General features: G+C 58.6%; 49 protein-coding genes, 1 tRNA gene and 2 pseudogenes (2 of these 52 running past the window's edge). 30 read left to right on the plus strand and 22 right to left on the minus strand.

Annotated elements, in window-relative coordinates:
* Positions 1–863 carry the 3' portion of a ribokinase gene (locus AC070A_RS27060; protein ID WP_113737328.1) on the plus strand. It extends 37 nt beyond the left edge of the window, so 863 of the gene's 900 nt are visible here — the last part of the coding sequence; its start codon lies beyond the left edge, outside the window; its stop codon occupies positions 861–863.
* A gap of 28 nt (positions 864–891) precedes the next feature.
* On the opposite strand, the gene AC070A_RS27065 is transcribed toward AC070A_RS27060, so the two are convergent.
* Genes AC070A_RS27065 through AC070A_RS27090 form a run of 6 tightly spaced genes read right to left on the minus strand, consistent with a single transcriptional unit; the run spans position 892 to position 6,587 of the window.
* Positions 892–1,659: a glutamine amidotransferase gene (locus AC070A_RS27065; RefSeq protein ID WP_057248346.1), complete on the minus strand. Its 768-nt coding sequence runs from the start codon at positions 1,657–1,659 to the stop codon at positions 892–894.
* A gap of 40 nt (positions 1,660–1,699) precedes the next feature.
* Positions 1,700–2,767 (minus strand): phosphotriesterase family protein, encoded by a 1,068-nt coding sequence (locus AC070A_RS27070; RefSeq protein WP_112996370.1) that lies wholly within the window; start codon positions 2,765–2,767, stop codon positions 1,700–1,702.
* 5 nt (positions 2,768–2,772) lie between these two features.
* The gene (locus tag AC070A_RS27075) at positions 2,773–3,774 is read right to left on the minus strand and encodes an ABC transporter permease (protein ID WP_113737315.1); all 1,002 of its coding nucleotides are present in this window, start codon (positions 3,772–3,774) and stop codon (positions 2,773–2,775) included.
* A complete protein-coding gene (locus AC070A_RS27080) occupies positions 3,771–4,574 on the minus strand; it encodes an ATP-binding cassette domain-containing protein (protein ID WP_057248464.1) in 804 nt (267 codons plus the stop codon). Before AC070A_RS27080 ends, AC070A_RS27075 begins: the two co-directional genes overlap by 4 nt.
* Entirely contained in the window at positions 4,574–5,530 is a 957-nt protein-coding gene (locus tag AC070A_RS27085; protein ID WP_057248343.1) for a substrate-binding domain-containing protein, read from the minus strand. Before AC070A_RS27085 ends, AC070A_RS27080 begins: the two co-directional genes overlap by 1 nt.
* 34 nt (positions 5,531–5,564) lie before the next feature.
* The gene (locus AC070A_RS27090) at positions 5,565–6,587 is read right to left on the minus strand and encodes a LacI family DNA-binding transcriptional regulator (RefSeq protein WP_113737317.1); all 1,023 of its coding nucleotides are present in this window, start codon (positions 6,585–6,587) and stop codon (positions 5,565–5,567) included.
* Between the two features lie 344 nt (positions 6,588–6,931).
* On the opposite strand from AC070A_RS27090, the gene AC070A_RS27095 reads away from it, so the two are divergent.
* Positions 6,932–7,609: a dioxygenase family protein gene (locus AC070A_RS27095; protein ID WP_309140390.1), complete on the plus strand. Its 678-nt coding sequence runs from the start codon at positions 6,932–6,934 to the stop codon at positions 7,607–7,609.
* A gap of 110 nt (positions 7,610–7,719) precedes the next feature.
* Here AC070A_RS27095 and lhpI read toward each other — a convergent pair whose 3' ends face one another.
* From lhpI to AC070A_RS27115, 4 genes are all read right to left on the minus strand, one after another.
* A complete protein-coding gene (gene lhpI / locus AC070A_RS27100; RefSeq protein ID WP_057248340.1) occupies positions 7,720–8,673 on the minus strand; it encodes a bifunctional Delta(1)-pyrroline-2-carboxylate/Delta(1)-piperideine-2-carboxylate reductase in 954 nt (317 codons plus the stop codon).
* Between the two features lie 194 nt (positions 8,674–8,867).
* Positions 8,868–9,728, minus strand: a complete 861-nt coding sequence (locus AC070A_RS27105) for a D-amino-acid transaminase (RefSeq protein ID WP_057248339.1) — start codon at positions 9,726–9,728, stop codon at positions 8,868–8,870.
* A gap of 66 nt (positions 9,729–9,794) precedes the next feature.
* The gene (locus tag AC070A_RS27110) at positions 9,795–10,592 is read right to left on the minus strand and encodes a M55 family metallopeptidase (RefSeq protein WP_113133893.1); all 798 of its coding nucleotides are present in this window, start codon (positions 10,590–10,592) and stop codon (positions 9,795–9,797) included.
* Positions 10,593–10,768: 176 nt separating this feature from the next.
* The gene (locus tag AC070A_RS27115) at positions 10,769–11,710 is read right to left on the minus strand and encodes a MurR/RpiR family transcriptional regulator (protein ID WP_492383605.1); all 942 of its coding nucleotides are present in this window, start codon (positions 11,708–11,710) and stop codon (positions 10,769–10,771) included.
* Positions 11,711–11,858: 148 nt separating this feature from the next.
* Here AC070A_RS27115 and AC070A_RS27120 point away from each other — a divergent pair, with 148 nt between their 5' ends.
* The 15 genes and pseudogenes from AC070A_RS27120 to AC070A_RS27190 all read left to right on the plus strand — a co-directional run.
* Positions 11,859–13,454, plus strand: a complete 1,596-nt coding sequence (locus AC070A_RS27120) for a peptide ABC transporter substrate-binding protein (protein WP_113737318.1) — start codon at positions 11,859–11,861, stop codon at positions 13,452–13,454.
* A gap of 12 nt (positions 13,455–13,466) precedes the next feature.
* Entirely contained in the window at positions 13,467–14,405 is a 939-nt protein-coding gene (locus tag AC070A_RS27125; RefSeq protein WP_057248336.1) for an ABC transporter permease, read from the plus strand.
* On the plus strand, positions 14,402–15,340 hold the full coding sequence (locus AC070A_RS27130) for an ABC transporter permease (protein ID WP_112996330.1): 939 nt from the start codon (positions 14,402–14,404) through the stop codon (positions 15,338–15,340). Before AC070A_RS27125 ends, AC070A_RS27130 begins: the two co-directional genes overlap by 4 nt.
* On the plus strand, positions 15,337–16,374 hold the full coding sequence (locus AC070A_RS27135) for an oligopeptide/dipeptide ABC transporter ATP-binding protein (RefSeq protein WP_113737319.1): 1,038 nt from the start codon (positions 15,337–15,339) through the stop codon (positions 16,372–16,374). The genes AC070A_RS27130 and AC070A_RS27135 overlap by 4 nt, the downstream gene beginning before the upstream one ends.
* Positions 16,367–17,368: an ABC transporter ATP-binding protein gene (locus AC070A_RS27140; RefSeq protein ID WP_244495517.1), complete on the plus strand. Its 1,002-nt coding sequence runs from the start codon at positions 16,367–16,369 to the stop codon at positions 17,366–17,368. The genes AC070A_RS27135 and AC070A_RS27140 overlap by 8 nt, the downstream gene beginning before the upstream one ends.
* A 182-nt stretch (positions 17,369–17,550) precedes the next feature.
* Entirely contained in the window at positions 17,551–18,375 is an 825-nt protein-coding gene (locus AC070A_RS27145; RefSeq protein WP_113737320.1) for a creatininase family protein, read from the plus strand.
* A 261-nt stretch (positions 18,376–18,636) separates the two neighbouring features.
* Positions 18,637–20,223, plus strand: a complete 1,587-nt coding sequence (locus AC070A_RS27150; RefSeq protein WP_057248331.1) for an ABC transporter substrate-binding protein — start codon at positions 18,637–18,639, stop codon at positions 20,221–20,223.
* Positions 20,224–20,231: 8 nt separating this feature from the next.
* The gene (locus AC070A_RS27155; RefSeq protein WP_113737330.1) at positions 20,232–21,158 is read left to right on the plus strand and encodes an ABC transporter permease; all 927 of its coding nucleotides are present in this window, start codon (positions 20,232–20,234) and stop codon (positions 21,156–21,158) included.
* Positions 21,155–22,009, plus strand: a complete 855-nt coding sequence (locus tag AC070A_RS27160; protein ID WP_113737322.1) for an ABC transporter permease — start codon at positions 21,155–21,157, stop codon at positions 22,007–22,009. Before AC070A_RS27155 ends, AC070A_RS27160 begins: the two co-directional genes overlap by 4 nt.
* Entirely contained in the window at positions 22,010–22,966 is a 957-nt protein-coding gene (locus AC070A_RS27165) for an ABC transporter ATP-binding protein (protein ID WP_113737323.1), read from the plus strand.
* Positions 22,959–23,933, plus strand: coding sequence for an ABC transporter ATP-binding protein (locus AC070A_RS27170; RefSeq protein WP_057248328.1), 975 nt, complete (start codon positions 22,959–22,961; stop codon positions 23,931–23,933). The genes AC070A_RS27165 and AC070A_RS27170 overlap by 8 nt, the downstream gene beginning before the upstream one ends.
* 54 nt (positions 23,934–23,987) lie before the next feature.
* The gene (locus AC070A_RS27175; RefSeq protein ID WP_492383602.1) at positions 23,988–25,469 is read left to right on the plus strand and encodes a M81 family metallopeptidase; all 1,482 of its coding nucleotides are present in this window, start codon (positions 23,988–23,990) and stop codon (positions 25,467–25,469) included.
* 188 nt (positions 25,470–25,657) lie between these two features.
* Complete coding sequence (locus AC070A_RS27180; RefSeq protein WP_113737324.1) at positions 25,658–26,941, plus strand: NAD(P)/FAD-dependent oxidoreductase; 1,284 nt, start codon at positions 25,658–25,660, stop codon at positions 26,939–26,941.
* A gap of 59 nt (positions 26,942–27,000) precedes the next feature.
* Entirely contained in the window at positions 27,001–28,404 is a 1,404-nt protein-coding gene (locus AC070A_RS27185; protein ID WP_113737325.1) for a serine hydrolase domain-containing protein, read from the plus strand.
* Between the two features lie 348 nt (positions 28,405–28,752).
* Positions 28,753–28,996, plus strand: a pseudogene (locus tag AC070A_RS27190) (DUF1194 domain-containing protein); the annotation flags it as partial.
* 26 nt (positions 28,997–29,022) lie between these two features.
* Here the strand turns inward: AC070A_RS27190 and AC070A_RS27195 are convergent.
* A tRNA-Ile gene (locus tag AC070A_RS27195) sits at positions 29,023–29,098 on the minus strand.
* A gap of 133 nt (positions 29,099–29,231) precedes the next feature.
* On the opposite strand from AC070A_RS27195, the gene AC070A_RS27200 reads away from it, so the two are divergent.
* From AC070A_RS27200 to AC070A_RS27215, 4 genes are all read left to right on the plus strand, one after another.
* Entirely contained in the window at positions 29,232–29,480 is a 249-nt protein-coding gene (locus tag AC070A_RS27200) for a CopG family ribbon-helix-helix protein (RefSeq protein WP_057248324.1), read from the plus strand.
* Positions 29,477–29,767 carry a type II toxin-antitoxin system RelE/ParE family toxin gene (locus AC070A_RS27205; protein ID WP_057248323.1) on the plus strand — a complete coding sequence of 97 codons (291 nt, stop codon included), beginning with the start codon at positions 29,477–29,479 and terminating at the stop codon, positions 29,765–29,767. The genes AC070A_RS27200 and AC070A_RS27205 overlap by 4 nt, the downstream gene beginning before the upstream one ends.
* Positions 29,768–30,272: 505 nt before the next feature.
* Positions 30,273–30,794 (plus strand): PTS sugar transporter subunit IIA, encoded by a 522-nt coding sequence (locus AC070A_RS27210; RefSeq protein WP_492383601.1) that lies wholly within the window; start codon positions 30,273–30,275, stop codon positions 30,792–30,794.
* A gap of 335 nt (positions 30,795–31,129) precedes the next feature.
* Positions 31,130–32,926, plus strand: coding sequence for a cation:proton antiporter domain-containing protein (locus AC070A_RS27215; protein ID WP_113736890.1), 1,797 nt, complete (start codon positions 31,130–31,132; stop codon positions 32,924–32,926).
* Positions 32,927–33,348: 422 nt separating this feature from the next.
* On the opposite strand, the gene AC070A_RS27220 is transcribed toward AC070A_RS27215, so the two are convergent.
* A complete protein-coding gene (locus AC070A_RS27220; protein ID WP_492383600.1) occupies positions 33,349–33,684 on the minus strand; it encodes a hypothetical protein in 336 nt (111 codons plus the stop codon).
* A gap of 26 nt (positions 33,685–33,710) precedes the next feature.
* Positions 33,711–34,238, minus strand: coding sequence for a YciE/YciF ferroxidase family protein (locus AC070A_RS27225; RefSeq protein ID WP_492383599.1), 528 nt, complete (start codon positions 34,236–34,238; stop codon positions 33,711–33,713).
* A gap of 485 nt (positions 34,239–34,723) precedes the next feature.
* Here AC070A_RS27225 and AC070A_RS27230 point away from each other — a divergent pair, with 485 nt between their 5' ends.
* From AC070A_RS27230 to AC070A_RS27255, 6 genes and pseudogenes are all read left to right on the plus strand, one after another.
* A complete protein-coding gene (locus AC070A_RS27230) occupies positions 34,724–35,887 on the plus strand; it encodes a glycosyltransferase (protein WP_112995283.1) in 1,164 nt (387 codons plus the stop codon).
* 39 nt (positions 35,888–35,926) lie between these two features.
* Positions 35,927–38,272, plus strand: coding sequence for a UDP-galactopyranose mutase (gene glf / locus AC070A_RS27235; RefSeq protein WP_492383598.1), 2,346 nt, complete (start codon positions 35,927–35,929; stop codon positions 38,270–38,272).
* Positions 38,273–38,334: 62 nt separating this feature from the next.
* Positions 38,335–41,460, plus strand: a pseudogene (locus AC070A_RS27240) (glycosyltransferase).
* Entirely contained in the window at positions 41,457–43,772 is a 2,316-nt protein-coding gene (locus tag AC070A_RS27245) for a glycosyltransferase family 4 protein (RefSeq protein WP_113736893.1), read from the plus strand. Before AC070A_RS27240 ends, AC070A_RS27245 begins: the two are co-directional and overlap by 4 nt.
* Positions 43,773–43,879: 107 nt before the next feature.
* Positions 43,880–44,788 carry a DUF72 domain-containing protein gene (locus AC070A_RS27250; protein WP_057248314.1) on the plus strand — a complete coding sequence of 303 codons (909 nt, stop codon included), beginning with the start codon at positions 43,880–43,882 and terminating at the stop codon, positions 44,786–44,788.
* A 451-nt stretch (positions 44,789–45,239) separates the two neighbouring features.
* Positions 45,240–45,407 (plus strand): hypothetical protein, encoded by a 168-nt coding sequence (locus AC070A_RS27255; RefSeq protein WP_156414563.1) that lies wholly within the window; start codon positions 45,240–45,242, stop codon positions 45,405–45,407.
* 257 nt (positions 45,408–45,664) lie between these two features.
* Here the strand turns inward: AC070A_RS27255 and AC070A_RS27260 are convergent, their stop codons facing one another.
* From AC070A_RS27260 to AC070A_RS27270, 3 genes are all read right to left on the minus strand, one after another.
* Complete coding sequence (locus AC070A_RS27260; protein WP_492383597.1) at positions 45,665–46,642, minus strand: complex I NDUFA9 subunit family protein; 978 nt, start codon at positions 46,640–46,642, stop codon at positions 45,665–45,667.
* 35 nt (positions 46,643–46,677) lie between these two features.
* On the minus strand, positions 46,678–46,893 hold the full coding sequence (locus AC070A_RS27265; RefSeq protein WP_082615726.1) for a hypothetical protein: 216 nt from the start codon (positions 46,891–46,893) through the stop codon (positions 46,678–46,680).
* A gap of 203 nt (positions 46,894–47,096) precedes the next feature.
* On the minus strand, positions 47,097–47,300 hold the full coding sequence (locus tag AC070A_RS27270; RefSeq protein ID WP_057248312.1) for a CsbD family protein: 204 nt from the start codon (positions 47,298–47,300) through the stop codon (positions 47,097–47,099).
* A gap of 502 nt (positions 47,301–47,802) precedes the next feature.
* On the opposite strand from AC070A_RS27270, the gene AC070A_RS27275 reads away from it, so the two are divergent.
* Positions 47,803–48,303: a hypothetical protein gene (locus AC070A_RS27275; protein ID WP_113736894.1), complete on the plus strand. Its 501-nt coding sequence runs from the start codon at positions 47,803–47,805 to the stop codon at positions 48,301–48,303.
* Positions 48,304–48,622: 319 nt separating this feature from the next.
* On the opposite strand, the gene AC070A_RS27280 is transcribed toward AC070A_RS27275, so the two are convergent.
* The 5 genes from AC070A_RS27280 to AC070A_RS27300 form a co-directional block, all read right to left on the minus strand.
* On the minus strand, positions 48,623–49,567 hold the full coding sequence (locus AC070A_RS27280) for a carbohydrate kinase family protein (RefSeq protein WP_113736895.1): 945 nt from the start codon (positions 49,565–49,567) through the stop codon (positions 48,623–48,625).
* Between the two features lie 8 nt (positions 49,568–49,575).
* The gene (locus tag AC070A_RS27285) at positions 49,576–50,787 is read right to left on the minus strand and encodes a trans-sulfuration enzyme family protein (protein WP_057248308.1); all 1,212 of its coding nucleotides are present in this window, start codon (positions 50,785–50,787) and stop codon (positions 49,576–49,578) included.
* 20 nt (positions 50,788–50,807) lie between these two features.
* Positions 50,808–51,644 carry a carbohydrate ABC transporter permease gene (locus AC070A_RS27290; RefSeq protein ID WP_113736896.1) on the minus strand — a complete coding sequence of 279 codons (837 nt, stop codon included), beginning with the start codon at positions 51,642–51,644 and terminating at the stop codon, positions 50,808–50,810.
* Positions 51,641–52,534, minus strand: a complete 894-nt coding sequence (locus tag AC070A_RS27295) for a carbohydrate ABC transporter permease (protein WP_057248306.1) — start codon at positions 52,532–52,534, stop codon at positions 51,641–51,643. Before AC070A_RS27295 ends, AC070A_RS27290 begins: the two co-directional genes overlap by 4 nt.
* A gap of 64 nt (positions 52,535–52,598) precedes the next feature.
* A complete protein-coding gene (locus AC070A_RS27300) occupies positions 52,599–53,852 on the minus strand; it encodes an ABC transporter substrate-binding protein (RefSeq protein WP_492383596.1) in 1,254 nt (417 codons plus the stop codon).
* 146 nt (positions 53,853–53,998) lie between these two features.
* Here AC070A_RS27300 and AC070A_RS27305 point away from each other — a divergent pair, with 146 nt between their 5' ends.
* Together AC070A_RS27305 and AC070A_RS27310 are read left to right on the plus strand one after the other, a co-directional pair.
* On the plus strand, positions 53,999–54,853 hold the full coding sequence (locus AC070A_RS27305; RefSeq protein WP_082615716.1) for a MurR/RpiR family transcriptional regulator: 855 nt from the start codon (positions 53,999–54,001) through the stop codon (positions 54,851–54,853).
* A gap of 21 nt (positions 54,854–54,874) precedes the next feature.
* Positions 54,875–55,552 (plus strand): phosphoribosylanthranilate isomerase, encoded by a 678-nt coding sequence (locus AC070A_RS27310; RefSeq protein ID WP_162770925.1) that lies wholly within the window; start codon positions 54,875–54,877, stop codon positions 55,550–55,552.
* Positions 55,553–55,620: 68 nt separating this feature from the next.
* On the opposite strand, the gene AC070A_RS27315 is transcribed toward AC070A_RS27310, so the two are convergent.
* A protein-coding gene (locus AC070A_RS27315) for a thiamine pyrophosphate-binding protein (protein ID WP_057248304.1) crosses the window boundary here: on the minus strand, positions 55,621–57,671 show its 3' portion. 352 nt of this gene lie beyond the right edge of the window; 2,051 of the gene's 2,403 nt are visible here — the last part of the coding sequence; its start codon lies off the right edge, out of view — the gene reads right to left on this strand; it ends in the stop codon at positions 55,621–55,623.

Here is a 57,671-nt window from a genome sequence, read left to right on the forward strand (position 1 = left end):
AGACCATCGCCGTGTCGGAAATGCCGGCCGCGGGCGCATCGATCCATGGCAGCCAGCGATCCCGGGATCTTGGTGGCAAGGGCGCGAACCAGGCGGTCGTGATGGCCCGGACGGGCCTGTCGACGAGCCTTGTTGCCGCTTTCGGCGACGGCTTTCGCGCCGACATGATCCGCCAGCACCTGGCGAGCGAACCGGTCGTCAGTCGCCTTGTGCCCATCCCCGGGAAGTCCACCGACTTCTCGATCGTGCTGACCACACCGGATGGCGAAAACGTCAACATCACCACGACCGACTGCGCGCAAAACCTAACGCTTGCCGATGCCATCGCGCCCTTTGCCAATGCCGCTCCCGGAGACCTCGCGGTGCTCCAGGGCAATCTGTCCGACGAGACGACCCGAGGCGTGCTTGAGGCCGCTCGCACCCGCCGAATGACTACTGCCTTCAATCCGTCTCCCTTGCGTCCCTATTTCAGCAACCTGTGGCCTTTGACCGACATCGCCTTTCTCAATGAGGGCGAGGCGCAGGCAATGACCGGCACACGTGGCGAAGAGGCTGCCCGCAAGTTGCTTGCGGCTGGCGTTCGCGAAGTCGTCCTGACCTTCGGCGGCAACGGCGCCATGCTTGTCACAGCCGAGGGCAGCGTCCGTGTTGCTGCCGTCGAATGCGACGTCGTCGACACGACAGGTGCCGGCGACACGTTCATGGCGGTGGCGCTGGCATCCGCGGCACTGCGTGGCAGCGGCCTCGACAAGACGGCCATCGAACATGCGACGCGGGCTGCCGCCATCACCGTCAGCCGCCCGGGCACCCGCTCGGCGTTCCCCTCGGTCGAGCAACTGACGGCGATCCTCGCCGCGCGCTGAGTTTTCAACCCAGCGCGCTTTGCCGTGCCTAGCGCGCCGTCTCCGTCATCCATCCGAGGATGTTCTTCCAGAGGCGGCCGTAGCCCTCCCACTCGCAGAATGCCGGCGACAGCCAGTGCGGGCCGATATCGGACGTCCAGGCGGCGGTGCGGCCCTTGCCGAAGCTGCCAAGGACGAGCAGCGGGTGGCCGCCCTGGTCTGCCGGAAGACGGGCGATGACCTCCGCGCCCGGGCGCACCTCCACTTCGTTGACGCCGAGAAGCAGCGGCCAGTCGCCCGAAAGCCCCGCCATGGTCGGATGATCCGGCTTGACGACGTCGGCAACAGCACCTTCCGGGATTTCGACGCGGTCGTCATAGGGAAGGCAGGTGACGGGAAGCGTGTCTTCGACCGCCGTACGGCGCCAGCGCGCCTTGCCGTCGATGCCCTGGAAGGAGAAGTAGCCGCCGACCATCAGCAATGCGCCGCCTTTTTCCACCCAGGCCTTGATCAGCTTCAGCCGGTTCGGAACGGTGCGGGAGTGCAGCCACACGGCCGGCGGCAGCAACAGCGAGTTGGCGCCGATGTCCGACAGGATGATGGCGTCGTAGGCGTCGAGGCCGGCCATCTCATAGGGGAACTGTTCGACCGCGTCGTGCGCGGTCATGTAGGTCAGCTCGAATTCGCTGCCCTTCAGCACCTTGACGAGCGGTTCCGCCCCGAGATGAAAGGTGACGCTGCCGAACTGGTCGAAACCCTTGTAGTGGGTGGCGGAGCTAACCCAGCTCTCGCCGACGAGAAGTACTTTCTTGGTCATGGTCTATCCGTAGGTCTTGAATTGCGTTTGGAGCCGACTGTCAGGCTCCGGTTTGGAATACCGAGCGGGGGTTGCCCCGCATCATCCGGTCGAGCGCATCGTCGTTCAGTCCGTGTCGTTTGAGGCGCGGCAGGAAGTGGCGCAGGACGTAGGCATAGCCGTTGCCTCCGTAGTGGCTGAGCATCATCTTCAGGAACACGTCGTGCGAAAGCAGGATGCGGTCGATGTGGCCGGCCTCCACCAGCCTTGCGATCGCCCGTGCGGCCTCCTCGTCGCTGGGGCATTGCACCTGCTGGTCGGCATAGAAAAAGTCCATGCCGATCATGTCGTATTCGATGAACGCGCCGCGGGCGGCAAGTTCGCTCTGGTATGCGAAATCATCGTGCGACGGGTTCATGTGGCAAAGCACGGTGTGGCGGAGATCAGCACCTTCTTCAGTGATGACATCGAGCACGCGATGGCCGAGCCGGAACCAGCCCGGCAGATGCACCATCAGCGGCAGACCGGTTCGAACCTGCGCCCGGGCCGCGCCGCGCAACGACTTTTCCTCCGCCGGGGTGAAATCCGCGGAGACGCCGATCTCACCGATCAGCCCGATTTTCACATCCGTGCCATCGACGCCTTCGATCGCCTCGCGAACGATGCCGTCGGCGATCTGGTCGACGCTCATGCCGGCTACCTCGGCCGGATGGGAGGAGGCGAGGTAATATCCCGCACCCATCACGATGTTGAGGCCGGTCGCCCTGGAAATCCGCCTGAGCGCCAGCGGGTTTCTGCCGATGCCCTTGCAGGTGGGCTCGACGACCGTGCGGCCCCTTTCGGCGGCGAAGGCTTTCAGTTCGGCGATTGCCAGGGGTTCGTCGTCAAGCGTGATGTTGTGCTTGTTGACGAAGGGATCCTGGCGCAGTTCGCCGAGGATCTCCATGCAGACGAAACCTTCGGCGAGATACTGACGCTCCTTCGTCTGCGGCGCGTTCCACCAGCAGCGGCAATCGTTGAGGATATGCTCGTGCATCAGCGTGATGCCAAGCTCTTCCGCATCGATCGCCCCCGTCACGGTCATCACCTTGCCGGATCGCACATGTGCTTCAGACAGTTCTTGTGTCATGACGGCTATCTCTTCTTGCCGCCGAGGCGAAAGTTGGCGGTGAAGATCCGGGTGTTGAGCCAGATCGCGACGAGAATAATCGCGCCTGTGACGATTTGCGTGAAGAACGGCGAGATATGCATCAGAATCAGGCCGTTGCCGATGACCGCAATCGTCATGGTGCCAAGCACGGTGCCGAGGATCGTGCCGCGACCGCCCATCAGCGACGTTCCGCCCAGCACCACCGCGGCGACGACCTGGAGCTCGAAGCCGACGGCCGCATTCGACGAGCCGGAGCCGAGCCGTGCTGCGATCAACAGGCCGGCAAGGGCGCAGGCAACCCCGGCGATCATATAGACCGAAGCGATCACCCATTTCGCCGGCATGCCGACGCGACGGGCGGCCTCCATGTTGGAGCCGACTGCAACGACCTGGCGGCCGTATTTGGTCGAGGATATGACGACATAGCCTGCGACTGCGACCGCGACTGCGATCAGCGCCGGAACGGGGATGCCCAACAGTTCGCCGCGGCCAAGCATGAAGAAGCCCGGTGCGTCCTTGATCGGGATCGAGTAGCCCTGCGTCAGATAGAGCGCGAGCCCGCGCAGGATCGACAGGCCCGCAAGCGTGACGATGAACGCCGGAATGCCCTGATAGGCGGTGAACCACCCCTGGACGAAGCCGAGAAATGCGCCGAAGAAAAGCATGGCGACGACGACCAGCGGCCATGGATAGCCCATCGCCATCACGATGGCGGCAACCGCATTGACCAGCGCGACCTGCGAGCCTACCGAGAGGTCAATGCCACCGGTGATGATGACAAGCGTCATGGCGACCGCGACGATGAGGATCGGCGCCGCCTGGCGGATGACGTTCAGAATGTTGCCGAGCGTCATGAACGTGTCGGTCGTGGCAGCGAAGAAGACCACGCAGGCCAGGAAAAAGAAGGCGATCGAAAGGACCTGGGCGTTTTCAGACAGGAAATCCGCCGCCGGCGAGCCTTTTGCGCGTTCGGTATAGGCCGTCATTGCTTGGCTCCTTCCCCGACGATCAGCTTGACGAGGTCTTCCAGGTTGGTCTTGCCGATTTCGCGCTCGGCCACCTTGGTGCCTTCGTACATGACGGCAATGCGGTCGCAGACACGGAACAGGTCCTGGAGGCGATGGGTGATCAGGATGACGGACACGCCTTTCGCTTTAACGCGGTTGATGAGCGCGAGCACGGCTTCGACCTCCGCCACGGCAAGTGCCGAAGTGGGCTCGTCCATGATCAGGACCTTCGGATTGAACGAAGCGGCACGCGCAATCGCGATCGCCTGGCGCTGTCCGCCCGAGAGTTGAGCGACCTTGCCGGTCAGCCGCGGAATGCGGATTTCCAGAGCGTCGAGCATCTTGCGGGCTTCGGCGAGCATGGTCTTCGTATCGAGAAATGGCCCTTTGCTGATTTCTCGACCGAGAAAGAGATTGCCGACCACATCGATGTGGTCGCAAAGGCTTAGATCCTGGAAAACCATTTCGATATTGCGGTTGCGGGCATCAGCGGGCCCCGAAAACCGAACCTCTTCGCCTTCCAGAGTAATGGTCCCACCATCGGGTATGTAGGTTCCCGAGATGACCTTGGTCAGCGTCGATTTGCCGGCGGCATTGTCGCCGACGAGGCCAAGGCACTCGCCGGGATAGATGTCGAGGTCAACACCACGCAGCGCCTGGTGCGATCCGAACGTCTTGATAATCCCCTTGAGGGACACGCGGGGACTGGCACCGGTGCGGGAGGGCAGAGCCCCCCCGACACCAGCGACAGCGGGAGGATGCTGTCTTTCAGTCGTCATCATTTGAAGATCGCCCGATATGGCTCGACGTTGTCCTTGGTGACGATCGTTACCGGCACGGCGATGGTCTTCTCGACGCTGCCGCCGTCGGATATCTTCTTCAAGGCGTCAACGGCAGCGGCACCCATGGCGGCCGGGTCCTGCTGGATTACGGCGGTGACGTAGCCGGCATCGATGCCCGCGATCGCCTGGGCCGTCAGATCCCAACCGAAGACCTTCACGCTATCCTGCTTGCTCTGGCTCTCGACCGCGGCGATGGCACCCATCAGGGCCGGCTCGCCGGTGGCGTAGATCGCCGTCAGGTCAGGGTTGCCGGTGATCAGGTTCTCGGCGGCCGAGAGCGCGTTGTCCTGCACATTCTGTCCGTCGACGACGCCGGCCGAGCTGATGCCGTCGACACCCTTGATGGTCTTTTCAAATCCCTCCTGGCGAACGTTCTGGATGAAGGAGTTGAGCGCGCCGACGACACCGATCTTGGCCTTGCCGTCGGCATTGGCCTTGACGTAGTCGAGGAAGAACTTGCCCATATCGGCACCCGCCGTGGCGTTGTCAACGCCGATCTGCGCCTTTTGCGGGCCCTCCGGCAGGATCGCGTCGATGGCAACGACGGGGATCCCGGCTTCGGCCGCCTGGTTGACGGCCGGCATGATGCCGTTGACGTCGATTGCGACGACGGCGATGCCATCGACCTTCTGCTGGATATAGGTCTCGATCGCGCTGTTCTGCGCGGCCGGATCGTTGTTGGCATTGAAAATGACGAGCTTCGCGCCGGCGGCGTCGGCCGCCTTCTGCGCGCCTTCGTTCATCTGATTGAAGAACAGCGCCTGCTGGTTGATCTGCACGAGTGCAAAGGTCTTTTCGGCGGCAAGAGCCGGTGAGAGAGCCGCGCCGAGGGTCGTCAATGCCGTGAAGCCAAGCGTGGCGACTAAGGTCCTGCGTTTCAAAGTCCAATTCATGTTCTCATCCTCTGTTGGTTCTCCATTGCGTGATTTATCGTTTCGCAGGCGGAGCAACGGATTTCCGCACGACGATTTCGACTGGCAGGAGCTCCTCGATGGGAGCCTGCTTGTCCTGCCAGTTTGTTTCGAGAAGAAGGGAGAGGGCACGCTCGCCGATCGCGCGGACCGGCTGGCGAATGGCGGTCATGGGCGGACCGAAAAGGTGGAGCGGGCCGACATCGTCGAAGCCGATGACCGAGACGTCGTCCGGGATCGACACCCCCTGGTCACGGAAGACCTCGATCATGCCAATGGCGATTTCGTCCGAACTGGCGAAAATCGCCGTTGCCGGGCGGCCTTCCTCGATGAAGCGCTTTGCTGCCTGCCGTCCGAAAGTCACCGTGTAGTCGCCGGCGTATTTAGAAAGACGGAAATCCTCGCCAAAAGCGTCGCGCAGCGCCCCTTCAAGACCGTTGAAGCGCCGACGTGAACTGATCATCGCTTCCGGGCCGCCGACGAACAGTACATCTTTGTGCCCGAATTCGGCCAGATGCCTGCCGGCAAGCGATCCGCCCAGCTCATTGTCGCAGAACAGCTTTGGCGCCTGAGCACCCGGAACGTCTTCGTCGGCGATCACGACTTTGCCGGTTCGGTTTATCAGGGTGGCGAGTTGACCGTCATCCGGGTGGTTGGTGACGAAGATCAGGCCATCGACGTGATTGCGCTCGATGAGCTGGAGATAGGCGACCTCGCGACCGGCGCGGTTGAGTGTCGCGTAAAGAGAGACGGCAAGCCCGCGAGTATCCGCTTCTTCTTCGACCGCGGCTACGAGCGTGGCGAAGAACGGATTGGCGATATCCGGAACGACAAGACCGATCGTATCGGAACGACCGCGGCTGAGCCGGCGGGCATGCGGGTTGGGCTGGTAATTGAGGTCGTGGATCGCGTCGGAGATCCGCTTCTTCGTCTCGTGAGGAAGGTCGAGGGATCCGTTCAGCAGCCGCGAGACCGTCGTCACGGAAACGCCGGCAGCGCGGGCTACATCCTTGAGGCTTGTGACGCGTCGTGTGGTCACCTTGGCTCTATCCCCTGCCGTTGTAAACCGATTTACTAAAGCGCTTTACAATAAGATTTCGACTTTCGTGTTCTGTCAAGATAATTTCTCTGCACCGGCGAGATATGTCCTGGCACGGTGTCGTTGTGAGGATGCGAGCGCGCTGCCTTTTATGAAAGCAGGCTCGGCCAAACGATTAGATTGGTCGAGGATGTCAATTCCCATCAAGGCGTGAGATTTGGGTAGCTTTCGACCTAAAGCAGACGACGTCAATGGAACGGCATTGTTACTGCTCCAAGTCAGACACCAGATGCCGGCGTGCAAACCGTGTAGACCGGCGACGCTTCAGCAGCAGCCCTCGCCTGATGAAGTTGCCGGTCGCGAATTCTGGTAATGTCCGCCCCACTTCTGCCCAATGGACCCGCAACGATCTTGGCTTCCATGTTTGGAGATACAACGCCATGCCGACCCGGCGACATTTCCTTATCAGCTTCGTCGCCACGCCGATTGTGCTGCCGAGATTCGGCCATGCAGCCGGCGCTCCCGTGGAGCTGCCGCTTACGGCTAGTTGCGGTGATGACCACCATCTGACGCCGGCACAGACCGAAGGCCCGTATTTTACGCCGCAGAGCCCTGAAAAACAGGACTTCGCGAGCGATGCACCGGGCGGTGAAAGAATGACACTTGTTGGCTACGTGCTAACCAAGGACTGCCAACCGGTAGCAAAAGCGTTGATCGAGCTATGGCACGCCGATGAGACCGGCACCTACGACAATAGCGGATACAAACTCCGCGGACATCAATTCACGGATGCAGAAGGCAAATGGTGGTTCGAGACGATCGTGCCTGGACTCTATCCTGGTCGCACCCGGCATTACCACGTGAAAGTCCAAAGGCCCGGCGGGAACGTGCTGACGACGCAGCTGTATTTTGCCGGTGAGCCGGACAATGAACGTGACCGCATATTCAACGCAGCCTTGTTGCTCGATATCAGAACGACGAGTGACGGAAAATTCGGCCGTTACGATTTCATAGTGGCGTAACCGGCGCTTTGCATCCAGCCCTACTGGGGGCTACGCCGTGGCAGAGCGTGTCTGGAGCTTTGCGAAAGCATTTCGGAGCTCGCCGGAGCTCCGAATCTGCATATGATAGTTTAAATGCGTCTATAGACGAGCTGGGCCGCGGTAAGGTCGGCGAGCCCAGAGCCTACACTTTTGAAACAAGTGATCTGGTCTGCGTTCGCACGTGCGAATTCGTCCTTTCGGCACAGGTCGGTGAGAGTGCCAAGAATGGCGTTCTTGCCAATTACCCCCTCGGCGAGTGGCTTGATAAGCTCTCCCGCCTCCTCAAGCGCTACCGCAGTGTCGACGTAGATCGACGAGCGGCGCATCACTTCATCATCCGCCTCTCGCATCTCCGGGGTGAACGCCCCAATGAGATCGACGTGAGTGCCCGGTTTCAGCCACTCGCCTCGAATGATGGGTGCGGTTGCAAGCGTTGCGGCGCTGACTATGTCGGCGGATTCTATTGCGGTTTTAATGTCTGTCGTGGATTTCGCGGGAAGACCCTGGTCACGGAGGGAAGAGGCGAGGCGGTCGGCTTGTTCGGGATTGATGTCCCAGATGACGATGCGCCGAAGCCGTCGTACAGCTGAGTAGGCGTCCGCGATCAGGCTTCCCACACGGCCCGCGCCTATAATGACAAGCGATGAGGCGTCCTCTCGAGAAAGATATTTGGCCCCAAGTGCTGAGGTTGCCACAGTGCGCCGGCTCGTCAGCGTGTTTCCATCCATGAGGGCCAACTGCTCTCCGGTGATGGCGTCGTAGAGCATGTATGTCGATACGACAGCAGGCAGCCTACGGTTCATGTTGCCCGGCATAATGGTCACCAGTTTCACGCCGAGAAAATGATCCTCGTCATCGGCGTTGGACCAGGCCGGCATCAAGAGCAACGTACCGTCAGGTTCGCCTTCGCTGCGTAATGTGTGATGGTGGCGCGCGGGTGTCTGGCATCCCTTCGCAAAGCCCCGTTGAAGAGCCGCAACCAATTCCGGGAAGGGAAGCTTTGCGGCGGTCTGTCTGGCGTCTAATAGCAGTGGTTCACCCATATTCGACTCCTGCTCCGTGGCAGCTTAGAGGGTTGTGATACTGTGTGTGGGTCAACAGCGAGTTGGCTCGCCGACTTGCAACTCGGCTCCCCGCATCAAGGTCGCGCTAATCCGCCGCCGTACAAAACGTCGTTAGAACGAACCAATTGGGGGCATATGGGGCGTTGGCTAAATGGCGCCAGACGCCCTATGGATTAAATCGCCGCTCGACGCGCCTCATCGATATAGAGTTCGCGCAAGCCGGTGGCGATCGGTCCCGGCAGGCCTGTCCCGATCCTTGCGCCGTCGATTTCGACCACGGGCATGACGAAGGAGGATGCCCCAGTGATGAATGCCTCGTCAGCAGCCTTAGCCTCCTCGATTGTGAAGGCCCGTTCGGCGACTTCCATCCGTGCTTCCCTGGCGTAGCGCAACAGCGTGGCGCGCGTGATGCCGTGCAGAATGTCGTTCGATAAGGCTCGAGTGATGATCCTGCCAGACTTGATGATGTAGGCGTTGTTTGCGGTTCCCTCGGTGACGAAGCCGTCCTGTATGAACCAACCGTCATCTGCTCCCGCCTCTTTTGCCATCATCTTCGCCATCGAAGGATAGAGGAGTTGCACCGTCTTAATGTCGCGACGACCCCAGCGGATGTCTGGGACCGAGATCACCTTGATGCCGGTCCTCGCTTGCGGGGCATCCACGAGATTGGCAACCGTCTGGGTGAAAAGCACGACCGTCGGCTCGACGTCGGGTGCAGGGAAGGCGAAATCGCGGCGGCCAGGATTGCCGCGCGAAATTTGTAGGTAGACCAGTCCCTCGATAATCTTGTTCCGCTCGACCAACTCGCGGTGGATGGCCAGCAGCACTTGCTGGGACAGCGGATGGCGAATGCCCAGTTCGCCGAGCGAGCGTTCAAGACGCGCGGCATGGCCGCCGAAATCAAGCAGCTTGCCATCGACAACCGAGGTCACTTCGTAGACGGCATCGGCAAAGACAAACCCACGGTCGAAGATCGAGATTTTCGCTTCGGTCTCCTCCAGAAATTCCCCATTCAGATATACAATTCGGCTCAACTGTTTAGCCCTCACTCGGGTCCTCGGTTATCATTCGGAAGACAAGAACATCCCGCGACGGCGCATCTAGACGACGAAGCGTATCGCACGTTGGATCTCGAAGTAGTCTTGCGCGTTGAAGCGCAACGTCCGTGGCGCGATATGCTCCATGCCGGGGTACCAGCTATTCCTATAGGCGTCCGTCGGATTGGTGTATTCAACGACGAGCTCGAACTCTTCGGCAAGATTCGGCAGCGAGTTGTTGTAGTTTCCCGACAGGGCCTTCTCCACGCCTTCACGGATCGCGATTACCGCAGCCGCCGGGACCAACGATTTTGTCGCCGGACCAAAGCCTTCACTGGTGGCTAGTGTCGCGATGCCCGGTACCGCGACCTCAGCTTCGGCACACATTCCTGCATCACCGGAAAGAAATGCCGAGGGGACACCGTAGCGCGAAGCACAGAGGGCATTGAGTGTGAATTCCGAAGCCACTTCGCCGTTGATCAGCAGTCTGGAAACCGCTCCGCTCAGCGTATGAGCGAGAGGATTCGTATCGGTGCCCGCCTTGTTGTGGTAGCCGATATAGAGAGCGGCTGAAAAACTCGTATCGATGCCGAACATCATCTCATCCGGATGCCCGCTCCAGCCCCTGACGACGCTCACGTACGGCGGCAGTTTTGATAGGATTAGGTTGCGAGCCGACGAATGTGCGTCTTTCACGACGATTTCCGTTGCGCCGGCCGCTTGCGCTCCTTCGCAGGCGGCTACGAGTTCATTCGTCATGTATTCGCGGAATTCTACGTACTCCGGCTGGCCCTTCTTGGCTTCGTCCCAAGCCGTAATCCCTGCAGTGCCTTCGATATCCGAGCTGATGAAAATCTTCATGTTGGGTTCCCTTGCGTACGAAAATGCGCACGAGCCAAAGGGACACCCGGAGTACCTCAGGGCGGCCTTTGCCTCGCGTGGCGGCAGGCTAGTTCGGTGTAAGTTCGTGTCTTCCGATCTTGGCTGTCAGGGCCAAGTTGGATTGCGACAGATTCTCAAATTCAGAAGTTCGCCGGTCATGATTTGGAATCCTGCCGGGCAGCTTCACCGACATATCCGATGAAATCGCCATGTAGGCGGGTTACAGCGTTGAGGCGTTCCTCCACTTGTGGGCCAAGCTCCTTGAATACCGAGTTAATCAGGAGGTTGCTCAGGTTCGCCATATGAGCCGTCGAATCCCAAAACATATCGAACTCCGTTCGCACGACGAACATTTCATCGGCAAGATCATGACCCCAATCGCAATAGGCATCAGTTATTAGCGTTAGCGGGATGCCGCGCGACTTCGCGCTCTTGGCCAATGATTCCGATAGCCGCGAGTATCTTCGCGCCTCAAAGATCACGAGCGCAGTCGATTTTTCTCCATTTAACAATGCCTCGGAGAAGTTGCCGCCGGCGATATCGACAAGATGCACGTTAGGCCGCAGATATTGGAGCTGATGGGCAAAGTAGTGTGCAAGACCCCGCTCCGTCTGGAAGCCTGCGATAAAGACCTGCCGGTCGCGAGCAATTTTTTTCACCGCGCGGGCCCACTGCTCTGTTCGCGCGAGTTCATAGATCCGAACGAGGCTGGCGATTTCTAACTCGAGCCCGCGTCCCGGTTCGTCTTCACCGGTTTTGTTTCGATCATGAAACTCCTTCAGGCGGTCACCGAGCAGCCAGGGACCTCCACCGATGTCATGCTGCAGGTCTTCCTTCAAAGCTTTGAAGTTCTGATAGCCCAAAGTACGGCAAAAGCGTCCCACAGTCGGTTCGCTCACACCTATCCGCTTCGAGATTGAGGCGGCGGTGTCAAACGGCAGTTCAGCGATGCTTGCCAGCATGAAAGTCGCTATTCGGCGCTCCGCCTTCGACCCCGTGACAAGATAATCATTTAAGCGTTGCTCTACCGTCTTCGCGGACATTTGAAGCCTTGATAGTTCCGTAATCGTGCCGTTCCGGTGAAAGGAAACTTTCATCCGAAAGCCGTTCTAACATTTCATATGCCCCGAATTGGAAGGGTGTCAAACTGAAATTTAAATTACAAAATACATATTGACTTTATAGAACTTACAAATAGCCTGTCGCAGAAAGTTCGATCTACGGGCTAAAAATAGGGGAACTAAAATGAGGAAAAAGGTCTTTCTGGCCTCGATGCTTGCTGCCTTGTCGTCGGCGGCTCCGACGTTTTCAACGCCGGCCGCTGCCGGCGAGGGCCAGACGTTCCGGATGATCGTCCAGGAGCCACGTTTCATGGACCCCAATCTGGTGGACGACGGTGGGGTTGCCATCCAGACCCAGCTCTTCGAGCCGCTCGCAAAGATTCAGAACGACGGCACGCTCGTTTATTTGCAAGCCAATTCGATCGAGCGATCCAGCGATGGTTTGACCTGGACCGTAAAGCTGAAGCCGGAGAATAAGTGGTCGAATGGCGAGCCCGTAACCGCCAAGGATTGGGAGTACTCTCTCAAGCGCATCCTGGATCCGAGCATCGCGAGCGGAAACGCGCAATTTTTGACGGAGATCAAGGGCGCCAAGGCGTACAACTCCGGCGAGACCAAAGACGCCTCGGCGGTCCATATCAAAGCCGTGGATGATTTCACGCTGGTTATCGAAACAGAACGAGTGGCGCCTTCATTCCTGGCGAAGCTTGCGCTCCCTTACATTACTCCCGTTCCGCAGGCCGTGGTGGCTCAATGGGGCGAGCGATGGACGCTTCCCGAACATATCGTTTCCAATGGACCATACAAACTTGTGGCCCGGGTAAACGATCAATCGATCGAAATGAACGCCAATTCCTTCTATGCCGGGAAGAAGCCGACAATTGACACAATCAGAATGACGGTCGCGTCGGGCGATATCTGCGAAGCGCAACTTCGAGCTTATGAAGCTGAGGAGATCGACTTCGCCACCTGCATTCCGATACAGGACATTCAGCGGGTTCGGCAGGACGCCACTCTCGCAAAAGAATTGATTACGAATCTTGATTCCGGAACCTGGTGGGTCCAGTACGATAATTCGCATGCTCCGTGGGACAACAAGGACGTGCGGCACGCATTGAGCCTGGCCATTGATAGGAACGCGCTGTCGTCAGTCATTAGCGATGGAACCGCGGCAGTGGCAAATACGATCGTTCCGCCAGGTATTCCTGGTGCAAACGAGGACGACGCCATCAAGGGAAATGTGGAGACTGCCCGCGAGCTTCTAGCCAAGGCTGGCTACCCGAACGGCGCCGGTTTCCCTCCATTCACCCTCACAGTACGTGATAGCGCTTCGCAGCCGATCGTAGCACAACTGCTGCAGCAGATGTGGTCGGAGAATCTCGGCATCAACGCCACGATCAACGTCATGGAGCTGAAGGCTTTCGCCGCTTGGGTGAACGCCCGCAAGAATGCGCCCTACGACATGATAACTGCTCTTTGGGTATCCGACTATGCGGATCCTGAAAATTGGTATGGCGATCTGATCACCGACGACTATCGCAACAGCCATTTCCGCAACGAGGACTTCGCGTCGCTCATCAAACAAGCGAAGGTAGCTACGGACGAAACTCAGAGGATTGAGACCTACCGGCAAGCAAACAAGATCTTCGAAGAGCAACAACCGATGAGCGCCCTTTATCGGGAAACGTCGCTCTGGCTTGTGAAGCCTTATGTCAAAAACCTTCGGCCCGACACTACTCTTAGACTCTATCCCATCCGCGATACGGAAATCGTTCGGTAGGCTGGGACAGACATGTTCTCCTTTATATTGAAGCGAGTGCTTGCCAGTATCCCAACTCTCTTGGTTGTTTACACGGTAACATTCGCGATAGCCCATCTCACGCCTGGCTCGCCATGGGACAGCGCGAGCGCAAATCGGCCGATGGAGCCAGCCGCGAAGGCTGCCCTGGATGCGAAATACAATCTGGATGCGCCGTTGCACATTCAGTACGTCGGTTATCTCTGGGGTGCCGTTCAAGGCGATCTTGGGCCGTCGTTTCGTGACCCCACGCAATCCGTCACCGATATCGTGAAGAAGTTTCTTCCGACGTCGCTTGCCCTCGGCTCAATGGCGATAGCCCTCGCCATCGTCATGGGGCTACTGCTTGGCGTCTTGGCGGCCCTGACACGTTCGAGAGCTCTGGAGACTGCTATACTGTTCTTCTGTACCTTCTGCGTGTCTCTACCAACCTACATCATCACTGCAGTGTTGATCGTAACGTTGGGCGTCGGACTTGGACTTGTTCCAACGTTTGGGTGGAAGGGGCTCTTTTCCACCTCGGCCATCGTTCCCGTGGTTTCCCTCGCTCTCGCTCCAATGGCGGCGATTGCCCGTTACTGTCGAAACTGTGTTCTGGAGGTCATGCACAAGGATTTTGTCCGTTCAGCTCGGGCGAAAGGAGTGAAACGAGGGCGCATCATCGCGGTTCATATACTGAGAAATGCCATTATTCCTGTCGTGACAGTTGCCGGTTCATACGCCTCCTCGGTACTCGTTGGTTCATTCTTCGTGGAATCCATCGCCGGCGTGCCTGGGTTCGGGCGGTACTTCGTGCTGGCGGTGTCGGCAAGAGACTATCCCGTCATCATTGCGACGACCCTCGTGTACGCGGTGATTGTGGTCCTCTGCAATCTGCTCGTCGACATCGCTCATTTCATAATCGACCCCCGAACCCGCGAGGACGTACGATGACGATAGTGCCATCTACCCAGCGGCGTGGTGTTTCACTGCTACCCACATCTATCCGCAGCAAGCCCGGTCTAGCCGTTGCCATAGCATTCCTGGTGCTGATCGTCGTTGTTGCTGCATCCGCTTCATTCCTGCCTTACGACGCGTATCGCCAGGATCTGCTTCACAGAAATTCGCCCCCCAGTTGGAACCACATACTCGGGACCGACGAGTTGGGACGTGACATGCTGGCTCGTCTTGCGATCGGAGCCCGTGTCTCACTGGTAGTTGCCGTGACATCCACCGTGGCGGCAGTTCTCATCGGCATCGCTGTCGGCGCTATCGCAGGATACAAGCGAGGCTGGATTGACAGTGTTTGCATGCGCTTCGTGGACAGCATGTACGCATTCCCCGACACGTTGTTTGCAATTCTGATCGCCGGAGTTGTGAAGGGGCAGTTGAGCCAGTCTTCCACTGACTTCTTTTCACCGATAACGGCGCTTTATAAAATGTCGGGAGGGCTGTTCGGCGTCTTCCTCACTTTGAGTTTTACCTCTTGGCTGGTTTGCGCCCGCATTGTACGCGCAGAGGTGATCATACTTCGATCGGCGGAATACGTTGCGGCCGCTCGATTGGCGGGTGCCTCAGACTTATTCGTAATGCGGCGCCACATTCTGCCGAATTGCCTGCCGGTGATTATCGTCGCCGCGACGTTTGTCGTGCCAAGTGCGATTCTGCTTGAAGCTGGCCTGAGCTTCCTGGGCGTTGGCGTCGATCCACCCACACCGAGCTGGGGAGCGATGATCGCGTCGGGCGTGAGGTCGATGCAGTCCTATCCGCATCTGCTCATAACGCCAGCGATAGCGGTGGGGCTCACCTTGCTGTCCATAAACGTCGTCGGCGACGCATTGCGCGAACACTTCGATCCTTCGTTCAGACGCGGCGGAGAGGCCTCATGAGTGAACTCCTGAAACAAATCGGCGAGACGACAAATAATGCCGGTGCTCGCCTGGGCGATACGATCCTCGAAGCTCGAGACCTGCATGTCATTTTTGGCACCGGTGTGCGGGCGGTGGATGGAATCAATCTCAAGATCTATCGCGGCGAAACGCTCGGGGTCGTGGGGGAGAGCGGTTGTGGCAAATCCACCCTTGGGCGCACATTGTGCATGCTCGAGGCCCCGACTGGCGGAAGCGTTGCGCTTAATGGCCTGCCCATCAGCGATATGAAGGGGAGCAGCTTGCGTGAGGCCAGGAAGAGCCTGCAAATGGTGTTCCAGGACCCGTACAGCAGCCTTGATCCAAGGCAGCGGGCGGGCGAGATCATTGGGGAGCCACTCCTTCTGGCCGGCGTCGACAAAAAGCAGCGGCAGTCGCGGGTGAATGAACTGCTTGATCTCGTTTCGATCGGAGCGTCCGGGTATGCGAAGTTTCCTCGTGAGTTCAGCGGCGGGCAGCGGCAGCGAATTGGGATTGCCCGGTCACTCGCCGCAAACCCCGAAATTATAATCTGCGACGAGCCCGTCAGTGCGCTCGATGTGTCCGTTCAGGCTCAGATCGTCAATTTGCTTGTATCGTTGCAGCGCAAGCTAAACCTGACCTACGTGTTCATATCCCACGACTTGGCGGTCGTTCGGCAGATGGCGAACCGGGTTGCGGTCATGTACCTTGGTCGAATTGTCGAGCTAGCGGATGCGGATAAGATATTTGCAGCTCCGCGTCATCCCTACACAGCAGCCTTGCTGTCTGCGGTGCCGAGAATGCTGACATCTTCAGCCAAGCGCAAACCGATCTCACTGCCGGGCGATCCTCCTTCTCCGATGCATTTGCCACCCGGCTGTCGGTTCCAAGCGCGATGCTGGCTCAGGCAAAAGCTCGGTTCACCGGACGTATGCTCCGCCGTCGACCCGATGTTGTCGGGCACGGGTGACCACCAGGCGGCCTGTCACTTTCAAGAACATGTCGACGCACAGCGCGGAGCCCAGAATGCTTAATCAAATCAGACATTCTGCCGATCATGATGCGATATTGTCAGTTGAGAATCTGTCGATAGACATTGAAAGCAAGCGCGGTGTGCTTCATGTCGTGCGCGGTGTTTCCTTCCACGTCAATGCAGGTGACCGGATTGGTGTTGTAGGAGAGTCGGGATGCGGGAAGTCAACTCTGGCTCTCGCCATCATGAGACTGCTCGCTCCGGGGGCGGCTCCCGTCGGTGGTAGCATTCAGTTTCTTGGAACCGATCTGCTCGCGCTGTCGGAAACGGAGATGCGCCGACTGCGCGGCAACGAGATTGGAATGGTTTTTCAGGACCCTGCGGCGAGCCTGAACCCGATGATGACCGCAGGGCGCCAAGTCGGCGAGACAATCGAGGCTCATAAGGGCGTCTCGAGAAAGATCTCGGCCAGCGCGGCGGTCGACATGATGCGCTCCGTCAAGATTCCTGAGCCAGCCGTCCGCGCCGGCCAGTATCCGCACCAGTTTTCCGGGGGCATGCGTCAGCGTATTGTCATCGCGATGGGAACTGCGAACACGCCCAAATTGATCATAGCCGACGAGCCGACCACGGCTCTCGATGTCACTGTTCAAGCGCAGGTCATCGAGCTCCTCGAAAAGATGAACACCGATACCGGTTCGTCGATTGTCTTCATTTCTCACAATATCGCCCTGGTGTCGGAGTTTTGCTCCCGGGTGGTAGTCATGTACGCCGGGCGTATAGTCGAAGAAGGTTCAACATCGGACATCTTTTCGAGACCGTATCATCCCTACACTTCGGCGCTCATAAAATCGGTTCCTCCGCTTGATGAACGTCTTGCGGACGGATTGGTCCCGATCGAAGGGCGGCCGCCAAACTTGGCGAGCAAGCAAGTTGGATGCGCCTTTGCGGCTAGGTGCAGTTCTAAAATCGAGAAGTGCACACAGAGCAGTCCGCCCCTTGTGGCGATGGGGCCCCGAAAGGTTGCATGCTGGGTGACTGGGGCACACTCGTAACTGACTTACATGGGGTGGTGACCTCCCGAGACGTCCGGGTCCCCGACCGCGACTGCCTATAGGAATGGTGTTCGGCGCAGCACGCGTCCGTTCTCCCTGTATCCCGCGCGCGCTCGATCTGGCCCGACGCAGGGTGCACGCATCGCAGCCGGCAAACTTGTTTATCTTTGGAGGGGTATTGAATGATTGAAGTCGAATGGACGTGCATGACTGCCCCGGATCTGCGGGCAATCGCGATGCAGAAAAACGCGCTCGCAATCCTTCCCATAGGTTCCCTTGAGCAACACGGACCGCATCTCCCCGTTGTTACTGATACAGCGAGCGCGTCGGAAGCGGCCATTCGGGCCGCGCGGCGGGTGGCCGCTGAGACTGCTGTCGCAGTATTGCCGGGGCTGTGGCTTGGAATGAGCGAGCACCACATTCCCTTCGGTGGCACGATCTCGGTCGACTATGAGACAATGAACAAGGTCCTGCGGTGTATCGTGCGCTCGCTGAAGGCACTGGGCTTCGCTCGGCTGATGATCGTAAATGGGCATGGAGGTAACGTTGAGCCGCTCGCCGTCTCGGTGCGAGAGCTGGCGGTCGAATTTGAGATCCCGATTGTTTCTTGTCTGCCCTGGGGATTGGCGCGAGAGGAAGCTTTGAAGATTTTTGAAGTCGATAAGCGCTCTCAGCACGCTTGCGAGGGTGAAGCGTCCGTCATGCTGGCGATTACTCCTGAAACGGTTCGTTCAGATCGTTTCGAGCAAGCGTTCGCGGAGCAAACCCATCCATTGAACCCACAACTCGGCGGCACGCGATTCTACTCCTTTGCCGAGTATGCTCCGGTCTCAGGAACATGGGGAGATCCTCGCAGCGCGACGGCGGAGAAGGGCGAGCGCTTCCTGGATCTGCAGGCATCAGAACTGGTGAAGCTCATCCAGCTTCCAACGCTGTGGACCAAACCTGATCCAGTGTGGACCCCGGGGCGCGGCTTACAATCCATTGAAGGAAGGCCGGGTAAATAGCGGACCAATTCGTCCTCCTTTACCGAAAGAGGATCCGCGACGATCCCTAAGGAACCCGGCTGCGAAAAAGGTCATCATTGCCGACTGCCTCTGCGCGCGTTGAGCGGGCTCGAATGGGAGTCCGTTTCATTGATTTGATATCTTTCTGTCATATTTATGTTGACGACAGAAAAATGTCATCTTATCGATTGCAGAACAAAAATCACAATAAACGCGAGTCTAGTGCGGAATATTAGTATTTTAGAGCTTTGTGGAGGACTCATGAATCGCCGCGAACTGTTAATATCTTCGTCAATTCTTGCTATCGCCTCAACATCTTTGTTTTCTAATGTTGCCATAGCAGCTGCATCTCCGTCGGAAGCTACAATCGTACTATCTAGCGACGAGAATGGCGCACCACATTTGGATCCGATCCGAGCAACCTTGCTGAGCGTCACTGCCGGATTGATCTATGATCGGCTTATCGCGATGTCCAACGATCATACATTTCACCCGCATCTGGCGGAGTCATGGGACGAGAGCGAAGACGGGCTGAATTGGACATTCGTGCTGAAGAAGAACGTCCGTTTCCATGACGGAGAGCTCTTTAATGCCGACACTGTCGTCTGGTGGATCTCGAAATTCGAAGGTAGCGCGAACCAGCATGTGAGCAGCGCGATTGATCGTGTTGTCGTGGTGGATGAGCACAATGTTCGTTTCGAAATGAAGCGACCGGATCCCAATCTCCTCTATAATCTCGCCTCATACTTTATGGGGATCCCGTCACCCAAGGCCTATGAGGCCGCTGCAGGGAATTTCGGGGTGATCGAAGCCGTAGGGACAGGTCCGTACAAGCTGGAGAGCTTTGCTGTCGGGCAGGAGACGGTCCTTGTCGCCAACGAGGAGTATGCATGGGGCAGTGAGCTGTCCGAAAACAAGGGGGTGCCGGAGATCAAGCGGCTGGTTCTCCGTGAAATTCAAGATTCATCGGCAACCTTTTTGGAAATGGACACCGGCGGCGCGGACATATTGATGGGCGTGCCCACCGAGTTCGTGCCGCGTCTTGCTTTGAACGCCGACGTCGAGCTCCGGAACATGCCCGCGACCGGTGTCTCCTACCTCCAGTTCAACACAAGCAGCGCGCCGTTCTCTGACCGGCTAGTGCGGCAGGCTATTGCGCACGCCGTAGATCAGGAGCCTATTCTCAAGGCCGTGTTCAGCGGATCAGGCGCCACGGCCCATCAATTTCTTGTTTCATCGCTCGAAGAGTCGAAGGTTCAACCTGAGTTTTTGATCCGCAAGGATACCGAGAAAGCCAAGCAGCTTCTCGACCAGGCCGGTTGGTTGCTTGGGTCTGATGGCATCCGAACGAAAAACGGCCAGCCGCTGAAAGTGCGCCTCTGGTCGGCTTCCGAAACCGCCTACAAACGTATGGCGGAAATTGTTCAGGCGCAGCTGAAGCCCGTCGGGGTGATAGCCGAAGTTGCCCTTTTTGACAGCGCCAGTCTTCGGGACGCTTTGCGAAAGGGTGACCATCAGTTGGTGATCAGCCACTACGATTGGGACAACGCCGATATTCTTGATTGGTGCTTCAGCGCAAAGAATATCCCGCATCCGAACAGTTCGCGTTGGGATAATCCGCGTTCCGAAAAACTGCGTGAGGACGCCATGAGCGGCGCTCGTAATTGGCGCGAGCGCGTGGCTAAGTACAAGGAATATCATGAGAACTTGCTTGAAAATTTCGTATTCGTCCCCCTGCACGAATTCGAAAAGACGGTCGCTGTTAATCGCAGCAGGTTAGCCATACCGGAACGGATCCGCGAGACGACCGTTGGCAGCGCTACGCTGCTGGACACAAGGTGGCAGTAAGATTGGCGATGTCATCCTTCATCTTACGACGCCTTCTTGCCGTCATCCCGACCTTCTTCGTTGTTTCCCTCACGGTCTTTCTCCTGATCCACCTCGTGCCTGGAGATCCGATCGACAGTCTTATGCGTGCCGGGTCTTCGCCGGCTTTGCGCGAGCAGATGGCCGCGAAGTACGGATTGGATAGAAGCCTTTTCGAGCAATACATCATCTGGATGGGTAAGGTCCTGACACTGGATTTCGGGACGTCGATCATTCAGGGGCGACCCGTCGCCGCGTTGATTGCCCAGAACCTCCCCTCAAGCCTCACTCTGGGCGGTACGGCATTTCTGTTTTCCTCCCTTGCCGGGATTGCGGCGGGCGTGCTGGCGGCGAAATACTACGGAACTCGCATCGATAGCAGTATCACGTCCGGTATTCTGCTCGGGTCGACCATACCCAGTTTCTGGCTTGCTTTGCTGCTAATCCTCGTATTCGCGGTTTGGTTGGGTTGGGTGCCCGTGTCGGGCGCACGGGGTTGGTCTTCACTGGTGCTTCCTGTCATTGCGACCGGCCTGGGCGGCGTAGCCCTTGTTGCCCGGGTCACGAAAGTCTCGATGATCGAGATCGGCCGGCAGGATTTCGTTACGCTGCTACGCGCGAAGGGCGTTTCCGAGAGCCGCATCAGGCTGCAGCACATCCTCCGTCATGCGCTCGTTCCCGTCATTTCCATTCTCGGGTTACGGATAGGTTGGATTCTGGGCGGCGCCATCACGGTCGAAGTCGTGTTCGCTCGTCCTGGGTTGGGTTCGTTGCTAATTCGCGCGCTCAACCAGCGGGACTACCCACTTGTCCAGGGGTGCCTCCTGATGCTGTCCATGGCGGTCATTCTTGGAACGATAATCGGAGACATCGCGCACGCTGCAATGGATCCGCGACAGCGTGAGGCTTCGAAATGACGACTATTGTTTCTGAGAGCCGGCGTTTGCGGTTGCCAGTCACCGTGCCGGCGGTAGTAGCAGGACTGTTTATCGTTCTGCTCGTGGTATCTGCGGTGCTCGCGCCGACGATCGCACCCTATGCCTACGACGCGCAGAACATTGAGGTCATGAACGAGGCCCCGTCGTTCGCTCATTTCTTCGGCACTGACGAATTCGGCCGCGATGTGTTGTCCCGAATAATTGTCGGCGCTCAGACCTCATTGTCCGTGAGCGTGACGGCAGTCGGCTTTTCGGTGTTGACCGGATTGGTGCTGGGCTCAGTTTGCGGATATTTTGGTGGACTTGTCGATCGCATATTGATGACGGTGATCGATCTGACGTGGTCGTTTCCTGAGATCCTTATCGCACTCATGCTCGTAGCCGTGGTCGGCGCTGGATTGCACGGTGTGATTATTGCGGTCGCAATCGCCTACCTTGCGCAATTCACGCGGCTGACCCGGACCCAGGTCATCCAACTCAAGAAGGAAGCCTACATTGATGCGGCGGTGAATCTTGGGGCAAGCGACTTCCATATTCTGTTCCGGCACCTCCTTCCCAATGCTCTAGCTCCTGTTCTCGTCGCAGCGATGCTGGCAACCGGTGACGCCATCATCCTCGAAGCCACCTTGGGCTTTTTCGGACTTGGAGCGCAGCCGCCGACGCCAAGCTGGGGGGCGATGATGAGCTCGGGCACGGCGCAGCTGTTCGTCGCTCCCTGGGTCATCATAATTCCGGGTTGTGCCGTGGCGCTGACGGTCATCGCGCTGAACATTGTGGGCGATGCATTGATTGATTCATTGGATTTTCGCAACAAGGCTAGGGAGGGATAGATGTTGCTTTCCGTGGAGAAGTTGCGAATAGCGTTTGGCTCCTTTGCCCCGGTGAAGGACGTCACTATCAGTGTCGACCGCGGAGAAATCCTGGGCCTCGTCGGCGAGTCAGGGTCCGGGAAATCGCTTACCGCTACCGCTTTAATGGGACTGCTGGGATACGTGAATGGCCATGTCGCCGGAGGGCGCATCCTGTTTGACGGCGAGGATCTTACCGGCTTACCGGAAGAACACATGCGCCGCCTGCGTGGGAGGCGTATTGGTCTCATTACGCAAAATCCGATGACTTCGTTGGATCCTATGATCCGTGTGGGCAAGCAGATCGAGCAAGCTGCAAGGATTCATATGGGGCTGGATGGGAAGGCCGCGTACAGAAAAGCCGTCGATCTTATGAGGGATGTGCGGATCCCGGATCCGCAACGTGTTCACACCTTGTATCCACATCAGCTGTCCGGTGGCATGAAACAGCGGATAGTTATCGCAATGGCTCTGGCGGGCGAGCCAGATTTGTTGATCGCGGACGAACCCACGACCGCCCTGGACGCAACAGTTCAGGCACAGATCATCCGGAATCTCGTCGAGTTGGTGAAGATTCGCGGGCTTGCTATGATCTTGATCACTCATGACATGGGCGTCGTTGCCCAGACCTGCGATCATGTTGCCGTAATGTACTGCGGGCGGATCGTTGAGCGTGCATCCGTGGGCTCGATGTTTGCGGAGGCCGCGCATCCCTACACGCAAGCGCTCATCGGCTGCATTCCGAGAAACGGCATGCGCCCGGGCACGCTGGTCGGAATTCCGGGAATGGTACCAAGCACCGCGGCATTGCCGTCGGGATGTAGTTTTCATCCGCGTTGCAGCAAAGCTCACACGATCTGCCACGAATGTGTACCGGAGTTTCGCCAATTCGGTCGCCATGTTGGCGTGGCTTGTCATCTGGCGGGGCAATATGAGTGAAATAGTCTCCGTTAAAAATCTAAGCAGGCGTTTCGCAACCAAGCGCTTCTTCCGAAAGCAGGAAGTTTTCTCTGCCGTACGCGATGTAAGCTTCAGCGTTGTTCGGGGTGAGATTGTCGGCGTCGTCGGAGAGTCTGGCTGCGGTAAATCAACGCTGGCCCGGCTAATCCTGAGGCTGCTGGAGCCAAGCGCCGGCGAGATTGCTTTCGAGGGAAGGGATCTGGCCTCATTCTCAAAGCGTGAGATGAGGCGCCTGCGTCAGAAGATGCAAATGGTCTTCCAGGATCCGTATTCCTCCATCGATCCGCGTTTCACCGTTCAGAACGCCTTGCTTGAGCCGTACAGGGTTCAGGGGCTGTCTCCAGGTGCTGCGGACAAGCGTGTTGCGGAGCTCCTGAACATGGTCGGGTTGGACGCGTCCTTGGCCCGCCGGTATCCGCATCAGCTCTCCGGCGGCCAAAAGCAGCGGGTGGGTATTGCCCGTGCACTCGCGCTGAACCCTTCGTTGATAGTGCTCGACGAGCCCACTGCCTCTCTCGACGTTTCCGTGCAGGCGCAGGTTATTAATCTGCTCGATGGGCTGCGCAACGATCTCAATCTGACCTATGTTTTCATATCGCATGACCTGAATTTGGTGCGTTACTTCTGCGACCGAACGATCGTCATGTACGCAGGCCAGATCGTGGAAGTTTTGCCAAAGGGTGTCCCACCCGCCCATCCATATACCCGCATGCTCATGAGTAGCATGTTTGAGCCTGATCCAAGCAATCGGCGTGAGATTTCAAGTTTAACCGGCGAAGCGCCGAGCGGTTACAACCTACCGCGTGGCTGTTCATTCGCAGCACGTTGTGCGCAGGCGACGGAAATGTGTGGCCGCGACGATCCTGTGTTGCAGTTATTCGATGAAGACCATCAAGTTGCTTGTCACTACTTCCGTGAAGCCAACAAGGAGTTCGTGGGAGCTTAGCGGAGCGGAATTGTAGCAGCAGACATCACACCTGTTCTGAAGGAGAAGAACACAATGAGCTATTGTGTCCTGACGGCCGAGTTCGCCCATGAAACAAACACGTTCAACATTAGGAAGACCGATCTCGACGCATTCGTCGCCCATGGCCTCTATGAAGGTGCCGCGGCGATCGAGGCGCGTGGCGACGCCAACACTGAACTCGCCGGCTTCCTGGATCGAAGCCGCGAGTATGGTTGGGACGTCGTGCACACGATCAGTACGGATGCCGAGCCTGCGGGTCCTGTCACCCGAGTTGCCTTCGATCATATTGCCGGCAAGATCGTTGATAAGGCAAAAGAGCTCGGGAGTGGTCTGGATGGCATCCTGCTCGGCCTTCATGGCGCGATGGTCACCGAGTTCTCGGAAGACGGCGAGGGCGAGCTGCTGGAGCGTTTGAGGCAAATACTCCCGCGCCGAATTCCGATCGCCGTCACTCTGGATCCACATGCGAATGTGACCGCCAAAATGTGCGAGCACGCCGATATCCTCATGTCGTTCAAAACTTATCCTCACGTCGACATGCGCGAGACAGCTCGTCACGCGGCGGATTTATTGCAGCAAGCAATGGCAGGCGTAGTCACGCCGAAGACCCTCCTCGTGCGGTGCCCAATGCTGGAAGAAGCCAATGCCGGGCGTACCGACATGGGGCCAATGATCGAGTGGATTGCCGAAGCAAGACGACACGAAAAAACGCCCGGAGCGCTGGCGGCCAGCATCAATGGCGCTTTTCCGAACGCTGACATAGCTGAAGTGGGGCCCACCATCCTGGTGACATACGAAGGTGACCTCGCGCCGCACCAGGCCTTTGCTGAGCGCATTGCCGAAGAAATGTGGAGCAACCGGGCCAACATCCTCAACACGTTTCATACGCCGGCAGAAGCCGCGCAGTTAGCCTCGGACTACGAGGGCGAGCAGCCGCTCATCATTGCTGAGTATGCGGACAACCCAGGAGCTGGAGCGTACGGTGATGCGACGGCTATCCTAGACGCTTTGCTGAGCGCGAAGGTCGCTGATGCATGCTTCGGGCCGATGGTGGATCCCGAAGCGGCGCGGATCCTGTCGCAGATGAACATTGGCGATAGCGCGTCAATTTTTCTTGGCGGAAAATCGGATGCCCGGTTTGGTGGCGCGCCGCTCGAGGTGAATGCAAAAGTCTTGCACCTCAGCGACGGAAAACTGATAGGGACCGGCGCACAACTCGGTGGACTCGAATTTTCGTTCGGACCAACCGCCGTCATCCAGATCGATGGAATCGTCGTACTTGTGGTGACTGAACGCTCACAATTGCGCGACCAACAGCAATTCCGAGCTTTTGGCATCGAGCCGACAGCGTATCGGGTGATCGTCGTCAAATCCATGCAGCACTTTCGCGCCGATTTCGAACAGATTGCTGGCCGGATTATCGTCTGCGACAGCGGGGCACTCTGCACCATGGACTACTCAAAGATACCTTATCGGAATGTGCCTCGCCCAATCTACCCGCTCGACGCGTTCTGAGGACGTTCCCACGACCAGGGCTAAGCTGCGGCTGAGGCGCTGTCCTGGACCGAGTTCTCCGAAGAGCCTCCGGAAATTGTTAGCAGCCTTGGTCTTGGCGCGAACTCTCCCTCATGCGGAGCGCCCTGTGTTGTTCGACTGGCTTGAAAACCGAACTGAGCGTTCCTCGGAACGCCAAAGTGAAAACAATGTTTACTACGGAGCATGGCGTGATTGTTAAATCTGCCGCACAGCAATCAGACGTTATCGTACTCGGCGCTGGGATCGTCGGGGTGTGCATCGCACTGCATCTACAAAAGCGTGGCAAGTCAGTAGTTCTGGTCGACCGGAAGGAGCCGGGGGAGGAGACGAGTTACGGGAACGCGGGGTTGATCGAATGCTCGAGTGTGATGCCTTACGGGGCGCCGCGAGAGCTTGGGACCTTGCTACGGTATGGCTTGAACCGTTCGGCAGACGTGCGTTTCGACTGGTCGTATTTGCCCCAAATCGCACCATGGCTCTGGAGGTTCTGGCGCGAGTCCGCTCCAAATCGGTTGATGAAGGCGGCGTCGGACATGTGGCCGCTGATCAGCCGTTCCGTGGCGGAACATGAAGCGTTGGCGTCCGAAGCGGGCGTGACTTCCGAGTTACATCGTTCAGGTTGGATTGAAACCTTCCGGAAACCGGGGTCACTTGCAAAAGCCAAGGCAGCGGTCGGGGAGCTCGCTCCCTTTGGCGTCCGGTATGAAGTGCTCGACGCGGATTCGCTGAGGGAACGCGAGCCACATCTTTCGAACGAGTTCGTCGGAGGTGTCCATTGGCTCGATCCCGCAACGGTGCGTGATCCCGGAGGGCTGGTAAAAAGCTATGCGAAGACGTTATTCCAGCGGGGCGGTAAGTTCCACAAGGCAGACGCATCAAATCTCGTGAATGACGGGATTCGATGGCGCCTGAATCTGGAGAGCCAGAGTCTGTTCGCGCAGGAGGTGGTTGTTGCGCTGGGTCCTTGGTCGGACGATGTGGCGCGACGGTTCGGATATCGGCTGCCTTTTGTCGTTAAGCGAGGTTACCACGTCCACTACTCGGCAAAAGACGGCGCGATGCTAAACCACCCGGTATTCGACGCGGATGGAGGCTATGTCCTGTCGCCCATGCGCCAAGGCGTTAGATTGGCCACCGGAATTGAGTTCGCGCCCCGAGACAGTCGCCCGAATTTCTCCCAACTAGATTTTGTCGAACCGCTCGCTCGACGAACTTTTCCGCTCCAAGGCAGGATTGAATCGGAGCCATGGATGGGGTCCAGACCTTGTCTTCCTGACATGCGTCCGATCATTGGAAAAGCGCCACGACATAAGGGCTTATGGTTTGCATTTGGTCATAACCATCACGGTCTGACGTTGGGGCCGGTTACTGGACGGCTGTTGGCTGAAATGATGACGGGGCGGGTCTCTTTCACAGACCCGCGTCCCTACGCGATGGATCGGTTCTCTTAGCTCCCGAACCATGCCTTCCAACATCGATCGCGAATTCCAAACATGTAAAGAGGTATAGAATGTCCCCGTTGAATTGGATTGACGGAAGCCGTCTGAAATCGAGCGTATCAGACGCGATCGACACGTACGTTTTCGCTGAAATGAGTCGTCAACGGATTCCAGGGGTCGCACTTGGAATCTACAGGAGTGGCTCGATCGTCCTGGCGAAAGGGTATGGAAAGGCCAACATCGAACTCAACGTTCCAATGACGGCGGATAGCGTGCTGCAATCTGGGTCCGTCGGCAAATCATTCACAGCGACCGCGGTGATGATGCTGGTTGAGCGGGGCAGGATCCAATTGGACGACAGCATCAAGGACTATTTTCCAGAAGGACCGGATAGCTGGCAAGCAATCAAGATAGCCAATCTCCTTTCCCACACGTCCGGATTGGCAGCGTATGACAATCCGGAGCTTCAAGTCACCGATGGTCCGTTCGATATCAGGCGGGATTTCTCCGAAGACGAGTTGCTGGCAGCAATCGCAAGGCTGCCGCGCGATTTTGATCCGGGCGATGACTGGGCATACCAGAACACCAACTTCGTCCTGCTCGGCATTCTCATTGAAAGAGTTACAGGCCAATCCTACGGCGAATTCCTCGCGCAGAACATCTTCGGTCCGTTGGGGATGATGTCATCGAGAGTCATATCGGATCTCGATGTCGTTCCGAATAGGGCATCGGGTTACGAGATGGTCGGAGGAGTGCTTAGAAATCAACAATGGGTATCGCCCACCTTCAACTCGACGGCTGACGGTACGCTCTATTTTACTGTTCGCGATCTCGAGCAGTGGGAGCGGGCACTTTGTGGTGACACCCTCTTAAAAGCGGCCTCGCTAGAAAAGATGTGGACTCCTTATCCCTATGGCGGGAAGTCAGAGAAGGAAGGCTACGGATTTGGTTGGAGGATACAATACATAAACGGACGACGCGTGATTGGGCACAATGGGGCATGGCAGGGTTTCTCGACGTCATTCTCACGCTATGTGGACGATAAGCTAACAATTGTCGCCCTGTGCAACCTCGATGCTAATCATTGCAGCCCGGTTTCAATCGTCCGAGCCGTCGCCGGTATAATATCTCCTTGTCTTGAAATTCCTGAATGTCCGGCCGTAGTCGACGATCGAGAAGAGCTGACGGCATCCTACTGGGCCCAGTTCCGCAGCCTGATGAAAGGAGACGTTACGGGCAAGAAGACTAAAGCCGGCACATTCTCTGCTGAACAAATTCGTGATCTGCAATGTGCGCTGCCACGACAATGGGACGAGAACTTTCCAGTTCTCGTTGAACGTACCGTCCAAAAGAAAAGTCTTCTTTCAGTGTATAAGATCGGTAACGTAAACGACAGGCGTTTGCTCAGTGTTTCGACTTTAGAAGCCGAAGGTGTTGTATCCTTCAGTATCCTGGCAGACCCGGACAACAGATAGTTTGGGCGAAGTCGATCTTAGTACATGGATGGCGTCCGGCCTCGTCGCGATCGGGCACGGTTGAGTGGCGCGTGCACTCACGGGGTGAAGAGTTGGCTTAACTTCAATTGAAGTTCGCGGGCCTGCGGTATGGAGCCGCCGGTTTTGCAGCGTTCGCAAGACATGGCATTCGTTCGGTAGCGACAGAGCCGGCACGACCATCATTTGGACACCGGGTGGCTCATTTCTTCCAGATTTGGAATGTGCCTCCGCGCGCGCGTGGGCAGAGAGTTCTTTCAAGCCGCGCCAACTCCCCGACAGGCGACGGAGCCGGGGCCATTCGGCCTTGGGCCTTGCATGTGACGGCCGATGGCCGGTTTTTGCAGTTGGAGAGCATGGGATCAAGCGCACCCATCCCGCGAGGCAGCATTGCGGGCCACCGCCTCACCTGCGGACGTCGACTTGGAACTCGTGCTAGCGGTCGACACGTCGGGCTCCATGGACATAGCGCGCGTGCAGCGCCTCGGCTATCTGGAACGCTCCGACACCCGGAATTCACCAACGCCGTCAAAGGCAGGGCCGCATTGCCGTCGGCTATTTTGAATGGAAAGGCGCATACGTAAAGAGCTAAGTATGGTGTGGTAGGCCCGGCAGGACTCGAACCTGCAACCAGTCGGTGATGCGCCGACGGCTCTAACCATTGAGCTACAGGCCCCACCAGGACGTTTCTAAGCACAGAAAAACCGATGGATCAGCCGCGTAGCGGATGCTTTGAAGAAGTGTCTTGAACCTTGACGCACCAGTGCGGTTCATCGATAATCAAGGTGAACCAAGGAAGGTGAGATCCCATGACCGCTGCGTTTACCGTGCGTATAAAAGATGAAACCGCGAGCAAGCTGGATCAGCTCGCTGAGAAGCTGGATCGGTCCCGCTCTTATATGGCTGCAGCGGCCATCGAAGCTTTCGTTGAGCAGCAGGAATGGCAGCTTGCCGAGATTGAAGCCGGGTTGACCGAGGCCGACCGGGGTGAGTTCGCCAGCGATGAAGATGTGGCGAAAGTCGTCAGGAAGTACGTCAAGTCTGCCCGCCAATCATGAGTCGGAAGCGTATTCGTTGGACGCTGCGGGCGTTGCGGCGACTTGATGAGATCGGCGCGTATATCGAGAAAGACGATCCGGATGCGGCGGCTCGCGTCGTGGCGCGGATTGTCACTGCCGTGGATGCGTTAGCGGAGTACCCTGCCAGTGGGCGGCCTGGTCGTATCAAGAGCACGCGCGAGCTCGTGCTGGCCGACATTCCCTACATCATCCCCTACCGCATAAGTCGAGACGTCGAGATCCTCACCGTCATGCACGCTCACCAGCAATGGCCGCAGGTTCTCTAGTCACGACCAACAAAACGCGTCGGCGCGATGAGCGATGATCCGCTCATCAGCCTGCCCGTTACGGCAACGTGACCTATTCCCGGCTTCGTCCGAAAAGCACGGCGCTCATGCTACCCCACTCCCCGGGACATCATCACTGCTAGTCAAAATCAGACGGGAAGTGCAGGTTTTCGACGGAAAACTGGAAGCGATCAGCCCAATCTTGGTTTCCAGTTGCGAATGATTCACATGACGATTGTGCCACGTTTGTTCCCGTTCTGTGCGTTCAGGATCGCACAATGTATCGACTGGCACCCGCTTCCACGTGTCTGGCCGCGATTGAGCGTCGGTCGTTTGGCGACCAATAATACTTCTTGAGGACGGTCGTCCCCGCTCCGAAAGACTATTGGGCGTTTGCTGCGACGTCGCTTGAAATCGGAGGCACAAGGCACCAGTTCAAAATTGGGCAATATGGAGTGAAACCAGCGCGATCTTTGCCGGCCAGAGAGAAGCGGGGGAGGAGAAAATGAATGATGAAAAACTCGGCTTCGAAGATGATTTGATGCTCGGCGTGCCGGCGGGGGGCGGGCGGGCGGTTCTCCAGGCCATTTCGTCTCACCTAGCGCAACGTACTCGTGTCCCAGCCAGTGTCATTCTAGACGGCCTGCTCGAGCGGGAGGCTCTTGGTTCGACGGGTTTCGGGGAAGGCTTTGCCCTACCGCACGCGTTTATTCCGGGATTGATAACTCCGGCTAAAGTGCTTGTTACCCTGCGCGAACCAATCGAGTTCAACGCACCCGACGACGAGCCAGTCGATATCTTTCTCGCGGTGATATGGCCTTACGGGCAACATGAAGGTTTCTTGCAATACCTCTCCAAGCTTTGTCGTGTCTTTCGCTCAAAGAAGTTGTTGGCGGCCCTGCGAGGGGTACGATCTGAAACAGAGGCTTTAATCGTGCTTTCGGCGGCCGTTTGCACAACTGCTCCGAGTGCACAAAGCTCTGTCACAGCCTCATATGGCCCGCTCCTGCGTAGTTCGATGCCCTAAATCGCGTGATTGGCGCGTTCGGTCGTCGCTTCGTGCCGAGTCTTGGCTGGCTCGGCATACGACACAAAGCCTGTTCTCCCGTTTCCAGCGCCGTTAGCCATCTAGGCATTGGTTCCCGGCGCGGTTCGGGAAGGCGTACGAACCTGCTAACAGTGCGAAGCCGTCCGTGCATGAAAATACGGAACTGTCGTCGCCACCAGCCACAAAAGCGAGGGTACCACTCCCGGGACATTCCTCTGAAAATGAGAGTAGGATCCTTCAGGGGAGAAAAGAGATGCCAGTCGGCTTGGTACACTATGCGCCCGTCACTCTGAACCAAGGGTTGTGAGCTATCGATGACGCCAGGACCAGAAAATTACAAGGAGCTTCTGCTTTTTCTAACGACGGCAGGCGTTATCGTGCCACTGTTTGGGCGATTGAAACTGAGCCCGGTTTTTGGCTTTCTCGCAGCCGGCATCTTGCTTGGTCCCTTCGGTCTTGGAGCGCTCGTAGGAGATTGGCCGTGGCTCTCCGCAATCTCAATCACCGACGTTGGACAGATCGCGCTTCTTGCGGAATTCGGCGTGGCATTCCTGCTTTTTATGATCGCGCTCGAGCTGTCGTGGAGCCGTCTTCTGTTAATGCGCAAGTTCGTCTTCGGATTGGGCGGCCTTCAGGTTCTCACCTCGACAGCCGTCCTCGCGGCCATCGCGGGCTTGCTGGGCCAAACTCCGGCTTCAGCGGTGGTGCTTGGCAGTGCGCTCGCCATGTCGTCGACGGCGATCATTCTACCGTCGCTTGTTGAGCGCAAACTGCTGAACACAACCGTTGGGCGGGCAAGTTTCGCCGTACTGCTCTTCCAGGATCTCGCCGTGGCGCCTCTCCTGTTCATGGTGACGATTTTGGGCTCGCGCGAAGGGACGGGGCTCGGCGCCGGCCTGTTGTATGCTCTGGCGCCTGCCGCAGTGGCGCTTTTCGCGATGGCCGGCATCGGTCGCCTCATCCTGCGACCTTTGTTCAAACTGGTCGCGACAACAAAGAGTAACGAATTGTTCGTCGCTGCATGCCTCTTGGTCGTAATCGGTTCTGGCCTAATCACAGCCCTCAGTGGTCAGTCGATGGCGCTCGGCGCTTTCGTTGCAGGTCTCTTGCTCGCTGAAACCGAGTATCGTCGTCAGATCGAGGTTACCATCCAGCCCTTCCAGGGGCTTTTGCTTGGGCTCTTCTTCGTATCCGTTGGAGCTCGTCTGGATCTTTCCGAGATCATTGCCAACCCGGTCGTCACAGTCGGCGTCGCGATCGGGCTGTTTGCCATAAAAGCTCTGACCCTCTTTCCGATCGCGCGCCTGTCAGGACTGACGACCCGCCATGCCGGCGAAGTCGCACTTGTGCTAGGACCTGGCGGCGAGTTCGCATTAATCCTTATCGGCGCTGCTGTGGCAGGCAATGTTGTCCCTGGTGCCGTTGCCGCCACTGCCACAGTCGCGGCAACCTTGACGATGATCGGCGTTCCCTTGCTGGTGCGCCTGCTGGGCCGCGATAGGGCATATGCCGGGACGGCTGATCCTTCGTTTGCAGGACTAACGCCCCAGCATGATGACGGCTTAGAGCGTGTGATCGTCGTCGGCTATGGACGTGTCGGGCAACTGGTCGCGGAGATGCTCACGCGACATGGGTTGAGGTTCCTGGCAATCGACGCCGATCCAGTGCTTGTCGGCAAGGAGCGAGGGCGCGGTTCTACGATCTATTATGGCGATGCCACACGAATCGAGTTGCTTCGACGCTGCGGAATCCAGAGTGCTCGCGCACTTGTTGTAACCTTGGATAACGCAGAGGCTGTGGCCTCGATCGTCTCCTCTGCAAGATCCGAGCGGGCGGATCTCACTATTGTCGCCCGCGCACGGGATGCGGTGCACGCAACTGAGTTATACGAACTCAAAGTGACGGATGCGGTGCCAGAGACCATCGAAGCCAGCCTCCAACTGTCGCAGGCGGTGCTCGTTGGCATCGGCATTCCGATGGGCCCAGTGATAGCATCCATTCATGAGCGACGGGATGAGTTTCGCAAGATGCTACAGCCAGCGGACGGTTCGAACAGGGAACGGCATGCGATCCGGCCGCGAAGTCGAAGTGAGTCAAAATCACTCCGATAAGCATGAGAAACGTGCGGAGGCATGCCGCTGTCGTCGGGCCACAGTTTTACGGCGAGGGCATCTGATGCACCATGACTTTGTCGCCCGCCGGACACAATCCGAGATCGATGGCACTAATGCTGTCCTCGGCGAATGGTTCCCGCGCGGTTTCCGACCGACCTTCCTAAAGGTAACACTGGGCTTTTTTGATGAATTCTTGGTCCGTTAGGGCTGCACGGTGACGGCCTCAAGGCGCGCGATCGGTGAGAGCGTCGGCTCCCTCCTGCTCGACACCATGCCCGATAATCCTAACGCCTCAATGCGGGAAAGTCGGAGCGAGTTTCTGGATGGCGCATTCGAAACTCCGCACAGGTCGCATCTGGCCATGGCTGTAGTCCTCCTGTTCAGTCCGACGAACCGTACGAGCGGCGATCGGTTTCGGCTCAAGTCTCGTGCATTCGGATGACGTCCTCGATGCCGCGCGATTGGATGCCCAGTTCTTCCAGGCCCGGCAGATCAACTGCCGCGACATTGTCACGACGCATGAGGTCGACTTGGTTGCGCGTCAGAGACACGGCCGGAAGAAACTCCGCAGCAGTCGCCAACATGCTCCACATCGCGAAAGGCACCGGCACCAGCCTGATCCGCGTCTCGAGCTGAGTGGCGATTTCCTGGACGAGTTCCCGATAGGCATAGATGCTCCGGTGTGCTGAATTTTCTGGCCGAGGACTGCGCTCGAGGCACACACTTGCTCGCGCGGGGAGAAAGCCGCCTGGCAAGGCGGCTTCCCGATATCGAAGTGCGACTACTCGGCGGCCTGCCTGGACACCTTGGGGTTTGCCGCGGCTTCGCCAAGTGCCGTCAGCTTCTGATCGGTGGCGATCTCCTCCTGGAGATTGGCATCAAGGAGTGCGACGGCTCCATTGAGGCCAAGCTGGGCCGCCCATGATTTGAGTGTTCCATAACGGGCGATCTCATAATGCTCGACGGTCTGGGCCGACGAGATGAGGCCGGCATCAAGGGCGGCGGTGCCCTTGTATTCTTCCATGATCTCTTCGCCTTCGGAAATCATCCCTTGAATGGCTTCGCACGTCTTGCCTCGGGCCGGTTTTCCGATGATCTCAAAAACCTGACCAAGCCGCTCGATCTGGCCTTCAGTCTCATCCCGATGCTTTAGGAAGCCGGCCTTGCCTTCTTCAGACTGCGCAGCCCGCGCCATCTTCGGAAGTGCCTTGAGGATCTGCTTTTCAGCGAAGTAGATGTCTTTAAGCGTATCGTGAAAGAGATCGCTCAAGTCTTTCGTCTTGGGAGTCATTGGGTAATCTTTCTCCATTTTCGAGTTGGACTTCAGGGAGTTCAAATCTCGAACAGTCAGGTGGGGGTCACCAAGTCATCAATCCGAACGATGTCAGACAAGCCCAAACGTTGCGGCGCCGGGTATGTTCCGAATTTGGTGTGGGGAGATCGAAAACTCGCAGTATTAAAAGGAGAATGACTGTTCGGTATTGAATGTTTTCATCCTGTCTCCAGACATCATTTTGCTTTCTGCAAGATGCCTTTTCTCTCTGACAATTTTCGCCTTAGCGCCGTTTGAGGTGCGGCTCGCAAGGAGAATTGGTCTCGATTCAGGGATGCACCCAGCGCCGCGCTAGTCCTGAATACCTCGGTCAAGAATTTAAAGTTGCCACGCAACTGGAACAAACTGTGTTCTCGTCGGTTGCAAGCCACGACTATCAGAACCCTGACAAAAACAGATTCCGTTTCCCAAAACGCGATCGTCGTCTCGACGTTCGCGACCGTAGATGTGCGAAGTGAGTAATGCGAAAGATCGTCGTCATCAGTGATTTCCAGGACGGCTGGCCACCGGTTTCACAAGCCCCCACCAAGACGGAACGTTTGGCGGCCTGGGCATCCCGTTTCAAGGATGAGATGGCTGCTTGGCCAACGCATGAAAATGTAGTGCACGTGTCGGGCGGATATCTGGAGCGACTGCCACTGGCCAGCGTGGCTGACGGCCTAGTCGATCGGGCGGAGATCTGGAGCCATTGGCGGGCCAGCAACCCACCCCCTGAGGTTAAGGAGAATTCCTTCCTTACGCGACGCTCCTTTTACCTCGATGGAAGTACTTCCCCATTTTCGTCGGACGACATGCTTGCCCATATCGAGATTTATGGCGCTCCAGATATTCTTTGTGTCTGGGGCCTGGGGGTTGGTGAGGAAATCCTCCAGGCCTGCCAAACCAGCTTCAAAATCTATAACTCAATCGACGCGCCGGCGCTGCGCGTCCCTTCGACCACAAGCCGCCATTTCGATCTAATCCTGACAGGATCAGAGGAGCAGAGCCGCGACGTCGAGGCACGTCACCCGGGCAAACGCACCGCGATCCTTCCGATCGGCCCGGAATTTGCTGCACCGTCGATGTTCTTTCCCATCGAGGGGGCCAAGGCTTACGACATAATCTATGTGGCTGCCGCGCAAGCCTACAAGCGCCACGATATCCTGTTTCACGCGCTCGCCAAGTTGCCCAGAACTGTGCGGGCACTTTGTGTATTCGGCTACGGCGATCAATCCGAGCAACTGCGTCATCAAGCGACAGAATTGGAGCTTAACGTCGATTTTGTCGGACCTCCTGGCGTCTCCTTCGGGGAGGTCAACAGATTGATGAACCTCGCTCGGATGGGAGTGGTGTGCGGTGTCGATGACGGGGCGCCGGCGGTCCTGACCGAATATATGCTCGCGGGCTTGCCGGTGCTCGTCAACGCCGAATTGCGATGCGGCCAGCAATACATCACTCCGCAAACCGGGGCCACCGCAAAGTCGGACAAGTTTCACATCGGCATTGCCGGGATGTTGTCGCGGCTTGCGGACTTCAGCCCACGCGCCGCAGTCCTTCGATCTTGGACTTGGCCCCACTCCATCAAGAAACTTCGCCAGCTAATTCGAGCCGAACAGTCAGCCAAGAAGGAGGCGCGCGGCAATTGAAGTTGTTTCAGCCTACGAACAGCTCAGCGCGGAATGAGTATGGATATTCTAACTGCAGTTCCAAAGACCAACGACAATTCCAGCAATGCTTGCGCACCGGTGATTTGTTTTTCACACCTGCGCTGGGATTTTGTCGTGCAGCGGCCACAACACCTCATGGAGCGCTTTGCTCGGGAGCGGCGCGTATACTTCTTTGAAGAGGTCATTCCGACCGATCACCATCTTGCCTACCTGGAGATCCATTCTTTCGCGGGCACGACCGTAAAAGCCGTTAGACCCCGAATCCCCAGAGGATGGACCGAGGCGCAACGAAACTCCGGTTTGGCGGGACTGCTTGACGAGCTTCTCGAGCTTGCAGGTCATCGCAAGCCAATCTTGTGGTTCTACACGCCGATGATGTTTCCGTTCGCCCGGCATATCGATGCGGCCGCAATAGTTTATGACTCCATGGACGAGCTCGCCAACTTCAGATTTGCTCCGGCAAATATCGGGGAGCTGGAGCGTGAGCTGATGCAACGGGCTGATGTGGTGTTCACGGGCGGCCATAGCCTCTACGACGCCAAACGCCTCATGCACGACAACATTCATCCCTTTCCGTCCAGCGTGGATGTGCGGCATTTCCGGTCGGCACGCAAGCAGCCGATCAATCCGCCGGATCAGGCGGACCTCGCTGGCCCGGTCCTCGGTTTTTGCGGCGTCATCGACGAGCGTCTTGATCTCGAACTGATCAGAGCCTTGGCAGATCACCGGCCGTACTGGTCAATCGTCCTCATTGGTCCCGTGGCCAAGATCAAAGTCGAGGACGTGCCACGCGCACCCAACATCCATTATCTGGGCCAGAAGCACTACGCGGACCTTCCTGCCTACTTCTCCGGTTGGGACGTGGCTCTGATGCCGTTTGCCCTCAACGAAGCAACCCGATTCATCAGCCCCACAAAAACGCCGGAATACCTGGCCGCCGGGCTTGCCGTGGTCACCACGCCGATCGTTGATGTCATGCGCCAATACGCAGACATCAGCGGCATATTCTTCGCGTCTGATGCGGGTAAATTCGTAGAGGCATGCGAAGCCGCTCTCAAACTCAAGCCCAGGTCAGGAAAATGGCTGACGGGCGCGGACGAACTGCTGTCGACGTTTTCCTGGGACGAGACGCACCGGCGAATGAACGGACTGGTGCAGGAGGCGGCTGAAACAAACGCGCGTCCGCCGGTTGCCCCCGCCTCGCGAAGGACGGCAAAATCGACGTCGAAACGCCGTACCTATGATTTTGTAATCGTCGGTGCCGGCTTTGCGGGATCTGTCCTTGCCGAGAGGCTGGCAAATGAGGGCAAGCATCATGTCCTTATTTGCGATCGACGATCCCACATTGGTGGCAACGCGTACGATTTCTACAACGAGCACGGCATTCTTGTTCACAAGTATGGCCCGCACATTTTCCACACCAACAGCGAAATGATCTTCGACTATCTGTCGCGCTTTACTGCTTGGAGGCCTTACGAACACCGCGTGCTTGCACAGGTGGCGGGTAAACTCTTGCCGATCCCGATCAACCGCACAACCCTCAATGGACTTTACGGACTTGAACTTAAGGACGACGCCGCGGCTGCCCAATATCTCGCCTCCAAGGCGCGGCCGATGGATCGGATACGCACTTCGAAGGATGTCGTTGTCGCGCAGGTCGGACTGGATTTGTACCGGACGTTTTTCGAGGGCAACACCCGCAAGCAATGGGGATTGGATCCTTCCCAACTCGACAAGGCCGTTACCGCGCGCATTCCGACCCGTACGAACACAGACGATCGCTATTTTCAGGACACATTCCAGGCGATGCCGAAGGATGGCTACACGAAAATGTTCGAAAATATGCTGGATAGCGATCACATCGACATCCGGCTCAATACCGACTTTCGGGATGTCCGAGAACAGTTCCCCGACGCGCATATCATTTTCACCGGGCCGATCGACGAGTTTTTCGATTATCAGTACGGCCGGCTCCCTTACAGGAGTCTGCGGTTCGAACACACGACTTACGACCGGCGGCGACTTTTGCCCGTTGGGGTCGTGAACTTTCCCTCGGAGAAGGTCCCCTATACGAGGGTTACCGAATTCAAGCACATCACGGGGCAAGTCCACCCCAAGACGAGCATCTGTCACGAGTTCGCCTGTTCGGAAGGCGACCCTTACTATCCGATACCCAGACCGGAAAATCAGGAGCTCTACAACCAGTATGCGCTTCTTGCTCGCTCGCGAAGCGATGTAACCTTCGTCGGAAGACTGGCGAGCTACCGCTATTACAACATGGACCAAGTCGTCGGTCAGGCACTTTCGACATTCAGTCGATTTCAGGCCAGGGAGACGGCGCAGGTCGGGTTGGGTGTCCGTTGACCCCGCCCCTTGAGCCAAAGCGGAAACTCATCCTTGCGACCGATAGCTCTGACGCATCTGGCATGGGCGCTCATATGCTTGTTCTCGGCGCGTGTTTGTGCGATCGCTTTGAGGTTACGGTAGCTGTGCCGCGCGGGTGCGAAGGCAATCTTACCTCGACAGCCTTCGCGCTCGGCCTGGCCGTCAAAGAGTTCAACGACATCACAGAGTGCGGCTTGTGGCTGCAGTCGTTTGACGCCGATCTCCTCCATGTGCACGCTGGCATTGGCTGGGAGGGGCATGGGCTTGCGCACGCCGGAAAAGCCGCTGGTGTTCCCGTTATCCGAACGGAACACTTGCCGTTTCTCCTCACCGACGAGGATCAGAAGGCGACTTTTCGGGAGGGCCTCGGCTCCGTAGAGCGGCTAATCGTCGTCTCCCGCACGGCGGAGTTGACGTTCTCGAGGGAGAGCATCGATCCAAAGAAGATCTCTGTTGTCCGCAACGGAATTCCACGGCTTCCCGAGGGAATCCGCGTGCGGTCGCAGTGGGGTGGCCAACGAGCAAACACCCTCATCTCGATTGCTCGTTTTACACCGCAGAAAGATCATCCGACATTGGTAAGGGCGATGCCCACTGTCCTGGAACAATTCCCGGATGCGGTGTTGCTGCTGGTTGGAACTGGTCCTGAGGTCACCGCTGTGAAGGACCTGGTCGTGCGGCTCGGGATTGAACAGGCGGTGCTGTTCGCGGGGCAGCGCAACGACATAGCTTCGTTGTTGGCTTCAGCGGATGTTTTCGTTCTCGCCTCGCTTTTCGAGGGGCTGCCACTGGCTGTTCTTGAGGCGATGTCCATTGGAGTGCCAGTTGTTGCGACCGCCATCGGAGGCACGACTGACGCTCTTGGTGACGATCACCCCTTCCTCGTCGAACCGGGTAGTCCGGAAGCACTTGCTGAGGGAATTATCGCCGTCCTAGGCGATCCGATAGCGGCCGCTCGCACAGGAGAGGCGGAGCGGCTGAGGTTCAAACAACACTTCACCGCAAGGCGGATGGTCGAGGAAACCGAGGAAATTTACCGAGCCGTTCTCCATGCGGGGGTCGGCAACGAAAGAGAGCACCCAGCCATGGAACGCACGCGCATCGGTTTTATTGGAGCGGGCGGGATCGCGACCCGCCATCTCGATATTCTGGCGGGATTCGACGACGTGGAACTCGTGGGGTTTGCCGATCCGGACATGGAACGCGCCAGGCACGCGGCAGGCCGCTTTGGCGCCAGAGCTTTCAGTTCCTGCGTCCAGATGCTGGACGGACTGGAAATTGATGCCGCCTATATTTGCGTTCCCCCGTTTGCACATGGCGATGTCGAGCGGGAGCTTATTGCCAAGCGTATTCCATTTTTTGTCGAAAAGCCTGTCAGTCTGCATCTTGATCTCGCACAAGAGCTCGCCGCCGCAATTGCCACGGCCGGTCTGATTACCGCGGTGGGCTACCATTGGAGATACCTCGACATCGTTGAGGAAGCCCGCCAACACCTGGCGGAGAACCCCGCACAGCTCATCTCGGGGTACTGGCTCGATCAGACCCCGCCGCCGCGATGGTGGTGGAAGAAGGATACCTCAGGGGGGCAAACGGTGGAGCAGACGACGCATATCGTCGATCTCGCGCGTTACCTTGTCGGCGATATCACCCGCGTTTTCGGCCAGACTACCCATAGAAGAAGGGATGATTTTCCTGATCTTGATGTCGCCACATCGAGCACGGCCAGTCTTTCATTCGCAACCGGCGCAATCGGAAACATCGCCTCCACCTGTGCCCTGAGGTGGGGGCATCATGTCGGATTGAACATCTTTGCCGATGGGTTGGCGATCGAACTGACAGACCATGACATCATGGTAGACGTCGGAGCAGGGAGGCCTGTTCGCCGGGCGGAAGGAGACCCGGTGTGGCTGGAGGATCGCGACTTTGTTGATGCGGTGCGGGGCGGCGAAAGTCGCATCCGCTGTCCTTACCACGAAGCGCTCGCGACCCACCGCATTGCACTGGCCCTGACCAAGTCTGCCGAAACCGGTCAGCCGATCGACCTCCACAACTTTTAGGAAGTTATGCCGATGTCCAGCCGCACCATAAGATCACTCGGCGTGGAACGCCCCGGAAAAATGTACTTTTTGGATTACGATGAGGAAGCGCCAACCGATGGCCAGGTACAACTTGACACGCTCTTTACCGGGTTTTCAGCCGGGACCGAGTTAACGTTCCTCAAAAACACCAATCCATATTTTCGCTCACGTTTCGACAACGAGCGGGGCGTTTTCATCGAGAAGGAGCCTGACCTAACCTACCCCATACCGTTTCTCGGTTACATGGAGGTGGCGCGGGTCGCTCACACAAGCGCCGTTGGCTATAAAACAAACGATATCGTTGCGGCGACCTATGCGCATAAGACCGGCCACCTGGCCGACCCGTTTCGCGATCTTCTCGTCCCGCTTCCCGTCACGATCGATCCCGTGCTGGGTATCTTTGTCGCACAGATGGGCCCGATCGCGGCGAATGGCATCCTCCATGCCGATGCGGATGCGTTCGGACCGGCAGTGTCGTTCCTGGGATGCGGGGTCATCGGTCGACGCGTGCTCGTTATCGGAGCCGGGACTGTGGGCTTGCTCACGGCGCTCTTTGCCAAGACCGTCGGCGCTACGCAAGTCGTCATCGCCGATCCTTCAGAGTTCCGCCGGGACAAGGCAGAGGCGATGGGCATTCTTGCGATGACCGAGGAACACGCGTGGCAGCATGCCAAGGCACACTGGCACGATGGCGTGGCCAACCGCGGGGCCGATCTCGTCTTTCAAACTAGAGCGCATTTGGAAAGCCTCAACGTCGCGCTCAAGGCCGTGCGCCCCCAGGGGAGCGTCATTGACCTGGCATTTTATCAGGATGGTTCCGACAGACTGAGATTGGGTGAGGAATTCCACCACAATGGCCTCAACATCCGCTGCGCGCAGATCAATCGCGTTCCGCGCGGACTCTCACCTCATTGGAGCCGACGCCGGCTTGCGGGCGAGACAATCGAACTCTTGTTTCTCCAAGGTGAACTGATCAAACAGCACATGATCACCCACGTGGTTCCCTTTGAGGGTGCACCGGAGTTCCTTTCAGACCTGCTGGAGCGGCGGTTTGAGTTCCTGCAGATCGTCTTTAAGGTGCAGCCATGACGGTGCCGAGCCCCAAGACCGTCCTCTTCGTCTTCGGCTGGTTGGTCGTTGGGGGAGAGGAGACGGAGGTCCGTCTGCTTGCTGCCAACATCGACCGTTCCCGCTACAAGATCGATGTGGTTGCTTGTCTGCGCAAGGACACCATGCCCGTGCAGACGCATGACCAGCTGCGGGCTCTGGGAATCGAGGTGGACATTGCACCCTATTCGATGTCCCTGGAAGAAACCGTTGCCTATCTCGCCGACAAGATCCCTGCTTATGACGTGGTGGTTTCGTGCCAGAACGTTGCCGACATCTATCCGGCACTCGAACGACTGCACATTCGTCCGCCTTTGATCGAACATGGTGGTCTGGTCCTGGAAGCTCTGAGCGGCCCAAAACACTTTACCAGTCGCTACGTCGGTGTCTGTCGCTCCATTCGCGACGCAGCCGCCTCCCGAATGCCCGGGCGGGAATCTCACGCCAGAGAAATTCCCTCAATGGTCGATCTCAAGGAGTTCCAGCCGAGCCGGCGGCGTGCCATGCGCCGGCAGCTTGGCATCTCCGATGATACGATCCTGGTCGGCTGGGTCGGGCGCCTCGACGCAAAAAAGAATGTGGAGACTTTCATCGAGGCGGCCTCGATCATACATGCCGAAGATGGGGGCATGCGCTTTGTGATCGTTGGCGGACCAGATGCCTTCATGCCGCAATATGCGCTGCAACTCAATGCTCTCTGTAACGAGCGTGGACTGGATGCTGTCTTGAGCTTCCTCGGCGACCGCGCCGATGTTCCGGATCTGCTTGCAGCGCTCGACGTGTTTGTCTGGCTGTCCCGGGACGAAGGCATGCCCCATGTCATTTCCGAGGCCGGGGCCGCCCGCCTTCCAGTGATTGCAACGGCCGACAACGGTTCGAGACAACAAATCAAACATGGCCTCTCGGGCTATTTTGTAGGACATGCCGATCCGCAGGCAGTTGCGGACGCCATCACATTGCTTGCCGGCTCGCCGGAGTTGCGCGCCAGCCTCGGTCTACAGTTGCGCAGGCACGTAGAGGAAAATTACAGCGTCGAAGCGGTCGTTCCGCAATGGGAGGCGCTGTTTGATGAGGTCCTTACGGAAAGAGCGCCATGCGGTCCGACCGGGCTATTTCAATCTTTCTTCCTCGGCGGATTTGAATGCTCGACGCACCGAATCCGACCACCGGGCGGCACGGGTCTTGGTCGGCGGCTGGACATGATAGCCTCGATAAAACACGAGCAGCATGCAGAGAATGACTACCGTCAGTTGGCGAGCCATTATATCAGCAGTGTAAGGGACGGTTTCCGCTGGCATCTGGTCGAGCGATTACCCGGAGCATATGACTGGGACAGCGTTCTACCCCTGATACGCGCGGCCCGGACGACGGGCACGCAGGTCATCTGGGATCTGCTGCACTACGGCTGGCCTGATGATATCGATATATGGTCGCCTTCATTTGTAAGACGGTTTTCGCGTTTTGCCGGTGCTGCCGCGAAACTCCTGCGAAGCGAAATCAACAATCCGCCGTTCTTTGTGCCTGTTAACGAAATTTCGTTCCTTTCATGGGCGGGCGGAGACGCGGGTTACCTTAATCCATGGGCGGGGCGCCGAGGCTTCGAGCTGAAAGCGCAGCTTGCGCGCGCCTCGATCGCTGCGATGGATGCCATTCTGGAGGTCGAGCCTCGTTCCCGATTTGTCCACTGCGAACCCGCCATCAATGTTGTTGTCGATCCCGAGCGTCCAGCCGACCGACCTGCTGCTGAAGGCCACCGATTGGCACAATATCAGGCTTGGGACATGATTTCGGGACGCTTGTGGCCCCAGTTAGGAGGCGCGGAAAAGTATCTCGATATCATCGGCGTCAACTACTACCATAACAATCAGTGGATCCACGGCGGCCCGACGATCGACGTCGAGCACCCCCTCTACAAACCATTGCGCAAAATTCTTGTCGAAACCTACGCTCGATATGGAAGGCCGATGCTGATCGCAGAGACGGGTATCGAAGGCGATCGCCGGTCCGATTGGCTGGCGTATGTGGGGGAAGAAGTGAGGGCTGCGATGAAGTGGGGAGTGCCGATAGAGGCTGTGTGTCTTTACCCCATTGCAAACCATGCAGGGTGGGACGACGATCGGCCCTGCGAGAACGGCCTGCTATCAGCGGAGCCCACGCCATCTTTTCGCAAGGTTTATCAGCCGCTAGCCGATCAGTTGGACAGTCAGGTAAAAACGATCGAGGCTTTCCTGAAAGAGATTGAGAGCAAACACGATATTTTTTCGCGAGACACGCGTGCGTCACATGTGTCGTGAAAGAGAGTGGGTTCAACCGTGAAGACAGGGTTCGATGGTCAACAGCCGGTAAGGAACAAATACCGCCCTCGAAAACTTTGCGACCATGAAACGCGGTAGGTTGTCAGGTGGTGGAACGCTCTCCAGAAGATCTTGCTAAACGTCGTGCGCTGCGTGCGGAGCGCAGACAAAAACAGCGGCTTGCGAACATCGAGCGCGCCGAGAAGATGCATGCGGCGAGACTTGTGCATGAGGTGAATGGTGGCTCGGTCACCGCTGCCCGGACTCCGTCGGATGGCTTCCATATCGGCTGCTCGGGTTGGTATTATTGGCATTGGAAGGGGCAGTTCTATCCTGCAGATGTACCTTCGAGCCAGTGGTTTTCCATCTATGCACAACAGTTCAAGACGGTGGAGCTCAACGCGCCGTTCTATTCCTGGCCCACAATCGCCACGGTGAAAACATGGCTGCGACAAGCAGAACCCAGCTTCGTTTACACAGTGAAAGTCTGCGAGCTCATTACCCACGTCAGGCGCTTCGACGACACCGGCACCTTGGTCAGTGACTTCGGCTACATAGCCGAACTGCTCGGCCCCCAGATGGGTTGCTTTCTGTTTCAATTGCCGCCGAGCGTTCGGTACTCCGACGAGATGCTCCACGTTATCCTAGCTCAGCTTGAACCTCGCCGTCGAAACGTTGTGGAGTTCCGCCACAAGAGTTGGTGGAACGAGGACGTCTTCAACGCTTTTGAGAAAACGGGGACTATCTTCTGCTCTTGCAGTGGCCCTCGGCTGCCCGACGAACTGGTGAAGACGTCCGATGATATCTACGTGCGGTTTCACGGGACCCACCAATGGTATCGACATGACTACAGCGAGGCTGAATTGATGATTTGGGCCGAGCGCATACGTCAATGCGGAGCGAAAACTATTTGGGCTTATTTCAACAATGACCGTGATGGTCATGCGATCAAAAATGCAAAGCTCTTGTCGGAACTGCTGGTCGGGCAAGCACAAGCGTGCGTTTCTTGCGACTAGATGATCCTATGTTTTGGGTGGAGGAGCGACTTGCCTGCCCTGCTGGGAACTGTTCGCGTCGCGCTTGGCTGGATCGCCACCAAGAAAAGTCGCGACCAGCGGAGTAAGATCCACACCGTCCACGAGCGGAACCCCGACAAGCAAGCGCGATCAAAGCTTGCCGCCACGAGTGCCTCTACCAATGCGGCATGCCTTGCTGAGCGCGCAATCTGCTCAGGAAAAAAGCGATCTCCATTGAGAATACGCGGTCTCAAAGCTTGAGGAGCGGACCGCTGAGCCCGTTGACGACATTGCCGCCATCAAGGAAATCGCGGCATCCCTGCTGACGGCGCGAGAGAAGCCTGCTGGGTTCAAGACATCTCTGGCAACGACCGGCTATTCGGAGACCTGACCGGCGGAGTTCAGGCGTTAAGCGGATGGAACCTAATCTAGACTGAATGGTTCGCAACGTATGAAAGACACAGACCGAAAAGCCAAGGCCAACATGAGCGGCTTCGTCGTAACAATCTCGGCAATTGCCTTGTTGCTAGCCGGCATCTACGTGGTGTTTTGGACGCCGGGTGCAATCGACAACCAACCGGCGTCCACCGGTTCGGGACAATTGGAAGAAGACAATTAATGAGGGCCGTCCCGAGAGCTGCCGGTCCGACTAATGTCTCCTGGATGGGTCCGGCTCCGCCGATTACATTACTGCCGGTGCTTCGGCTTTTCGGCAATGTTGGGCACTCGACCGACGCGCAACGCTGTGGTGCTAGCAAGAGGCAAACTCGATCCGGATGTAACCGTCTGGGCCGCCCGACCAACGTCATGCCCGCATTCCTAGCGCCAACTACCGCTGCGACCGGCGACCTCATCCATCCGATCGATAACGGCAGATCAATCTGGGCTTTCCCGCGCCCTCGAAAACACTGGCTGGCGGTGCTTTTTCGATCGCAGGGCCTCCGGCTCAGATAGAAACATTTCAAACCGGTCCAAAGCTCTAAGATTCTTGTCAACGCTAATTGAAAGCGCCAGCATATGACGTTCCCGTTTAGCAAATCGATATCGCGAGCTTTCAGAGCGCAGAGGAAAATTGGTAAGCTCGTCGAGATTGCTCTGAAGGTTCCCCGCGGCAAGACCAGGAGCGTCCGGCACACCGCTTACGATGCGCGGACCGGCGCACTCGAAGATCGAAGCACTCGTGGCATTCTGCCCCGCGGCCAAGCGGGTCACGGCCTCCGCCACGTCCTCGACATGAACCGGTTGCAAGCGAGTGCGGCCGTCGCCGAACAGCGGATAAATCGGGAGGAGGCGTACCAGCCTCGCGATCGTTGTGATGAATGTGTCACCGGGGCCGGCCATGACAGCGGGACGGACGATGATCGCGCCTGGAAATGCCGCCTTCACAACCTCCTCGCCGCGGCCCCGGGCGCGGATGTAGTTAGAACGGGACTGCGGATCCGAGCCGATGCCCGAAATCTGGACGAACCTCTCGGCGCCGGCATCGCGCGATGCGGTCGCCACATCGGTCGCAGCTTTGACATGGACGCGCTCGAAGGTCTGCTCACCGCGCTCAACATAGAGGCTGACCGCATTCACCACCGCGCGAGATCCCACCACGGCAGCGGCGATCGAGGATGGATCTAGTATGTCCGCCTCGATCTGCTGAAATGGCCACTTGCCGGATGCGCCGCCCGAAATCTTGTGCGGATGACGCGAGGCGGCACGAACATCGACAGCCTTGTCGAGAAGCCTGCTTACGATCCGCTGTCCAAGGAACCCCGTTCCGCCGAACACCGTCACAATGTTCTCGTGGTCAGTCATCGTGCTCTTAAGGCTCTCCTGGTTAGCGACGGCCGTCGCGTTCTTGATCAATCATTCCTTTCCGTAAAATGCTGCAGGCGACGTGTTCACCCTGGACTATTGCCGCTCTTCTTGTGGTGTCTGCTTTCCTGATTTTCGCCTCTCACGATTTTGCGTTCATTGTCTTCACACGCATCTGCATGCGCCGTGCCCAGGTCCTGTCCATCGCCCTGGGCCTTACGCAGCGCGTCGGAGCGCTTGAGGTCGGCCTCGGCATTGAAATCCTTGCCCGCGTTCGAAGTCTTCTCGCGGCCCTGAATTATGTGCTGCTGCTTGTCCTATTTGTTCAACGACCGCGATGGCCAGGAATCGCTCCGCCCTTGGTTCGTCGCATCGTTCGCCACATCGCCCTTAAGGGTATTGTCTCCGGGTTCCGCCTTGAGGGGCGGCGACCGGGTTGTCGTGCGGTTTCCAGTGCCGCCCCACGTGGCGGTAGCTAAGGAGGACATGTGGAGTGCGGTGTGGGCTACCACGTCTGTTGCGAATACCAATCGTCGATATCCTGGCGCACGCGATCCTTCTCAATCCCATACCGCTCTTGGATCTTGCCTTCGAGTTGGTCGCGCCTCCCAGCAATTTCATCCAAATCGTCGTCCGTCAGACGCCCCCATTGTTCCTTGATCATACCCTTTACCTGCTTCCAGTTGCCTTCAACACGATCCCAGTCCATTGTGAGTCTCCTCTAACTTTTCAAAGAGGGCCTAGCGGCTCTCTTTAGAGCCCGCACTCCAACCGCCGTGGTGACGCTTAGTTCCGGGAATTTTCGCGGTCAGAACGCGTTCTTGATAGCCGACGCATGCCCCCGCGGATCGCGGCTTAGCTCCATCGATAGGTCCCGCCGATTGGAGTCTTTCACGCAACGCCGCCCTCCGTCCCCGCTCCCGGAGGGCCATTTCTTTTCCTGACCCCAGGAGGGAAGTACGGCGACCGCGATCCTCTGAAATTGGAGATCCATCGACTACCTCCGGTCGATCGGCAGGTTCGCCGACATCAACTGGCCGATTACACGGCACTAACACGACGCCAGTAACCGCGGACCCGCTGCAGGCTACCTCGCGCGTGCTTTGTTTTGTCCATGGATTGGCGCATACTGCGCCATCGCTGGGCGGTTGCTACGGGCCCCGGCGGCTGGAAGATCATCGCGCTTTCGCCCCAACTCCGGAGGTCGCGCGATGTACCTCGCGACGAACCAAACGGTCCTTCTCCCTCACGAAATGAATCAAATCGAACAGATCTTCGGAGAAGTCCTGCGCGAACGCGGATTGACTCGGCAGTGCAAGTCGGCCGAAGCGATCGCAAAACGACTTATGGATCTTTACCTAAGCGGCGTCCGCGAGAGCGTTGCTCTCAGGTACCTGGCCTATCTCGACGAGCCGGTAGCAAGTCGCCCCTGGCAGAACGCGCGCCCACTCGTCGAGGAGGTCTCAATACTGCATATTTCACGAGAGAAGGGCGCTCAGATCAGCCCGGATGAGCTCGACATGCTTCAACGGACCTTCGATCGAGTATGCATCTGGTGCAGTATCCCGCGCTACGGCAAGCGCGCCGATCGGCTAGCCCGGCATATCACCGATCAATTCCGCAAGGGATTGAGCGACGAGGCAGCGCTTTTCGAGAACGCCATGTGGCTGGAGAAGAATACCGACGCCGCCCGATACCGCCCAGACGCATAAACGCCACACCACCGCAACGGGGAACATTCTGCCTCGATAGCGGTTTTGATACCGCCAACGATCCACACCCCTGCGGATCAAGGCGGGGCTTCATTGTTCTGTCCCCATTGGAGTGGAGCCCGTTGCAATGCATGCTCGGGCCCGTCGAACACGGGGCCTAATTTTTGCAGATGGAGATGCAAGGTTTTCCAGCCACGGCCCCGTGATACGGGGCGTCAGCGGCCGGAGCGAGCCGTCTGACGAGCGGAGCGGGCGGAGGCAACCCGCGCTATCCGATTGCGCCGAAGGGTTTGCCGGAGCCTGCGGAAACCCCGCTTTTTTAGTTCTCGACCTTCTCTAGAAAGGCGAAGACCTCGTCTCGAGAGGGCATGGCCCGCCCGGCGCCCTTGCGCGTGACGGCGAGCGCGCCGTAGGCATTGGCGAGACGGCAGCAATCGGGGCCGGACAGGCCCGTGACGCGGCCATGGATATGGCCAGCGGCGAAGGCGTCTCCCGCGCCGATCGTATCGACCACTTCCACGGGGAACCACGGCGCGCTGTCCGTGCTGCCGACCTGATAGAGGACGGATGCCGTTCCGCCGGACCCCTTCACCGCCACCCGACGGACGCCGCTCTCCAGCAGCATTCCGATGAGTTTTTTCTCGTCCGTTTCTTTCGGTTGTTCCAAAAGACCAGGGAGATCGGCGCTGCCGAGCACGATCGTGTCGATCCGGGGAAGGAGCGCCCTTACTTGCTCAGCGATGGCGGCAACCACGCCGCCGGGAATGTCGAGGGTGACGTAGATGTCCGCACCGACGGCAAGGTCTATGGCGGCGAGGGCTGCTTCCGTCTGGCGCGGTTGGAGCAGGGCGTAGCCGGAAAGATGGAACAGCTGAGCGTCGGCAAGGGCTGCCGAATCGACATCTGCGGCCGAAAGCCGTGCATTTGCGCCGCGGTAGGCGAACATCGTACGCTCGCCGGCAGGGCTGACGGTGATGACGTTGATCTGGGTCGGCTCCCGGTCGTCGCGGCCGATCCAGCGCGTGGAAATGCCGGTGGCGGTAAGCTCGGACAATGCCTCGTGGCCCCAGGAGTCGACACCCACCCTGCCGATAAAGCGGCAATCGTGCCCGGCTTTGGCAAGTGCGATGGCAGTGTTCGTCGCCGAACCGCCGATCATCGCCGTCTGGCCGGTAGCGATCGCCTCGCCACCCTCGCCCGGATAGGCGGGAATGGCGAGCACGAGATCGATGTTGATATCGCCTAGAAGGACGATGGCGGCCATATCCCGCCTCACAGCTCTACGTGCATGAGGGCGATGGCCTGGTCGACGTCGGCGATGATGTCGTTGATGTGCTCGATGCCGACCGAGAAACGCACGAGGCCGTCAACGACGCCCATCGCCTCGCGTTCCTGGCTCGGAATATCGAGGAAGGCCATGGTGGCGGGCACCTGAGTGGTGGTGCGAAGGCCTCCGAGGCTGGCCGCGAACGAGCAGAGCTGCAGGCGCTTCAGAAGCCGCACGCCGCAGGCTTCGTCATCCACCTGGAAGGAGAGCATGGCGCCGCCGCCGATGAGCTGTTCCGAGGCAGAGGCATAATTCGGATGGGACGGCAGACCGGGATAGAAGACACGCTTGACGGCCGGATGGGCCTCCAGGTGTTTGGCGAGCGCCAGCGCGTTGGCGCACTGCTTTTCCAGGCGCAGCGCCAGTGTCTGCGCGCCGCGCAGCAAGAGCCAGGCGTTGAAGGGCGATAGCGGCGCGCCGAGCTTGTTTAGCGTGTTCCAGCGCACGTCCTCCAGCCAGTCCTTTGGCAGGATATCGGACTTCAGCGTAATGACGCCACCGACCGCATCGTTGTGGCCGCCGATGAACTTCGTTGCGCTTTCAACGACGACGTCGACGCCGAAATCATGCGGGCGGCAGACGGCGGGGGAGGCAAAGGTGTTGTCGCAAATGACGACGATGCCGCGCGCGTGAGCGATCTCGACAAGTTTCCTGAGCGGCGGAACCTTCATCGTCGGGTTGGCGATGGCCTCGACATAGAGGACCTTCGTCTCGGGCGTGAAGGCGTTTTCGACGGCGCGCACGTCCGAGCAGTCCACGAGGCTGACCTTGAGGCCGAAATCCTGGGCGCGGTGGTCGAAGAATTCGTGGGTTGAGGAATAGGTGGTGAGGTCGGCCACGATGTGATCGCCGGCCTTCAAGATGCCGAAAAGGGCGTGTGAGATTGCGGCCATGCCGGAGGCGGTTGCAAGGCATGCGGTTCCGCCGGTCAGCTGCGCGATATGCTCTTCGAGCTTGTACTCAGTCGGGTTGCCGCAGCGTGAATAGATGTTCACTTCCTTGCGCGCGCCGGCGACGATCTGGTCATAGATATCGCCGCCATACTGGAAATTCGCCGACATGTAGATCGGGTAACTGATCGACTGGGAATGCTCCTCCGGCTCGTAGAAGACGGCGCGGCTGGCAAATTCGAGGGATTTGGAAGAGGTGTCGGACATAGGCGTTTCTCCTGAAAAGATCATTCCTTCACGGCGCCGCCGATGAGCGCGGCCGTGATCTGGCGTTCGAAGAAGATGAAGAGGATGAGGGGCGCGATGGCGGCCATCAGGATTGCCGCAAGCATGACCGGATAGTTGGTGACATGTTCGCCCACGAAATCGGTGAGGCCGACCGGCAGCGTCTTGCGGGCGGGATTGTTGAGGAAGACGACCGGGAACAGGAAGTCGTTCCACACCCAGATCATGTTGACGATGCCGACCGTGAACATGGCGGGCCGGGCGATCGGCAGGGCGATGACACGGAAGATCATCCATTCGGAGGCGCCGTCGACGCGGCCGGCATCGAAAAGCTCGCGCGGCAGCGTGTTGAAGAACGCCTGCATGATGAAGATCGAAACCGGCACGTTGAAGGCGGCGGTCGGCAGGATGACGCCGAGATGTGTATCGAGCAAGCCTGCCGTGCGCAGCATTACCACCAGCGGCACCAGCGCGACATAGGCAGGGATGGCCATGGCCGCCGTCAGCGACAGCTCCACCGCCGGCATCCAGCGCGGACGGTAAATGGCAAGTGCATAGCCGGCGAGCGTCGAGACAAGCACCGTGATGATGGTCGCGCCAGCCATGATGATGAGCGAATTGACCGCGTAGCTTCCGAGTGCGCCGCCGCTCCAGGCGCCGATATAGGCATCGAAATTGAGGCTCGTCGGAAAGGACCAGACCGAGCGCATAAACTCCTTGTTGGTCTTGAACGTGCTGTAGATCATCCAGACGAAGGGGAAGATCACCATCAGCACATGCAAAGTGAGCACGATAAGCACGATCGTGCTTGTGCGGTTCCAGCGGCGGACGGCGCTCATGTGTCCCCCTTCCGGCGAAGGAAGCGGAAGACGACCCAGGCGGCAAGCGCTGTCAACGCCATCTGTACGAAGCCAATGGTTGCCGCATAGCCCATCTGGAAGCTGGCAAAACCCATCTTGTAGAGATAGGTGGAGACGACCTCGCTGGCGTGACTAGGGCCGCCATTGGTCAGGACGAAGACCAGCGAGAAGGTCTTCAGCGAGCCGATGATGGCGAGCAGCGAATTGGCGCGCACGGCGTCCCAAACCATGGGCACGGTTATCGAGAAGAACTTTCGCAAATCGCCCGCGCCGTCGAGCTCGGCGGCCTCGTAGACGCTTTCCGGTACGCTGCGCACGGCTGCGGTGAAGAGCAGCACATAGAGGCCGAGGTAAGTGAAGCTCATCACCACGACGACAGCGAGGAACGCCGTTTCGGATTCGCCCAGCCAGCCGCGCTTCAAGCTGTCGAGGCCGACGGCCTTGAGCGCCGCGTTCACCAGCCCGAAATAGGGGTTGTACATGAAGCGCCAGAGCAGTCCGATACAGATCTCGCTGACCATGACAGGCACGAGATAGAAGAACAGGAAGATGCGACTGAAGGCCGGGACGATGCGCACCAGGCAATAGGCGATGGCGAGCGCGAGAAAGACCTGGAAGACGATGGCGGAGAGGGCGACCAGGAGGTTGCGTCCGAGCGATGCCCAGAAAACGGGGTCGGCGGCAAGCTTCAGGAAGTTGCCAGCGCCGACGAAGACGGGGTCGGACGCTCCATCCCACTCGAACATCGACAGCCAGCCGGCATAGACCACCGGATAGGCGACAAAGGCGCACACGAAGATCAAGGCCGGCGCCAGGAAGAGCAGTGTCGCCCGATTGTGTCTTTTCGCTAGGCCGATGTCCGTGCTCATGATTCCGCCGGCGTCTGGAGATGCGCGCAGCCGCCGGAGGCCGGCGACTGCGGCTTTCGAAGGTTTACTTGTTGTCCTTCAGGGCGCCCTCGAGGCGCTTGGCGGCATCAGCCGGCGTCACGGACCCATCCAGTGCACCCTGCAGTGCTGTGTAATAGGTGTTGGTCGCAGCCGGCGGCATGGCCGTGTCGTAGAAGGAATCGAGATGGCCAGCAGCATTCATCAGGTCGTTGCTGATGCCGTAGAGCACGGGGCCGGCGGCCGCTTCCGTCGTGGCGCCCTTCACGGTAACCATCGTCTTGCGCAGCTCGACATACTTGGTCATCACCTCGGGCGAGGAAAGGAACTTCAGGAGCGTCACGGCATCGGACTTGTTCTCGGCCTTTTCCGAAATGCCGAAGGAGGCAGCAACGCCGGCCAGCACGTCGGTCTGGTCGCCGGCTCCGCCCGCGACCGTCGGGAAGGCGAAGCAGCCGAGATCGAAGCCTTCCGGCGCGTCGGCGGACGCACCGATCTGCCAGGTGCCGTTGAGCAGTATCGCGGCCTGGCCGTTCAGGAAGAGCATGTTTGCTTCCTGGTCGCTCATTCCGTTGAAGCCGGTTGGGAAGTATTCACTTTTGGCGATCTCGGCGACCTTTTCAAAGGCCTTTTCGCCTTCCGGGCCCAGCGAGGCATTCGCGTCGCCATTGACGAAGGAGGCGACCACGCCGGAGCCCTTGAGCCGCATTTCCATGTACTGGAACCAGAAGGTTGCCGGCCAGGAATCCTTGTTGCCAAGCGCAAAAGGCACGAGGCCGTCGGCCTTAATCTTCTCGGCAAGCGCCATAAGCTCGTCATAGGTCTTGGGGACCGTCCAGCCCTTTTCGGCAAACAGCGCCTTGTCGTACCAGAAGACGACGGAATCGACGTCGACGGGCACGGCATAGGTATGGCCGTCCTTGCTCGTCTGAGCGATGGCGCTTTCCAGGAAGCTTTCGCGCCAGCCGTCCTTGGCGAGGTCCTGGTCGAGTGCGTACATCTGGCCGCCCTTGACGAAGGCGTTCAGGAAGCCGCCGGGCAGGGTATAGAACACGTCGGGCGGATTGCCGGAGGCCATCGCGGTGTTCAGCTTCGTCTTGTAGGCCGATTGTTCGGCGGCGACGACATCGAGCGTGATGTCGGGATGCTTCTTGGCGAAGGCCTCTAACGCGAAGTTGATGAAATCGACCTTATCCTGCTGCCCGGCATAGGCGTGCCAGAAGGTAAGCTCGCCGGCCGTTGCCGGAAATGTCGACAGCGCCAAGGATGCGCCTGCAATGAGAACAGACTTCAGCTTCACGGTTTCCTCCCCAAAAAGCTTGTGCAGCACCTCCAGCTGCATTCATGTAGTGATGCCACATCAAAAATCATGTGTCCATAGTGACACCACAACATCGCCATGTTAGCTTCATTCACGGAAAGCGTTTGCCAGCGAGAGAACCGTTCATGAGTGTCGACCCGCGCGCTACAGTAGGCCCGGCCAGCAGCCGGTTGCGCAGCGTCCTGCCGAAGCTGTCGGATTCGGAGCGCCGCGTCGCTTTGTGGGTTCTCGAAAATGTCGAGGCGACGATCCGCAATTCCATGTCGGTCATCGCCCAGGCGACCGATGTCAGCGACACGACGGTTTTGCGGATGTGCCGCACGGCTGGTTTCGAAGGCTTTACTGACCTGAAATTCGCGCTGGCGCAGGAGCCACGCGGTGGCCGTTCCGAGACGGCGAGCGATCCGGAAGCGAGCGATCTGCAGGCGGCCAACCGCCTCTTTCGCGCCGTGGCGCAGGCGATCAGCGATACGCAAGGCGTGCTGAACGAAGCAACCTTTGCAAAGGCGCTCGATCTGATTGCAGGCGCGCGGCACATCGTCGTCGGTGGCGTCGGCGGGTCCGGAATCGTAGCGCAAGCCTTCTACCAGCGCTGCATCCGTCTTGGTCTGCGCTGCGATGCGCCGATCGATTCCCAGCTTCAGATCATGCATTCGGCACTGACCGGACCTGATGATCTCGTCGTCGCAATTTCCTATTCCGGCATTACCAGCGACCCGGTCCTCGTGCTGCAGGAAGCCAAATCCCGCGGGGCAGCGACGCTCTGTATTACAGGCAACAGCGCATCGCCGCTGGCGCGCCTTGCCGATGTCGCGCTTGTCAGCGTCTCGCATGAGCAAGGCAGCGAGCCGATGGCCGCCCAGATCGCGCAGATGGCACTGATCGACGCGCTCTATTCGGCGCTCGTCGCGCGCAATGCCGAACGGGCGCAACTCACCGAAGAGCGGATGGTCAACGCCATCCTGCCGAAATCCATCTAATACCCAGACACAGGTAGTGCCGTGAAAGTCCAGATCTACACCATGCAGACCGTTTCCGAGGCCCTTGCCGCTGCCGCTGCCGGCGTCGACTATCTCGGCCTGACCCCGTCCAATCGTGGCCTGCCAGGCGAGATCGATTTTGCGAGCGCCCGCGAGATTGCGGACGCACTCAAGGGCAAGGCACAGCGGGTTGCTCTGTCGGTTGAGAGCGACCTCGACGCTATTGCCGACATGGTGGCCGCGGTCCAGCCGGACGTTCTGCACCTATGCGGTAATATTTCGTTGGTGACGCCAGAGCAGGTGAGGGCGCTGCGCGAGAGGCTCGTGCCGCTCTATCCGGACCTGCGTATCCTGCAGGCAATTCCGATGACGGGGCCGGAGGCGCTCGACCATGCGGCTGCCTTCGAGCCCTATTCGGACTTTTTCATTCTCGATTCGGTTGCCGCCCACATCGGCGGCATTGGCGCGGCGGGCGTCACGCATGACTGGTCGCTGAGCCGCGAAATCGTCAAGCGCAGCAAGTTGCCGGTCATCCTCGCCGGCGGTCTCGGCCCGGACAACGTCGCGGCAGCCATCGCCGCCGTGCAGCCCTGGGCGGTGGATTCGTTGACGCATACGAACAAGCCGCTGCCGGAAGGTGGCTTCCGCAAGGACATCGACAAGATCGCCGCCTTCGTGAAGGCGGCAAGGACGGCTTGAGCGTCGCAGAAAGCTAGGAAGGGCGGGCACGTCGCGTCGCCCTTCCGCCCGGGCCTTTCCGTACAGCCTCAGGCCGTGTGTACCCGCATGGGCGGGGCGGTGCCGGTGCGGGCAAACGAATCCGCGGCTTCCATAATGGCCTGTGTGTCGATGCCGAAATGGGCATAGAGATCGGCGATCGTGCCGGTTTGGCCAAAATGCTCAACGCCGAGCGATACCGTGCGATGTCCCTCGACCGAGCCCAACCAGCCGAGGGTCGCCGGATGCCCATCCGTGACGGTGATGAGGTTTGCCGATTGCGGCACGGCCCCAAGTAGCGCCTCGACATGGCTCCGGGCCGCGCCGTTGCCGTGGCGGCGGGCGCGTTGCGCCGCGGTCCAGCCGGCGTTCAGGCGGTCGGCCGAGGTCACCGCCAGAACGGCGATGTCGCCGTGGCGCTCGGCAAGCCGCCCGGCGGCCATCAGGACTTCCGGCGCGATGCATCCCTGATAGGCGAGCACGATGCGGGTGCGGGCGGATGGTGGGCGCAGCCAGTAGGCGCCGTCGATGACGCCTTGCCGGAAAAGGGGATTTTCACGCCTAAGTGCGATCTGCTCCAGCGGTCGTGTCGTCAGGCGCAGATAGACCGAGCCACCGGTCTCGTCACGCAGCCAGGTGCGTGTGTCATGCGTTGCCTCGCCGTCGCGCTGCATGTAGTCGAACGACCAGTCCATGATGACGGAGAGTTCGTCGAGGAAGGCGGGCTCGAAGCTTGCAAGACCATCCTGGCTCATGCCGATGAGCTGCGAGCCAATCGACTGATGCGCCCCACCCTCCGGCGCCAGCGTGACGCCAGAGGGCGTGCCGACGATCATGAACCGGGCATCCTGATAGCAGGCGTAATTCAGCGCATCGAGGCCGCGAGCGACAAAGGGATCGTAGACGGTGCCGATGGGGATGAGCCGCTCGCCGAACAGCGAATGGGAAAGGCCCGCAGCGCCGAGCAGCAGGAAGAGGTTCATTTCGGCAATGCCAAGTTCGATATGCTGGCCGGATGGCCCGAATTCCCATTTCTGCGCTGAGGGCACGCGCTCGTCGCGGAACGTATCGGCGAGCTTTTCGCGGGCAAATAGCCCGCGGCGGTTCACCCAGGGACCGAGATTGGTCGAGACGGTGACGTCGGGTGCTGTGGTGACGATGCGGGCAGACAGCGCATCGTCACGCTGGGCAAGTGCATCGAGGATCTTGCCGAAGCCTGCCTGTGTGGACAGTTCACGATCGTCGAGGAAGACCGGACCTGCCGAGGACACGGCGGGCGAGGCGAAGCGTCGGGTACCCTCGGTGAAGAACGGTACGGTCTTCAGGAAATCCTCAACAGGCTTTGCCGAGGGGATCGCACTGAACGTCTCCCATTCCCTGCCAGGCTTGACGCCGATGCGCGTCTGGAACACCTCCATCTGCGCCTTGGTCATCAGGCCGGCATGGTTGTCCTTGTGACCGGCGAGCGGCGTGCCCCACCCCTTGATCGTATAGGCGAGGAATACGGTCGGCCGGTCATCGTCGATGCTTTCGAAGGTGCGGATCAGTGTTTCTAGGCAATGGCCGCCGAGATTGTTCATGAGGTCGGAAAGTGCGTCGTCGCTGCGTGCGGCAAGGAGGTCGGCGACGCCTGGTTCGCCGCCGATTTCGTCGACCAGCCGCTTGCGCCAGGCGGCGCCGCCCTGGAAGGTGAGCGCCGAATAGAGCTGGTTGGGGCAGCGGTCTATCCAGCCGCGCAGCGCTTCGCCGCCTTGCTCGCGGAAGGCGGCCTCCTGAAGTGCGCCGTATTTCAGCACCTTCACATTCCAGCCGAAGGCGGTGAAGATGCCCTCGATGCGCTGCCACAGCCCCTCGCGCACGACGCCGTCGAGGCTCTGTCTGTTATAGTCGATCACCCACCAGGTGTTGCGCAGGTCGTGTTTCCAGCCTTCCTGCAGGCATTCATAGATATTGCCTTCGTCGAGCTCCGCATCGCCGACCAGCGCGATCATCCGGCCGTCCGGGCGCTTCGACCAGCCCTTGGCGGTGATATAATCCTGAATGATGGAGGCGAAGGCGGTGATGGCGACGCCGAGGCCGACGGAGCCCGTGGAAAAATCGA

The organism is Ensifer sp. GW101-20A05 (assembly GCF_059424735.1).

Excerpts from the sequence above, each read along its gene's own strand:
- AC070A_RS27230 (WP_112995283.1), top strand. The coding sequence starts at position 34,724 with ATGCGAAAGATCGTCGTCATCAGTGATTTCCAGGACGGCTGGCCACCG.
- AC070A_RS27245 (WP_113736893.1), top strand. The coding sequence starts at position 41,457 with ATGACGGTGCCGAGCCCCAAGACCGTCCTCTTCGTCTTCGGCTGGTTG.
- AC070A_RS27285 (WP_057248308.1), bottom strand. The coding sequence starts at position 50,787 with ATGTCCGACACCTCTTCCAAATCCCTCGAATTTGCCAGCCGCGCCGTC.
- AC070A_RS27155 (WP_113737330.1), top strand. The coding sequence starts at position 20,232 with ATGTCATCCTTCATCTTACGACGCCTTCTTGCCGTCATCCCGACCTTC.
- AC070A_RS27205 (WP_057248323.1), top strand. The coding sequence starts at position 29,477 with ATGAGTCGGAAGCGTATTCGTTGGACGCTGCGGGCGTTGCGGCGACTT.
- AC070A_RS27110 (WP_113133893.1), bottom strand. The coding sequence starts at position 10,592 with ATGAAGATTTTCATCAGCTCGGATATCGAAGGCACTGCAGGGATTACG.
- AC070A_RS27290 (WP_113736896.1), bottom strand. The coding sequence starts at position 51,644 with ATGAGCGCCGTCCGCCGCTGGAACCGCACAAGCACGATCGTGCTTATC.
- AC070A_RS27115 (WP_492383605.1), bottom strand. The coding sequence starts at position 11,710 with ATGAAAGTTTCCTTTCACCGGAACGGCACGATTACGGAACTATCAAGG.
- AC070A_RS27125 (WP_057248336.1), top strand. The coding sequence starts at position 13,467 with ATGTTCTCCTTTATATTGAAGCGAGTGCTTGCCAGTATCCCAACTCTC.
- AC070A_RS27270 (WP_057248312.1), bottom strand. The coding sequence starts at position 47,300 with ATGGACTGGGATCGTGTTGAAGGCAACTGGAAGCAGGTAAAGGGTATG.
- AC070A_RS27070 (WP_112996370.1), bottom strand. The coding sequence starts at position 2,767 with ATGACACAAGAACTGTCTGAAGCACATGTGCGATCCGGCAAGGTGATG.
- AC070A_RS27140 (WP_244495517.1), top strand. The coding sequence starts at position 16,367 with ATGCTTAATCAAATCAGACATTCTGCCGATCATGATGCGATATTGTCA.
- AC070A_RS27275 (WP_113736894.1), top strand. The coding sequence starts at position 47,803 with ATGTACCTCGCGACGAACCAAACGGTCCTTCTCCCTCACGAAATGAAT.
- AC070A_RS27165 (WP_113737323.1), top strand. The coding sequence starts at position 22,010 with ATGTTGCTTTCCGTGGAGAAGTTGCGAATAGCGTTTGGCTCCTTTGCC.
- AC070A_RS27130 (WP_112996330.1), top strand. The coding sequence starts at position 14,402 with ATGACGATAGTGCCATCTACCCAGCGGCGTGGTGTTTCACTGCTACCC.
- AC070A_RS27170 (WP_057248328.1), top strand. The coding sequence starts at position 22,959 with ATGAGTGAAATAGTCTCCGTTAAAAATCTAAGCAGGCGTTTCGCAACC.
- AC070A_RS27120 (WP_113737318.1), top strand. The coding sequence starts at position 11,859 with ATGAGGAAAAAGGTCTTTCTGGCCTCGATGCTTGCTGCCTTGTCGTCG.
- AC070A_RS27225 (WP_492383599.1), bottom strand. The coding sequence starts at position 34,238 with ATGGAGAAAGATTACCCAATGACTCCCAAGACGAAAGACTTGAGCGAT.
- AC070A_RS27295 (WP_057248306.1), bottom strand. The coding sequence starts at position 52,534 with ATGAGCACGGACATCGGCCTAGCGAAAAGACACAATCGGGCGACACTG.
- AC070A_RS27215 (WP_113736890.1), top strand. The coding sequence starts at position 31,130 with ATGACGCCAGGACCAGAAAATTACAAGGAGCTTCTGCTTTTTCTAACG.
- AC070A_RS27280 (WP_113736895.1), bottom strand. The coding sequence starts at position 49,567 with ATGGCCGCCATCGTCCTTCTAGGCGATATCAACATCGATCTCGTGCTC.
- AC070A_RS27200 (WP_057248324.1), top strand. The coding sequence starts at position 29,232 with ATGACCGCTGCGTTTACCGTGCGTATAAAAGATGAAACCGCGAGCAAG.
- AC070A_RS27150 (WP_057248331.1), top strand. The coding sequence starts at position 18,637 with ATGAATCGCCGCGAACTGTTAATATCTTCGTCAATTCTTGCTATCGCC.
- AC070A_RS27210 (WP_492383601.1), top strand. The coding sequence starts at position 30,273 with ATGAATGATGAAAAACTCGGCTTCGAAGATGATTTGATGCTCGGCGTG.
- lhpI (WP_057248340.1), bottom strand. The coding sequence starts at position 8,673 with ATGGGTGAACCACTGCTATTAGACGCCAGACAGACCGCCGCAAAGCTT.
- AC070A_RS27175 (WP_492383602.1), top strand. The coding sequence starts at position 23,988 with ATGAGCTATTGTGTCCTGACGGCCGAGTTCGCCCATGAAACAAACACG.
- AC070A_RS27085 (WP_057248343.1), bottom strand. The coding sequence starts at position 5,530 with ATGAATTGGACTTTGAAACGCAGGACCTTAGTCGCCACGCTTGGCTTC.
- AC070A_RS27095 (WP_309140390.1), top strand. The coding sequence starts at position 6,932 with ATGAAGTTGCCGGTCGCGAATTCTGGTAATGTCCGCCCCACTTCTGCC.
- AC070A_RS27185 (WP_113737325.1), top strand. The coding sequence starts at position 27,001 with ATGTCCCCGTTGAATTGGATTGACGGAAGCCGTCTGAAATCGAGCGTA.
- AC070A_RS27255 (WP_156414563.1), top strand. The coding sequence starts at position 45,240 with ATGAAAGACACAGACCGAAAAGCCAAGGCCAACATGAGCGGCTTCGTC.
- AC070A_RS27145 (WP_113737320.1), top strand. The coding sequence starts at position 17,551 with ATGATTGAAGTCGAATGGACGTGCATGACTGCCCCGGATCTGCGGGCA.
- glf (WP_492383598.1), top strand. The coding sequence starts at position 35,927 with ATGGATATTCTAACTGCAGTTCCAAAGACCAACGACAATTCCAGCAAT.
- AC070A_RS27065 (WP_057248346.1), bottom strand. The coding sequence starts at position 1,659 with ATGACCAAGAAAGTACTTCTCGTCGGCGAGAGCTGGGTTAGCTCCGCC.
- AC070A_RS27180 (WP_113737324.1), top strand. The coding sequence starts at position 25,658 with ATGTTTACTACGGAGCATGGCGTGATTGTTAAATCTGCCGCACAGCAA.
- AC070A_RS27080 (WP_057248464.1), bottom strand. The coding sequence starts at position 4,574 with ATGACGACTGAAAGACAGCATCCTCCCGCTGTCGCTGGTGTCGGGGGG.
- AC070A_RS27075 (WP_113737315.1), bottom strand. The coding sequence starts at position 3,774 with ATGACGGCCTATACCGAACGCGCAAAAGGCTCGCCGGCGGCGGATTTC.
- AC070A_RS27305 (WP_082615716.1), top strand. The coding sequence starts at position 53,999 with ATGAGTGTCGACCCGCGCGCTACAGTAGGCCCGGCCAGCAGCCGGTTG.
- AC070A_RS27135 (WP_113737319.1), top strand. The coding sequence starts at position 15,337 with ATGAGTGAACTCCTGAAACAAATCGGCGAGACGACAAATAATGCCGGT.
- AC070A_RS27160 (WP_113737322.1), top strand. The coding sequence starts at position 21,155 with ATGACGACTATTGTTTCTGAGAGCCGGCGTTTGCGGTTGCCAGTCACC.